At 69.0% G+C, this 57,096-nt stretch carries 51 protein-coding genes (2 of these 51 only partly in view); 31 read left to right on the top strand and 20 right to left on the bottom strand.

Going from position 1 to position 57,096, the window contains the following annotated elements:
• The 4 genes in view from VFV19_17780 to VFV19_17765 are tightly spaced (at most 9 nt apart) and all read left to right on the top strand, a layout consistent with a single transcriptional unit that may run on beyond the window.
• Window positions 1-2,069: the 3' portion of a hypothetical protein gene (locus tag VFV19_17780; protein HEX4826154.1), read on the top strand. Its footprint begins 97 nt before the window's first position; the window shows 2,069 of its 2,166 coding nt (coding positions 98-2,166); its start codon lies off the left edge, out of view; its stop codon occupies window positions 2,067-2,069.
• 9 nt (window positions 2,070-2,078) lie between these two features.
• Window positions 2,079-2,660 carry a GNA1162 family protein gene (locus VFV19_17775; protein ID HEX4826153.1) on the top strand — a complete coding sequence of 194 codons (582 nt, stop codon included), beginning with the start codon at window positions 2,079-2,081 and terminating at the stop codon, window positions 2,658-2,660.
• Window positions 2,632-3,717, top strand: a complete 1,086-nt coding sequence (locus tag VFV19_17770; GenBank protein ID HEX4826152.1) for a hypothetical protein — start codon at window positions 2,632-2,634, stop codon at window positions 3,715-3,717. The genes VFV19_17775 and VFV19_17770 overlap by 29 nt, the downstream gene beginning before the upstream one ends.
• Entirely contained in the window at window positions 3,714-5,348 is a 1,635-nt protein-coding gene (locus VFV19_17765; GenBank protein ID HEX4826151.1) for a peptidyl-prolyl cis-trans isomerase, read from the top strand. Before VFV19_17770 ends, VFV19_17765 begins: the two co-directional genes overlap by 4 nt.
• Here VFV19_17765 and VFV19_17760 read toward each other — a convergent pair.
• The 5 genes from VFV19_17760 to VFV19_17740 are packed head-to-tail and all read right to left on the bottom strand — an operon-like array spanning window position 5,315 to window position 12,112.
• Window positions 5,315-6,178: an NHL repeat-containing protein gene (locus VFV19_17760; GenBank protein HEX4826150.1), complete on the bottom strand. Its 864-nt coding sequence runs from the start codon at window positions 6,176-6,178 to the stop codon at window positions 5,315-5,317. The two genes, VFV19_17765 and VFV19_17760, sit on opposite strands and share 34 nt — an antisense overlap.
• Before the next feature lie 5 nt (window positions 6,179-6,183).
• Window positions 6,184-7,455, bottom strand: coding sequence for a cytochrome c3 family protein (locus VFV19_17755; GenBank protein HEX4826149.1), 1,272 nt, complete (start codon window positions 7,453-7,455; stop codon window positions 6,184-6,186).
• Window positions 7,439-9,388 (bottom strand): cytochrome c3 family protein, encoded by a 1,950-nt coding sequence (locus VFV19_17750; protein ID HEX4826148.1) that lies wholly within the window; start codon window positions 9,386-9,388, stop codon window positions 7,439-7,441. The genes VFV19_17755 and VFV19_17750 overlap by 17 nt, the downstream gene beginning before the upstream one ends.
• A gap of 55 nt (window positions 9,389-9,443) precedes the next feature.
• Window positions 9,444-10,844 (bottom strand): sigma-54 dependent transcriptional regulator, encoded by a 1,401-nt coding sequence (locus VFV19_17745; GenBank protein ID HEX4826147.1) that lies wholly within the window; start codon window positions 10,842-10,844, stop codon window positions 9,444-9,446.
• Window positions 10,844-12,112, bottom strand: coding sequence for an ATP-binding protein (locus VFV19_17740; GenBank protein HEX4826146.1), 1,269 nt, complete (start codon window positions 12,110-12,112; stop codon window positions 10,844-10,846). The genes VFV19_17745 and VFV19_17740 overlap by 1 nt, the downstream gene beginning before the upstream one ends.
• Window positions 12,113-12,144: 32 nt before the next feature.
• Here VFV19_17740 and VFV19_17735 point away from each other — a divergent pair, with 32 nt between their 5' ends.
• Window positions 12,145-12,597 (top strand): response regulator, encoded by a 453-nt coding sequence (locus VFV19_17735; GenBank protein ID HEX4826145.1) that lies wholly within the window; start codon window positions 12,145-12,147, stop codon window positions 12,595-12,597.
• A gap of 1 nt (window position 12,598) precedes the next feature.
• On the opposite strand, the gene nrfD is transcribed toward VFV19_17735, so the two are convergent.
• The 3 genes from nrfD to VFV19_17720 are packed head-to-tail and all read right to left on the bottom strand — an operon-like array spanning window position 12,599 to window position 15,009.
• A complete protein-coding gene (nrfD, locus tag VFV19_17730) occupies window positions 12,599-13,762 on the bottom strand; it encodes an NrfD/PsrC family molybdoenzyme membrane anchor subunit (protein ID HEX4826144.1) in 1,164 nt (387 codons plus the stop codon).
• Window positions 13,763-13,771: 9 nt separating this feature from the next.
• A complete protein-coding gene (locus VFV19_17725) occupies window positions 13,772-14,542 on the bottom strand; it encodes a 4Fe-4S dicluster domain-containing protein (GenBank protein HEX4826143.1) in 771 nt (256 codons plus the stop codon).
• Window positions 14,543-14,550: 8 nt separating this feature from the next.
• The gene (locus tag VFV19_17720; GenBank protein ID HEX4826142.1) at window positions 14,551-15,009 is read right to left on the bottom strand and encodes a multiheme c-type cytochrome; all 459 of its coding nucleotides are present in this window, start codon (window positions 15,007-15,009) and stop codon (window positions 14,551-14,553) included.
• A gap of 106 nt (window positions 15,010-15,115) precedes the next feature.
• Here VFV19_17720 and VFV19_17715 point away from each other — a divergent pair, with 106 nt between their 5' ends.
• Genes VFV19_17715 through VFV19_17700 form a run of 4 tightly spaced genes read left to right on the top strand, consistent with a single transcriptional unit; the run spans window position 15,116 to window position 20,528 of the window.
• Window positions 15,116-16,351 carry a cytochrome c3 family protein gene (locus VFV19_17715; protein HEX4826141.1) on the top strand — a complete coding sequence of 412 codons (1,236 nt, stop codon included), beginning with the start codon at window positions 15,116-15,118 and terminating at the stop codon, window positions 16,349-16,351.
• Window positions 16,348-17,169 (top strand): cytochrome b/b6 domain-containing protein, encoded by an 822-nt coding sequence (locus VFV19_17710; GenBank protein ID HEX4826140.1) that lies wholly within the window; start codon window positions 16,348-16,350, stop codon window positions 17,167-17,169. Before VFV19_17715 ends, VFV19_17710 begins: the two co-directional genes overlap by 4 nt.
• Entirely contained in the window at window positions 17,166-18,575 is a 1,410-nt protein-coding gene (locus VFV19_17705; protein ID HEX4826139.1) for a NapC/NirT family cytochrome c, read from the top strand. Before VFV19_17710 ends, VFV19_17705 begins: the two co-directional genes overlap by 4 nt.
• A gap of 15 nt (window positions 18,576-18,590) precedes the next feature.
• Window positions 18,591-20,528: a tetratricopeptide repeat protein gene (locus VFV19_17700; GenBank protein HEX4826138.1), complete on the top strand. Its 1,938-nt coding sequence runs from the start codon at window positions 18,591-18,593 to the stop codon at window positions 20,526-20,528.
• Here VFV19_17700 and VFV19_17695 read toward each other — a convergent pair.
• Window positions 20,515-21,273, bottom strand: a complete 759-nt coding sequence (locus VFV19_17695) for a response regulator transcription factor (GenBank protein ID HEX4826137.1) — start codon at window positions 21,271-21,273, stop codon at window positions 20,515-20,517. The genes VFV19_17700 and VFV19_17695 overlap by 14 nt on opposite strands.
• Before the next feature lie 173 nt (window positions 21,274-21,446).
• Between VFV19_17695 and VFV19_17690 the strand changes: the two genes are divergently transcribed.
• Window positions 21,447-22,400 carry a hypothetical protein gene (locus VFV19_17690; protein ID HEX4826136.1) on the top strand — a complete coding sequence of 318 codons (954 nt, stop codon included), beginning with the start codon at window positions 21,447-21,449 and terminating at the stop codon, window positions 22,398-22,400.
• A gap of 177 nt (window positions 22,401-22,577) precedes the next feature.
• Window positions 22,578-24,350: a PAS domain-containing protein gene (locus VFV19_17685; protein ID HEX4826135.1), complete on the top strand. Its 1,773-nt coding sequence runs from the start codon at window positions 22,578-22,580 to the stop codon at window positions 24,348-24,350.
• On the opposite strand, the gene VFV19_17680 is transcribed toward VFV19_17685, so the two are convergent.
• Both VFV19_17680 and VFV19_17675 read right to left on the bottom strand, forming a co-directional pair.
• Complete coding sequence (locus VFV19_17680; GenBank protein ID HEX4826134.1) at window positions 24,347-25,018, bottom strand: 4'-phosphopantetheinyl transferase superfamily protein; 672 nt, start codon at window positions 25,016-25,018, stop codon at window positions 24,347-24,349. The two genes, VFV19_17685 and VFV19_17680, sit on opposite strands and share 4 nt — an antisense overlap.
• Before the next feature lie 182 nt (window positions 25,019-25,200).
• Window positions 25,201-25,482 (bottom strand): hypothetical protein, encoded by a 282-nt coding sequence (locus VFV19_17675; GenBank protein HEX4826133.1) that lies wholly within the window; start codon window positions 25,480-25,482, stop codon window positions 25,201-25,203.
• 63 nt (window positions 25,483-25,545) lie between these two features.
• Between VFV19_17675 and VFV19_17670 the strand changes: the two genes are divergently transcribed.
• Complete coding sequence (locus VFV19_17670; protein ID HEX4826132.1) at window positions 25,546-26,490, top strand: ParB N-terminal domain-containing protein; 945 nt, start codon at window positions 25,546-25,548, stop codon at window positions 26,488-26,490.
• Here VFV19_17670 and VFV19_17665 read toward each other — a convergent pair.
• Window positions 26,487-28,175, bottom strand: coding sequence for a rhomboid family intramembrane serine protease (locus VFV19_17665; protein HEX4826131.1), 1,689 nt, complete (start codon window positions 28,173-28,175; stop codon window positions 26,487-26,489). The genes VFV19_17670 and VFV19_17665 overlap by 4 nt on opposite strands.
• A 51-nt stretch (window positions 28,176-28,226) precedes the next feature.
• Between VFV19_17665 and VFV19_17660 the strand changes: the two genes are divergently transcribed.
• Window positions 28,227-29,066: an isocitrate lyase/phosphoenolpyruvate mutase family protein gene (locus tag VFV19_17660; protein ID HEX4826130.1), complete on the top strand. Its 840-nt coding sequence runs from the start codon at window positions 28,227-28,229 to the stop codon at window positions 29,064-29,066.
• A 74-nt stretch (window positions 29,067-29,140) separates the two neighbouring features.
• Here VFV19_17660 and VFV19_17655 read toward each other — a convergent pair whose 3' ends face one another.
• Window positions 29,141-29,524 (bottom strand): hypothetical protein, encoded by a 384-nt coding sequence (locus tag VFV19_17655; GenBank protein HEX4826129.1) that lies wholly within the window; start codon window positions 29,522-29,524, stop codon window positions 29,141-29,143.
• A 477-nt stretch (window positions 29,525-30,001) separates the two neighbouring features.
• Here VFV19_17655 and VFV19_17650 point away from each other — a divergent pair, with 477 nt between their 5' ends.
• A complete protein-coding gene (locus tag VFV19_17650; protein HEX4826128.1) occupies window positions 30,002-30,745 on the top strand; it encodes a lipid-binding SYLF domain-containing protein in 744 nt (247 codons plus the stop codon).
• Between the two features lie 105 nt (window positions 30,746-30,850).
• On the opposite strand, the gene VFV19_17645 is transcribed toward VFV19_17650, so the two are convergent.
• The 5 genes from VFV19_17645 to VFV19_17625 form a co-directional block, all read right to left on the bottom strand.
• Window positions 30,851-32,122, bottom strand: coding sequence for a glycosyltransferase (locus tag VFV19_17645; protein ID HEX4826127.1), 1,272 nt, complete (start codon window positions 32,120-32,122; stop codon window positions 30,851-30,853).
• Entirely contained in the window at window positions 32,119-32,784 is a 666-nt protein-coding gene (locus VFV19_17640; protein HEX4826126.1) for a DUF5752 family protein, read from the bottom strand. The genes VFV19_17645 and VFV19_17640 overlap by 4 nt, the downstream gene beginning before the upstream one ends.
• Window positions 32,781-33,569 carry a trehalose-phosphatase gene (otsB, locus tag VFV19_17635; GenBank protein HEX4826125.1) on the bottom strand — a complete coding sequence of 263 codons (789 nt, stop codon included), beginning with the start codon at window positions 33,567-33,569 and terminating at the stop codon, window positions 32,781-32,783. The genes VFV19_17640 and otsB overlap by 4 nt, the downstream gene beginning before the upstream one ends.
• Window positions 33,554-35,092: a trehalose-6-phosphate synthase gene (locus VFV19_17630; protein ID HEX4826124.1), complete on the bottom strand. Its 1,539-nt coding sequence runs from the start codon at window positions 35,090-35,092 to the stop codon at window positions 33,554-33,556. The genes otsB and VFV19_17630 overlap by 16 nt, the downstream gene beginning before the upstream one ends.
• A 65-nt stretch (window positions 35,093-35,157) precedes the next feature.
• Entirely contained in the window at window positions 35,158-35,751 is a 594-nt protein-coding gene (locus VFV19_17625; protein HEX4826123.1) for a hypothetical protein, read from the bottom strand.
• 269 nt (window positions 35,752-36,020) lie between these two features.
• Between VFV19_17625 and VFV19_17620 the strand changes: the two genes are divergently transcribed.
• The 7 genes from VFV19_17620 to VFV19_17590 all read left to right on the top strand — a co-directional run bounded on the left by VFV19_17620 (window position 36,021) and on the right by VFV19_17590 (window position 44,682).
• A complete protein-coding gene (locus tag VFV19_17620) occupies window positions 36,021-37,322 on the top strand; it encodes a PQQ-binding-like beta-propeller repeat protein (protein ID HEX4826122.1) in 1,302 nt (433 codons plus the stop codon).
• A 75-nt stretch (window positions 37,323-37,397) separates the two neighbouring features.
• Window positions 37,398-38,651 (top strand): efflux RND transporter periplasmic adaptor subunit, encoded by a 1,254-nt coding sequence (locus tag VFV19_17615; GenBank protein ID HEX4826121.1) that lies wholly within the window; start codon window positions 37,398-37,400, stop codon window positions 38,649-38,651.
• A complete protein-coding gene (locus VFV19_17610) occupies window positions 38,648-39,331 on the top strand; it encodes an ABC transporter ATP-binding protein (protein HEX4826120.1) in 684 nt (227 codons plus the stop codon). The genes VFV19_17615 and VFV19_17610 overlap by 4 nt, the downstream gene beginning before the upstream one ends.
• A complete protein-coding gene (locus tag VFV19_17605) occupies window positions 39,328-40,488 on the top strand; it encodes an FtsX-like permease family protein (GenBank protein HEX4826119.1) in 1,161 nt (386 codons plus the stop codon). The genes VFV19_17610 and VFV19_17605 overlap by 4 nt, the downstream gene beginning before the upstream one ends.
• 2 nt (window positions 40,489-40,490) lie before the next feature.
• On the top strand, window positions 40,491-41,699 hold the full coding sequence (locus VFV19_17600) for an ABC transporter permease (protein ID HEX4826118.1): 1,209 nt from the start codon (window positions 40,491-40,493) through the stop codon (window positions 41,697-41,699).
• A gap of 116 nt (window positions 41,700-41,815) precedes the next feature.
• On the top strand, window positions 41,816-42,310 hold the full coding sequence (locus VFV19_17595; GenBank protein ID HEX4826117.1) for a GAF domain-containing protein: 495 nt from the start codon (window positions 41,816-41,818) through the stop codon (window positions 42,308-42,310).
• An 11-nt stretch (window positions 42,311-42,321) separates the two neighbouring features.
• Complete coding sequence (locus VFV19_17590) at window positions 42,322-44,682, top strand: PAS domain S-box protein (protein HEX4826116.1); 2,361 nt, start codon at window positions 42,322-42,324, stop codon at window positions 44,680-44,682.
• 63 nt (window positions 44,683-44,745) lie between these two features.
• Here VFV19_17590 and VFV19_17585 read toward each other — a convergent pair whose 3' ends face one another.
• Window positions 44,746-45,540 carry an anti-sigma factor gene (locus tag VFV19_17585; GenBank protein HEX4826115.1) on the bottom strand — a complete coding sequence of 265 codons (795 nt, stop codon included), beginning with the start codon at window positions 45,538-45,540 and terminating at the stop codon, window positions 44,746-44,748.
• A 1-nt stretch (window position 45,541) separates the two neighbouring features.
• Window positions 45,542-46,108, bottom strand: coding sequence for a sigma-70 family RNA polymerase sigma factor (locus VFV19_17580; protein HEX4826114.1), 567 nt, complete (start codon window positions 46,106-46,108; stop codon window positions 45,542-45,544).
• A 150-nt stretch (window positions 46,109-46,258) separates the two neighbouring features.
• Here VFV19_17580 and VFV19_17575 point away from each other — a divergent pair, with 150 nt between their 5' ends.
• From VFV19_17575 to trpA, 10 genes are all read left to right on the top strand, one after another.
• Window positions 46,259-47,767, top strand: a complete 1,509-nt coding sequence (locus tag VFV19_17575; protein HEX4826113.1) for a DUF4331 domain-containing protein — start codon at window positions 46,259-46,261, stop codon at window positions 47,765-47,767.
• Complete coding sequence (locus VFV19_17570) at window positions 47,764-48,942, top strand: tetratricopeptide repeat protein (GenBank protein HEX4826112.1); 1,179 nt, start codon at window positions 47,764-47,766, stop codon at window positions 48,940-48,942. The genes VFV19_17575 and VFV19_17570 overlap by 4 nt, the downstream gene beginning before the upstream one ends.
• On the top strand, window positions 48,939-51,083 hold the full coding sequence (locus tag VFV19_17565; GenBank protein ID HEX4826111.1) for a sulfite exporter TauE/SafE family protein: 2,145 nt from the start codon (window positions 48,939-48,941) through the stop codon (window positions 51,081-51,083). The genes VFV19_17570 and VFV19_17565 overlap by 4 nt, the downstream gene beginning before the upstream one ends.
• 161 nt (window positions 51,084-51,244) lie before the next feature.
• The gene (locus VFV19_17560) at window positions 51,245-51,814 is read left to right on the top strand and encodes a hypothetical protein (GenBank protein HEX4826110.1); all 570 of its coding nucleotides are present in this window, start codon (window positions 51,245-51,247) and stop codon (window positions 51,812-51,814) included.
• Between the two features lie 307 nt (window positions 51,815-52,121).
• On the top strand, window positions 52,122-53,501 hold the full coding sequence (locus VFV19_17555) for an anthranilate synthase component I family protein (protein ID HEX4826109.1): 1,380 nt from the start codon (window positions 52,122-52,124) through the stop codon (window positions 53,499-53,501).
• Entirely contained in the window at window positions 53,483-54,064 is a 582-nt protein-coding gene (locus VFV19_17550; protein ID HEX4826108.1) for an aminodeoxychorismate/anthranilate synthase component II, read from the top strand. Before VFV19_17555 ends, VFV19_17550 begins: the two co-directional genes overlap by 19 nt.
• Complete coding sequence (gene trpD / locus VFV19_17545; GenBank protein ID HEX4826107.1) at window positions 54,061-55,059, top strand: anthranilate phosphoribosyltransferase; 999 nt, start codon at window positions 54,061-54,063, stop codon at window positions 55,057-55,059. The genes VFV19_17550 and trpD overlap by 4 nt, the downstream gene beginning before the upstream one ends.
• Window positions 55,052-55,888: a hypothetical protein gene (locus tag VFV19_17540; GenBank protein ID HEX4826106.1), complete on the top strand. Its 837-nt coding sequence runs from the start codon at window positions 55,052-55,054 to the stop codon at window positions 55,886-55,888. The genes trpD and VFV19_17540 overlap by 8 nt, the downstream gene beginning before the upstream one ends.
• A complete protein-coding gene (gene trpB, locus VFV19_17535) occupies window positions 55,885-57,057 on the top strand; it encodes a tryptophan synthase subunit beta (protein HEX4826105.1) in 1,173 nt (390 codons plus the stop codon). The genes VFV19_17540 and trpB overlap by 4 nt, the downstream gene beginning before the upstream one ends.
• Window positions 57,054-57,096, top strand: partial view of a tryptophan synthase subunit alpha gene (gene trpA / locus VFV19_17530; protein HEX4826104.1) — the beginning only. It continues 695 nt past the right edge of the window; the window shows 43 of its 738 coding nt (coding positions 1-43); its start codon is at window positions 57,054-57,056; the stop codon falls past the right edge of the window. The genes trpB and trpA overlap by 4 nt, the downstream gene beginning before the upstream one ends.

Genomic DNA, 57,096 nt, shown 5'->3' with positions numbered 1-57,096 from the left:
CCTATTCCGACTCGGCGTTCACCTTTCAGCCACCCGCGGCGTTGTCCGTGGAGGAGAACGGCACGGCGTTCACGCGGCGGGCGAACGCCACGTGGACACGCCGTCTGTTCCCCAACCTCCTCATGCAGATCGGCGGATTCTACGAGCGCACCGACGGCACCCTCGCCGACTCGGGATTCTCGCGCGACGTCGCCACGACCCGGCTCCGGCCGTTCGCGCGTTTCGCGCTCCGCTCGCAATACGTGATCGGCGAGCTGTCGTGGTACCGGAACGAGGACACGCTGCGCGCCGAGGGGCTGGCGACCTTTCAACTCACGCGTGACACCTTCCTCGGGGTCGCCGGCTGGTATCCCGCGGAACTTCCGTCGCTGCGCGCGGAGCTTTCGCGCACCGAGGATCGCGACGCGACGAAGACCTTGGTGGACGTCACCCAGGACATATTTCGGCTCACCTCCGACTACACTCCCGTGCCTTCGACCCGCCTCTACTATCGCGGGCTGCTCGAGCGCGACGACGATCGGATCCGCTCCACCGAGTTCACGACGATGACGCATTCGGGCGAAGCGCGTTTCGGCGACCTCTTCTTCGACGACCGCTGGGACGTGAGCGCGAACTGGAACGGAGCTTGGCGGAAGGTGACCGTCGACTCGGCCGGTACCGGCGAGCTTCTGATTCCGATCTTCCCGGTCACGGGCGGCTTCGTCATCGACGACACGCCGGCCGACGGAACCCTCGCACCCCTCCCGGCCCTCATCGACGGGAACACGCTGGTCGGAACGGGCATCAACCTCGGACTGCCGCCGCCGGCCGGGGACTCGCGGCCGCGCAATTTCGGCGCCGACCTCGGCCTTCCGGTCGGCATCAACGTGGCGCGCGTCTGGGTCGACCGCGACCTGCCGCCCGAGATCTCCTCCCGCTTCTCGTGGGGGATCTGGACGAGCGACGACGGGACGAACTGGCTGCCTCGGGCGACGGTCGCCACGGCACCGTTCGGGCCGTTCGACACCCGGTTCGAGCTGCGCTTCCCGGCGGTCAACACGCGCTACCTGAAGGTCGTCGTCCGGCCGCTGATCCCGTCGGTCCCCTCGGCTTCGTCGTACCCAACCATCCTGGTCACCGAGCTCGAGCTCTTCCTCGCGCAACCCTCCGGATCGGCGAGCAGCACGACGACCCGCACACGGAATCTGCTCCAGGCGAATTCGCGTCTGCGTCTACTCAAGGACGTGGGATTTTATTACGAGACGGGGCTCTACGCCGCGACGACCACCGGAAGCCCAACGATCTGGACCTTCTCGAACGGGCTCTCGTTCCAGAGGCAGTTCACGGACGTCTGGTCGCTCTTCTCGCGCGTGACCCGCGAGGACGGGGAAGACCAGGGCGGCCGACGGTCCGCGTACGTTTACACGGCGTCCGTGTACGCCAATCCCCTGGACACGCTCCGGAACAGCCTCACCCTGAGCGGGACGAACGAAGACCGGAGCGGCCTCGCGACCGACAGCATCGGGGTCTTCCTGAACTCGGACGCCGCGATCTACCACGGGGTCGATCTCAACGTGAGCCTGGGGCAGTCCCACAACCAGGTGACCAACGGACCTTCGACCGATACGACCCAGTATCACGTCGGCTGGATGTTCGTGCCGCATCCGACCCTGACGGTCAACTTGAACTTCGACGATCGGGACTCGACGATCCACGCCGCCGGCGTGCCCGACCGTCCCCAGGTCGTTCGCTACGAGGAAGTCGCGGTAGCCTACGACCCGGTGCCTTCGATCTACCTGTTCGCCTCGCGTCGCTTCGAGCAGCGCACCCTCGAAGCGGACCGGACCATCGACGCCTTCGCCGCGAGCTGGTCGCCGTTTCCGGGAGGAACGTTCCGCTTGAGTCTGAATTACAGCGAAAATCGAGATACGTTCAGCGACGAGGTCGATCGCACCTTCACGCCGAACCTCCGCTGGAACGTCAACGGCGCAACCTATGTCGAAGCCTCGTACCAGGACCTGACGACCGACTCGACCGTAGGCCGGACCCACCAGTCGATCCTGGCCGCAACCTTGCATTTCGGATTCTAGGGGGAAGAGATGAGAACGAGCTGGACGGCACGCGCGACGGCGGTCTTGATCGTGTTCGGGGTCTCCGCTTGCTCGTCCCACCGGAAGGCCGAGGTCACCTTTCACGACCCGAAGATGGACTTCAGCCTCGTCCAGAAGGTCGGCGTGCTCCCCTTCACGAATCTGGCCCAGACGCCTGCGGCCGGGGAGCGCGTCCGCGACGTTTTCAGCACGATGCTCCAAGCGGGGGGCTCGATCTACGTCCTCCCTCCGGGTGAAGTCGCGCGCGGGATCGACCGAGCGGGGCTCACCAAGCCGCAGACGCCGACCGCCGAGGACTGTACGAATCTGGGGAAGCTGCTCCAGGTCGACGCCGTGATCACCGGGGTCGTCCGGGAGTACGGTGAGGTGAGATCGGGAACGGCGTCGGCGAACGTCGTCTCGATCAGCGTCGAGATGATGGAGACGCAGACCGGCCGCGTCGTCTGGAGCGCGGCCTCGACGAGAGGCGGCGTCTCCGCGGCCGACCGGTTGTTCGGCGGCGGCGGTGAGCCGATGGACGAGATCACCACCGAGGCGGTCCGTGACCTGCTGGACAAGCTCTTCAAGTAGGACCGGCCTACTCGCCGGACTCCTCTTCCTCCTCGCGGCCGAAGTCCACGCCGCGGAGGGCCATGTGCCGATCGCGCTCCTCCCCGCGTCGGACACGTTGAACGCCGGGGTGCCGGTCGACCGCATCACGGACGCCCTCGCGGCCGCGCTCGTCGCGCGCGGTTTCGCGCTCGTGCCTGCCGAGCGGGTCCAGGCGGTCCTCCGGGCGCGTCGGGAGCGATCGGTGTCCGGCGTGTCGGGGCCGATCGCCGCGGCGCTCGGCACGGAGGCGGGCGCGGGGGCGATCCTCGTGACCGCGGTGGACGACTGGCACGAAGGCGAGATGCCGCGCGTCGCGCTCACCGCGCGTCTCGTCGGGGCCACGCCGGAGGCGCCGATCTTGTGGGCCGACGGCACGGCGCATCATGCGCTCGAGAAGCCGGGTGCCTTCGGGCTCGGACTCGGCAAGAACGCCGACGACCTGCTCGCGATGGCGGCGGAGGAATTGGCCGTCTCGATCGCGCGCGGCCGGCCGTCCTCGTCGAGGAAGGTCGAGAAGCGGTTCCTCCCGCGCTCGCTGGCGGCGACGGCTCCGCGCGACGTCCCCGCGCGGCGGCGGGTCGCGGTGCTCCCGTTCTTCACGGACGGTCCCGACCGCGGGCTCGGCGATCTGCTCGCCCTCCAGTTCGTACGCCACCTTTCCGAGGACCCCGCGTACGAGATCGTCGAGCCCGGGGTGGTTCGCCAGGCGCTCCTCGATACCCGCGTCATCCAGGAGGACGGAGTCTCCCTCGCCCAGGTCGATACGGTGCGCGCCCTCCTCGACGTCGACATCGTCGTGTCCGGCCGCATCACGCAGTACGACCCGCTCGGCCTCTCGCCGGGCAGCCCATCCTCCGGTTTCTCGGCGCGTGCGATCGACGCACGTACACGCCGGGTCGTCTGGTCGTCGTTCAGCTACGCGGCAGGCGACGACGGCCTTCGCTGGTTCGACACGCGCTGGGTCCGCTCCGGCGTCCTCCTGACCTCCGACCTCGTCCGCGGCGTCCTCGTCCAACTGGAGAAAGCTCACCCATGAACCGCTCCGTCCCGTCCGCGCTCGTCGGCCTCGTGCTCGCGCTCCCCGCAGCCTCGGCGACCGCCCCCGTGGACCGCAAGCTCGCAACCGTCAACGGTGACGCGATCACGCTCCATCAACTGGCGTCCGATCTCGACGGCGCGTCCGATCCCGATCCCTGGCGTGGTCTCGACCGGCGAATCAAGGTGACCCTCGTCGTGCAGGAGGCGGACCGCATGGGTCTCGACGACGCCCTCGAGGTCAAGGATCAGCTCGGCGTCTTCGAACGGGACACGTTGCGCGACGGCCTGTTCGCCACGCGGATCGCCGCCATCAAGCCCGACCCGAAGGCGGTGGCGGCGATGGAGCGCGCGATGGCGACCGAAGTGCGGATGCGGTCGATCCTCGTGGCCAAAGAGGGGGACGCGAAGCAGCTCGTCGCGGCGAAGGACTTCGAGGCCGCGATCAAAGAAGCCGCCGCCAAGGGCCAAGGGCAGATCGACGAGGGCGAGGGGTTCATCAAGATGTCCGAGCTGAAGCCGGAGGTGATCGACGTCCTCGCCAAGCTCCAGCCGGGGCAGGTCTCGGCGCCGTACGCGATGGGTGAGCAGTTCGCCGTGACGCGGCTCGTCGAGCGGCGCCAAGTGAACGACCCGGGGCTCCATGAGCAGGCCGAGGCCGAGGTGGCGAAGCGAGCACAGACCGCGACGATTTCCGCCTACGTCGACGAGCTGCGCGCGAAATACGCGAAGGTCGATCGGAAGATGCTGCAGGTCGATTTCGATGCGAAGGAGCCCGGTTTCGAGGCTCTCCTCAAGGACCAGCGCACCGTCGCGACGATCCAGGGCGAGGTGCCGATCACGATCGGCGAGATCGCGGGCGCGCTCCGCAAACGGCTGTTCCACGGCACCGAGAACGCCGGCGGTCGTGGGAAGCTCAACCGTCGTAAGTCGGAGATCCTCGACGACCTGATCGCCAAGCGCGTCGTCATCAAGGAGGCCAAGCGGCTCGGGCTCGACAAGAAGCCTGCCTATCTCGCCCTGCTCGAGGAGAAGCGGCGCGAGCTGCTCTTCGGCGCGTTCGTCGGGAAGGTCTTGGCGACCGATGTGAGCGTCACCGATGCCGAGGTCCAGGCCTATTACACCTCGCACAAGAAGGAGTTCACGGAGCCGGAGATGATCCGGCTCGACGCCGTCGCGTTCGATTCTCGCCCCGCGGCGGAGGCCGCGCTCGCGAAGCTCCGCGCGGGCGCCGACGTCGCGTGGATGAAGGGGAACGCGAACGGGAGGCTCGACCCCTCCGCCGTGCCCGCGGACGCTCGCATCCCCGTCACGCCGGTCATCCGTGACGAGTTGCCTCCGGCGCTCAAGGAGTCGCTCGCCGGAGCGCACGCGGGGGAATACCGGCTGGTCGCGCCGCCGACGGGGCCGCCTACGGTCGTGCTCGTGCGCGATCTCTTCACGGGCAACACCCAACCCCTCGCCGACGTCGCAGGTGGCATCCGAGGAAAGCTCTCCGGCGAGAAGCGACAGGCGGCGTTCGAAGCCTATGTCGCGAAGCTACGCGCCGCGTCCCAGGTGAAGATGCTCGTGACGGAGCCGGAGCTGAAGGCGCTGGTTCACTCTCCGACGGTAAAGACCTCGACGCGCTGATTCTCGCGGTCCGCGACGACGACCGTCTTGCCGCTTACGCAGAGTCCGGAGGGCCAGCGTAGGTAGCCGTCCTTCCACCCGAAGGCGGACTGCCTGCCCCGGAACGACCCGTCTGCGCCGACGATGACGATGCCGCCGCCGTCCTGATCGGCGACGAATAGGCGGCCGCCGCCGTCGGTCGCGAGGGCCCCGGGGAAGTCGAGATCTTCGACGAGCGACTTCCCGAGCGGCGCGAACTCCTTGTCCTCGGCTCGAGCGCCGTAAACGCGCTTCGTCACCGCGTCGACGACGTACGCTGTCTCGTGGGAGCCGAGAGCGACGTCGACCGGGAAACGCGCGTCGGCGGGAAGCGCGATCGTGCGCGCCCCCGCACCGGCCGGGTCGAGGACGACGACGCGGTGGCCCGCGAGATCGAGGGCGTAGACGTTCCCGGATGGCGCTAGGGCGAAACCGATCACCGCCCCTTCCAGCTCGATCCAGCCACCGAACGATCCGTCGGCCTTGATCTTTCCGATCCGCCTCGACTTCCCGTCGAGGACGAACAGCGTGCCGTCCTTTCCGCGGTCCGCGCGGATCGGGTAGGCGATCTCCTTGACGGCGAACGCGGTGGTCGTCCGCACGAGGGCGCCCGAAATCTCGAACTCGATCACGCGGCCGTTTCCGCTGTCCGCGACGACGAACGCGCCGACGCCGCACCCGACCCCCTGGGGCTTGCTCAGCGCGACCCCCGCAGCATCGGCGTAGAGGACCCCGGTCGGACGCAGCTTCAGGACTTCGGCCGCCCGTAAATTGCCGAAGGCGAGCAACGCTACCCAAGCGGCTTTCCTCATCGCGCTCACCTCGCGAGCTCGATGTGGCACTGGGTGCAGAGCTCGTTCTTCGGGTCGGCATGGAGGAACGACTTGAACGCGGTGCCGTGCGAGCGGTGACAACTCAGGCAGCTCACCGTCAGGTTCGGGTTGCGCTTGTCGATCGCCTTCTCCCCGATCGGATGGGCCGAGTGGTTCTTCCAGTCGTGGCAGGCGCCGCAGAGGTCCATGACGTTCGCCTGCTCGAAGAGGAACGTCTCGTCGGCGGCGTGCGGTGCATGGCAGGTCGAGCACTGGCCTTCGTCGACGGGGGGATGCTTGACGAGCGACTTGGCCTGCCGCGCCACGGAATCAGCGTGGCAAGTTCCGCACAGCGCCTTCTGCGGGGCGAGCAGGAGCTTGTCGGCCTTGGAGGCATGCGGCGTGTGGCAGTTCGCGCACGACTTCGGCTCGAGGACCGGTGCGTGGACGCGCTTCTTCCCCTCGATCTCGACGAAGAGAGCGTTGTGGCACCCGCGGCAAAGCTCCGGCGCTTGCCGTTTGGCGACGACGGGACCCGCGGCCGGAGGAGCGCCGTGACATTGGACGCACTGCTTGTTCGCCACCGGCGCGTGGACGCTCGCCCAGAGGATCCCCTTGTTCGGCGAGCCGTGAGGATCGTGGCACGACAGGCAGTTCGACGCCGCCACCGGATACCCCATGTGCGCCTTGCCGAACCCGGGCTGCGAGGGGTTGTGGCACCCGGTGCAGAGCGCCGGCGGTGCCTTCGCGAGGAGCGACGGCGCGGTCTTCGACGCGTGCGGGTCGTGGCAGTTGAGGCAGCTCTCTGTGACCGGCCCGTGCTTGTGTGTCGCCGCGTCGAGGCCGGCCTTGATGTCCGCATGGCACCCGAGGCACAGCTCGTTCCCCGCGCGGACGAGGTTCGCCTTGTTCGGCGATCCGTGCGGGTCGTGGCAGGAGACGCACTTGCCTTCCACCACGGCGGCGTGCGTGCTCTTCGCCCCTTCGGGGATCATCGACCCGTGGCAGGAGGCGCAGATCTTCGAGGGGTCGTCCTCGAGGAGCTTGCCGTGCGTCGAGGCGTGCGGGTCGTGACATCCGGCGCAATTGCCGGCCTTCACGGGTGTGTGGACGTGGGGCCTCTTGAGAACGTCCTGGAAATCGGCGTGGCAGCCGAGGCAGATCGTTCCCGCCGCCCCGGGCTTGAGGTGGAACTTCGCCGTCGGGTCGTCGGCCGCGAGCGCCGCGGCCGGGAGCATCATCGCGAGCGCGACCGCGAGCCTAGCGCTTGACGACATGGCATTCCTCGCACGAGCGCGCGGCGAACGGCGCGTGGACCTCGGGCTTGAACAGCTTCGGGTCCTTCGAGCCGTGAGGATCGTGGCAGCGGACGCAATTCATGACCGACGGGTCGATGCCGAGGTGGGCCTTCGTGAACGCGGCCTCCTTCACGTCGTGACACCCGGCGCAGAGCGATTGCTGGCGATCGACGAGCAGTCGCGGCTCGGACGCGAAGTGAGGCTGGTGGCACGTCGTGCACTGGCTCTCCGCCGGTGGGTGGGTGTTTCCGGCCTTGAGCGCCTCGCCGATCGGGCCGTGACAGCTCAGACAGAGATCGGGCTCTTGCGCGAGGAGCAGCTTCGGGAGCTTGGCCTTGTGCGGACTGTGACACGACGTGCACTTGCCCTGGGTGAACGCCGCGTGCCGGCTCTTGACCCCCCTGGCCGACGGGTCGAGCTCCGAGTGGCACGCGAGACAGAGCGTCTCCTGCGCGTCCACGACCATGCCCGGTTGGCTCGAGGCGTGCGGGTCGTGACAGGTCGCGCAATCGCCCGAGGCGAACGGAGGATGGGTCGTCTCGCTCTTGTCTTCCTTCATGAGCGCGGCGTGGCACGTCGCGCACAGGTCCGCACCGGTCTTCTTGACGAGCTTCGGCTCGGGGCCGCCGTGGACGAGGTGGCAGGAGGCGCACTCGCCGGCGAGGACCGGCTGATGGACGGAGCTCTTCGCGAAAGCGACCTCGGCATCGCCGTGACAGCCGTAGCACAACCGGTCGGCACGGTCCTTCAGGAGCTTGGGGATTTCGGCACCGTGCGGGTTGTGGCACGCCGTGCAGTCGCCCGCGGCGACCGGCGCGTGTTGGACCTTCGCCCGGCGCGCCGTCCCGATGTCTTCGTGACAGGCGATACACGTGTCGGCGACGGGCTTGTCGAGCAGCTTCTCTTGCCTCGCGGCGTGGGGCCGATGGCAAGTGATGCAGCCACCGTCGACGGCGGCGTGTGGGAACGGGAATTTCTTCGTCTCGTCGGCGTGGCAGGCGCCGCAGAGCTCGGCGCCCGGGCGCGCGAGCAGCTTCTCCTGCTGCGAGGCGTGCGGATCGTGGCACGAGGCGCAGTCGCCGGCCTCGAACGGTGCGTGAAGGTGCGTTCCCCCCCCCTTCAGGTCGTCGAGGTCATGGCATTGCGTGCACAGCTCGGCGCCTTTCTTGACCACCTCGAACGGCTTCGGAGCATCCGCCGCCGCATGGCAGGAGTCGCACGATCCGGAGACGACCGGCGCGTGCGCGGAGCCCTTCATGAGCTTGGGCTGATCGGAGGAATGCGGATCGTGGCACACCATGCAGTCGGCGGAGGCGACCGGGTAGTCGGCGTGGGCCTTCTTGAAGCTCGCGTCTTCGGGCTTGTGGCACGAGATGCACAGGTCCTTCTTGGGCCGCGTCAGGAGTGCGGGCTCGGCGGAGCTGTGGGCGTCGTGGCAGGCCTTGCATCCCGTGGTCTTCAGGACGGCGTGGACGTCCTTCCGCTCGAACGGCTTGCGGTCGTGACACGTGTAGCAGGTCTCCGCTCCTTCGGCGCGGAGCAGCGCCGGGGCCTTCGAGCCGTGAGGTTCGTGACAGGTCGTGCACTTCTCACCGCCCTTGAGCGCCGAATGGATGTGCGGCTTGTCGAGGCCGATCGACTCCTTCGAGTGACAGGACACGCAGAGCGCGCTCCCGTCCTTCTTGAGGAGAAGCTTGCCGACGAGCCCGTGCCTCAGATGGCAGGTCTCGCACTGGGCGTCCTTGACCCCCGGGTGGAAGACGGAGAGCGGCTTCAGCGTCTCGGCGAAGGCGGAGTGGCAATCGAGGCAGGCCTTGGCTTCGAATTTTCGCGGGGCGGCGGCGAAGGCGGGAGGCAGCACGAACATGACCGCCATCGCGACGAACGCCGCGCGGCCGCGGATGGTGCGCACGAGGATCCTCCCGCCGGACGCGGGACTATAACAAAGGAAAAGGGTCGAAATCGTCCTAACCCAGTCCGAAAGTCTTCATCCGGTAGCGCAGGGCGTCGCGACTGATCCGGAGTAGGCGCGCCGCCTTCGACTGATTGCCGCCGGTGCGCTCGAGCGCCTGGCGCACGAGCTCGAACTGGACGTCCTGGAGGGAGACCCCCTCCTCGGGGAGACGGATGACCTGCGCCGCGCTCGCCGGCGGCGGGCCGGTCGATTCCGCCGGGGACTGGAGGATCTCCTCCGGGAGGTCCGTGACGTCGAGCTCCTCGCGGCTCTCGAGGATCATCACCCGCTCGATGACGTTCCGGAGCTCCCTCACGTTTCCGGGCCAATCGTGCCGGACGAGGCACGCCATCGCCTCGGGGGTCACGCGCTTCGTCTGCTTCTTGAACTCGCGGTTGAAGGTCTCCAGGAAGTGCGTGACGAGGTCGGGGATGTCGTCCTTCCTCTCGCGCAGGGGCGGGAGATCGATCGGGACGACGTTGAGACGATAGAAGAGATCCTCGCGAAACGTCCCCGTCCGCGCCATCTTCTCGAGGTCGCGGTTCGTCGCGGCGATGACGCGTACGTCGACCCGGATGTCGGCGGAGCCGCCGACCCGCTTGAACGTCTTCTCCTCGAGAAAGCGGAGGACCTTCGACTGGAGCTGCGCGCCCATGTCGCCGATCTCGTCGAGAAAGACGGTGCCGCCGTTCGCCACCTCGAGCAGGCCCTTCTTCAGCGTCTTCGCATCGGTGAAGGCGCCGCGCTCGTGCCCGAACATCTCGGACTCGAGGAGCGTCTCGGTGAGCGCCGTGCAGGTGATGTTCATGAACGGTTTCGCGGCACGGCTCGACGCGTAGTGGATCGCCTTCGCGACGACGTCCTTCCCGGTCCCCGACTCCCCGCGGATCAGGACGGTCGAGGCCGCGGAATCGGCGACCTTGCGGACCATCGCCAGGATCTGCTCGGTGGCCCTCGAGCGGCCGACGATGTTGGTGATGCCGTACTGGCGCACGAGATCGGTGCGGTGCCGGCGGACCTCGCGCTTGAGACGCGTCGTCTCGAGCGCCTTGGCGATCGTCGCGAGCAGCTCCTCGTAGTCGACCGGCTTGTTCAAGTAGTCGTGGGCGCCGAGCTTCATCGCCTCGACCGCGCTCCCGATCGACGAGAACGCCGTCAGCAGGATCGCGGAGGTGTCGAGGTGCAGCTCGCGCACGCGCCTCAGCACGTCGATCCCGGTCATGTCCGGCAGCCTGAAATCGAGGAGCAGGAGGTCGGCCTGCCCCTCATCGTCCCCGATCAGCTCGAGCGCCGCGCGGCCGGTCTCCGCCTCGAAGACCTGGTAGCCAGCGTCCTCGAGGCGCTTGCGCAGGGTCATGCGGAGGAGCTTCTCGTCCTCCAGGATCAGGATCTTCTCGCGGATGTCAGTCGTCATCATGCCTCGCGCGGCAATGTCACGGTGAACACCGCGCCGGACCCGCCCGGCGAAGCGGCGTCGATCCGCCCTCCGTGCGCCTCGACGATCTTCTTGACGATCGCGAGCCCGAGGCCGGTGCCCTTGGATCGCGTCGTGAAGAATGGCTGGAAGATCTGCTCGAGCTTGTCGGGCCGGATCCCGGGGCCGGTGTCGGCGACCGAGAGGAGGAGCTCGTCGCCCGTGGCCGCCGTGGTGATCGTGACCCGGCCGCGGTACTTCATCGCCTGGATCGAGTTCAAGACGAGGTTGAGCACGACCTGCTCGATCTGCCGCCCGTCAATCTGCATCACCAGGGGCTCCTCGGCGAAGTCTCGCACGACCTCGATCCCGGCGTTCGCCGGATCGTCCCGGAGATTCTGGAGGATCCGGTCGATGAGGGCGTGGAGATCGATCGGCACCCTGTCGAGGGCGCGCGGCCGTGCGAACGTCAGGAGGTCGTGGACCGTCCGCGACAGTCGGTCGACCTGGTGGATGATCTCGACGCCGATGTCGTGGCGCGTGTCGCCCTCGGGGTAGCCTTCGAGGAGGATCTCGCACCCCCCTCGGATCCCCGCGAGCGGATTCCGGACCTCGTGCGCGACCATCGCCGCCAGCTCGCCGACCGCGGCGAGCCGCTCCCGCTCGAGGTAGTGGCGCTCCATCTGCTTGAGCGCCGTGATGTCGCGGACAATCCCGGTCGTTCCCGTGAACGCCCCCGCGGCGTCTCGGAGCGGCGCGACGGTCAGCGCGAAGGTGACCGGTGAGCCGTCTTTCCGGACGCCGTTCGCCTCGAGGTTTCGGAGGGTGCGGCCCTCGCGGAGGTCCGCGTCGATCCGAGTCGCCTCGCCCGCCTGAACGACGAGACGCTCGAGGGTCTGTCCCTCCATCTCCGCCTCGGTCCAACCGAACATCGCCTCCGCAGCCGGGTTCCACGACCTGACCCTCCCGTCGGCGTCCCGCACGACGATCCCGTCGGCGGTCGACTCGATGATGCGGGTGAGAAAGTCGCGGGTTTCCTCGAGCGCCTCCTCGTAGCCGGTCCGGTACCGGATCACGAGGACCGCGATGACGGAGGCCATGGAGACGCTGATCAGGACCGTGCGAGCCGTGTGGTACGCCTCGCCCGGCACGGCCCCGGCAGGGAGCACGGCGCGATCGATCAGGCGGAACACGCCGAGGACCGCCGCCATCGCCACGGGCGGAACGACGAGGAAGTGCCAGAACTTGACCGGCCGGAGGAGCGCCACCACCGGAAATCGTAGCGCCATATCCCGCAGGAGTGCGTGAGAACCCGCAGAACCCGGCGGCACAAGTGTGGTCGGCGGCGCACATCGCGATGGCGCGGGTCTTGCCTTCTCTCATTCCCATGGACCACCCGCGAATCCTGCTCGTCGAGGACGACCGGCTGGTGCGGATGAACCTCGTCCTGGTCTTGGAGCGCGACGGGTACCGGCTGGACACCGCCGCCTGCGCCGCGGAGGCCTACGACCGGCTCGGTCGGGGCCACTACGACCTCGTCCTCGCCGACATCGGGCTCCCCGACTCCGACGGCTTCGACGTTCTCCGGGCGGTCAAGCGCGCCGATCCTTCGACGAAGGTGGTCCTCGTCACCGGATCGCAGACGGATTTGACCGCGGAGCAAGCGATCGGAGAGGGGGCGGAGGACCTTCTCCTGAAGCCGTTCGCGCTCGCCGACCTCATGGCGACGGTCCACCGCTACACGCGAGCGTGACCTACCCGGACGTCTCCTCGGGCGCCTCCATCGGCGGGAGGAGCTTCACCAGGACCGTCAAGATGACGAGCGGGAGGACCATGATCGCGAGGGCCGGCAAGAGTCCCTCGCGGGTCGCGAAGCCCATCTTGTACGTGGTGTAGCCGAGGAAGCTCTTCGAGAAGAGCTGTCCGCCGATCACGACGTTCCATCGCATGGCGAAGATCCCCGCCAGCGTCGCGATCCCGGCGACGACGTAGAGCGATTTCCGCGCGCGGTCGCTCATCCGGATGAGCTGGACCAGGGCGAGGATCGCGATCGGCAGCAGCGTACCGAGGAAGATCTGAAGGACGACCTGTGACAGGAACAGCCGCGACTTGACCATGAAGTCGAGGCTCTTGAACGACTCGTCCGACTCGTATACGCGGTGGATCAGGTCGAGCATCTCCAGCGAGAAGTCGATGAGGAAGGCGTACATGAGGTAGCGCGCCATCGTGTCGACGCACCGCATGTCGATCGCGATGCGTTTGAGGACGCACACCGCCATGTAGAGGAGGAGCACCGCCGCGATCCCCGAGACGACCGCCGAGAAGAGGAAGACGATCGGCATGAGCGGCGTCGACCACCAGGGGTTCGCCTTGATCGAGCCGAAGATGAAGCCGACGTAGCCGTGAAGGAGGAACGCCGACGGGATCCCGACGATCGTCACGAACCGGCCGACCTTGTCGTCGATCGCGAGCGCCGCCGGCGAGACGTTGTAGGAGCCGAGCGACATGAGCTTGTAGACGCGACCCCGCCATCCGGGGACCGTCTGCGCGAAACGGACGATGTCAGTCCGGTAGTCGAGCCAGATCTCGATGACGAGGACCGCGAGGAGATACCAGAGGTAGACGAAGCCGAACATCGCCATCGCCGAGGTCGTGTGCGGGGTCAGATACATCTCGAACGAACGCTCGGGATGCCCCAGGTGCATCTGGAGCGGGAGCGGGGCGACGATCATGAACGCGAGCGCGACGAGGAGCGCCAACCGGTAGGTGGGTTTCACCGCCTCGACGTTGAAGACCCTCTCGAGCGACGCGAGGATGAAGGCGCCCGCGACGAGGCCCGTGATGAAGGGGTAGAGGACGATGAGGATGCTCCACTGCAGCTCGATCTCGTTGGGATACATGAACCCGTCGACGCCCATCGCCTCCTCTTACCGGACCGAGCCGTCGAGCTCGGCGTAGTAGACCTTGGCGCCGGTCGCGAGCTGGGGCTTGAGCACCTGCACGGGGTGGGTCCGCAGCACCGTGTGGAACGGGTCGCTCGGATTCTTGAGGTCGCCGAGCTGTCGCGCACCCGTGGGGCACGCCTCGCAGCAGGCGGTCGTCAGTCCCTTCGTGATGCGGTGGTAGCAGAGCGAGCACTTGTCCACGGTGTTCGTCCGTGGATCGATGAAGCGGCATCCGTACGGGCAGGCCTGCACGCAGTAGCGGCAGCCCAGGCAGTAGGTCTTGTCCACGAGCACGACACCGTCCGGGCTCTCGAACGTGGCGCCGACGGGACAGACCTGGACGCAGGGCGAGTGCGCGCAGTGATTGCACATCTTCGGGACGAAGAACGCCTTGGCGCCGGCCTCGATCCTGTACCGCTCGGGGAAGCCGTCGTAGCCCCCGTTCGGCGAGTCGACGATGGGGAAGTCCTCCGCCGTCGGATTCGCGGGGTCCCGCTCGGGGACGTAGTACCGCTCGACCCACGTCCGGAAGTAGTAGGGCTCCCTGGGCACGTCGTTCTCGGCCTTGCAGGCGCGCACGCAGTTCCCGCAGCCGATGCATTTCCCGACGTCGATGAGCATTGCCCACCAGTGGCGCGTCGCGTCGTAGTTCGGTGCCTTCTCGGGAGCGTCCGCCATCACGTACTCGTAGGCCGCGGCGGCGGCGCCGGTGAGGACGAGGAGCTTCGCGAACTCGCGGCGAGTCGACTCCATGACGCCTCCTACGCGTCCGGATGGTGCGGATCGTGGCAGTCCTTGCACGCGTTGCCGTCCGCGTGCGCCTTGATGTCGACCTGGGGGAAGGTCTTCGGCTTCGCGGCGTTCCGCGCGTGGCAGACCGGGCAGAGCTCGCGGGTGTCGGGCATGGACGCGGAAGCCGACGTCGGATCCGCCGCGTGCGCGGCCTGCGCGCCGTGACACGCTTCGCAGCCCACGCCGGCGTGCTTCCCGTCGTGGAGCTTCGCGGCGCTATCGTCGTGACAGTCGGTGCACGCCCCGCGTCCGGCGAACGCGACGGGGCGTGACGCGACGTCGGCCAGCGCTCCCGAGCGGTAATGCCCGAGGTCCCCGAAGCCCTTCGGGACGAGCGCCGCGCGCGCGAGAAGGAAAACGAGGAACGCCCCCAAGAACAGGGCGGCGAGCCGGATCAAATGCTCCCGGTCCTCGAGGAGATGTCTCATCGCATGTCCTCTGGAGACGGGGCGAGTGTACGGGCCGATTCAACGGACAAACCGGACCCTCGCGGTCTTGAGCCGGACGAGGTGGCGTGCGAAATTCCTCCACCGCATGAGCGTGCCTCTGTGGAGATTCGCGGCAGTCCTGACGGCCTCGGTCGCCGCCGCAACGCTCGCCCTCGCGGCGCCGGCGAACGACGATTGCCTCGCGTGCCACGACGACGCTGGGATCACCGCCGGCGACGGCCGATCGGTGACCGTCTCGGCGAAACCGTTCGCCGATTCCGTCCACGGACCCCTCTCCTGCATCGACTGTCACGCCGATCTCGCCCATGCGGACCTTCCGCATCCGGAGAAGCTCGCGAAAGTCGATTGCGCCGTCTGCCACGCGGATCCGGTCTCGGCGTACGGAAAGAGCGTCCACGCCGAGGCTCGGCGGAACGGGAACTCGGTGGCGGCGACGTGCATCGATTGCCACGGAAAACACGACATTCGCCCGTCCACCGACCCGGCGTCTCCCACGTACGGGCTCCACCTTCCCGCGACGTGCGGCAAGTGCCACGGCGATCCCAAGGTCATCGCCGCGGGGAAGATCCGGATCGGCGACGTCGTGACGACCTACCACGACAGCATCCACGGGAAGGCGCTCGAGAAGAGCGGCCTCGTCGTCTCCGCGAAGTGCACCGACTGTCACGGCAACCACGAGATCCGGCGAAAGTCGGATCCGGGAAGCGGCGTTTTTCGCGCCAACGTACCCGCGACCTGCGGGAAGTGTCACGAAGGCATCCGGGCGCAGTACGCGTCCGGGGTCCACGGGACGAAGCTCGCGGCCGGCAACCCGAACGTTCCCGTCTGCTCCGACTGCCACACCGCGCACCACATCGAGCGCACCGACGCCGACCGCTGGAAGCTCGACGTCCTCGCCGAGTGCGGCTCGTGCCACGCGCAGTCGCTCAAGACCTACCGCGACACCTTCCACGGCCAGGTGACGAGCCTCGGATTCGCGCGCGTCGCGAGCTGCGCCGACTGCCACGGCGCGCACGCGATCTTCCCGAAGACCGATCCGCGCTCGACGATCTCGGGCGAGCACCGCGTCGAGACGTGCCGGAAATGCCACGCGGGCGCCGGCGCGAGCTTCGCGCGCTATGACCCCCACGCGGACAAGCGCGACGCCGATCGCAATCCGCCTCTCTACTGGACCGCCCGTTTCATGCAGCTTCTGCTCGGCGGCGTCTTCGTGTTCTTCGGGCTCCACACGAGCCTCTGGTTCCAGCGGTTGCTCCGCGGGGACCCGCCGCCGAAGCCGCCGAAGCCGCTGAAGCCGCCGAAGCGGAAGGACGCACGATGACCGGCCGCCACATCCGGCGGTTCGATAAGGCTCAGCGCGCGACGCACCTCGCGATGATGGTGAGCTTCCTCGGGCTCGCCTTCACCGGGAGCCCGCTCCTCTTCCACGACGCGCCTTGGGCGGCTCGGCTCGCGCGGCTGCTCGGGGGTCTTCCGGTGGCGGGCCGCCTCCACCGGTTCTTCGCGGTCGTGCTGATCCTCGTCTTCGCGGTCCATGTGGGACGGATCGTCCGCCGGCTCTTCATCGACCGCGATCTCGGGGTGCTGTGGGGGCCATCGTCGATGGTCCCGCAGCCGCGCGATCTCCGCGAGCTGTCGCAGCACGTCCGCTGGTTCGTCGGCCGTGGCCCGCGTCCCCGCTTCGATCATTTCACCTACTGGGAAAAGTTCGACTACTGGGCGGTGTTCTGGGGGATGTTCATCATCGGGGGGTCGGGGCTGCTCCTCTGGTTCCCGGCGTTCTTCGCGCATGTCCTCCCGGGGTGGGTCTACAACGTCGCCCTTCTGATTCACGGCGAGGAAGCGCTCCTCGCCGTGGCGTTCATCTTCACGATCCATTTCTTCAACGGCCACTTGAGGCCCGACAAATTCCCCATGGACACGGTGATTTTCACCGGCACCGTGGACGAGGACGAGTTCCGGAAGGAGCGTCCCGACGAGTACGAGCGCCTGGTCCGCGAGGGGGGGCTCGACGCCCTGACCGTCCCGCCCCCGAAGGCGCGGGTCGTCCGTCGCGGACGGATCGTCGGCACGATCGCGGTCCTGTTCGGATTGATGCTGTTCTGCCTTATCATCCACGCCGTGGTCCATCATCCATGACGGAACGGCACAACCCGTTCACGACATTTTTCCACGCAATCACCCGGAACGGCATCAGTCTGGCCGGGGCGGCGCTGACGACCGCCTCCGCCCTCCTCTTCCTGTCGCTGTTCACGATCGAATCGCTCGGCTTCGAGGGCGGACCGTATCTCGGCATCGTCAACTTCGTCGTCGTTCCGGCGCTCTTCGTCCTCGGCCTCGTCCTGATCCCGGTGGGGCTCGCCATCCAGCGCCGGCGGACGCGCAATGCCGCCGCGCACGGCCAGGCGCCGCCGCGCCTCCCGATCGTCGACCTCAACGTCGATCGCACGCGCGCGATGGTCGTCATGTTCTCGGGCGCGACGATGCTCAACCTCGTCATCCTCGCGGTCGCCACCTACAAGGCCGTCGAGGTCATGGACACGACGAAGTTCTGCGGCGCCTCGTGCCATTCGGTCATGGCCCCCGAGTACACGACCTATCAGCGGTCCCCTCATTCGCGCGTCGCCTGCGTGAGCTGCCACATCGGCCCGGGCGCCGGCTGGTTCGTCAAGTCGAAGCTCTCGGGATCGTGGCAGCTCATCTCGGTGAACCTCAAGCTCTACCCGAAGCCGATCCCGACGCCGGTCCACAACCTGCGCCCGGCGCGCGACACGTGCGAGCAGTGCCATTGGCCCACGAAGTTCGTCGGCGACCGTCTCCGGGTCATCACGCACTACGCCGAGGACGAGCCGAACACCGAGACGAAGACGGTCGTCCTCCTCAAGGTGGGCGGGCTTCAGGGTCGCACGTCACGCGGCATCCACTGGCACGTCGACCCCGGCGTCCGGATCCGCTACCGGTCCGACGAGAAGCGCGAGACGATCGGCACGATCGAGTTGACGCGTTCGGACGGCACGGTCACGACCTATGCGCCGAAGGAGGACAAGGGCGGAGAGTGGCGGACGATGGATTGCCTCGACTGCCACAACCGCCCGAGCCACATCTACCGGATGCCGGAGGCCGAGATCGATCGGGCCTTGGCGGAGGGCGCGCTCGACAAGTCGGTCCCGTTCCTGCGGCGGGAAGGGCTGAAGGCCATCAAGGCCGAGTACGCCTCCCAGGACGAGGCGCGCCAGAAGATCGCCGGCACCCTCGAGGCGTTCTACGGGAAGGAGCAGCCCTCGGTCGATCGCGCCAAGGTCGACGCTGCGGCGCACGAGCTGGGAAACATCTACGCGACGAACGTCTGGCCCTCGATGAACATCAAGTGGGGGACGTACCCGAGCCACCTCGGCCACACGGACTCGCCGGGCTGCTTCCGATGCCATGACGGCGAGCACGCCGACCCGGGCGGCCGCGCGATTCCCCAAGACTGCGATCTCTGCCACACCGTCCTGGCGCAGGACGAGCCGAACCCCGAGGTCTTGAAGACCCTCCAGCCCTGAGCGGACGTTGCGGCGATGAGACGCGCGGTCGCGATCGCCCTCCTCCTGGCTCTGGGCGCGTGCGGGAAGAGCGAGGCCCCGGCCCCGCCGCCGGCGAAGACCGCCGTCGCCGAGGCGAAGTACGTCGGCGGCGAGGCCTGCCGGTCGTGCCACGCCGAGATCTGGTCGACCTTCGCGAAGACCGGGATGGGTCGCTCGTGGTACCCGATGGCGGGCGCCCCCGTCATCGAGGACTGGACGAAGCACAACTCGTTCACGGTCCCGTCGACCGGCCTCCACTACACGATGACGCGCCGCGACGGGAAGTTCTGGGTCAAGCAATCGATCGCGGACGGCAAGGGCGGTCAGACGGCGATCGACGAGCGCGAGCTCGTCTGGGCGGTCGGCTCCGCGAACCACAGCCGCCAGTACCTCCTCGTCCAGGACGGCAAGCTCTTCCAGGCCCCCGTGTGCTGGCACACGACGGATCCGGTGTGGGACCTCTGCCCCGGATACGAGTACAACAACTTCTACTTCGCGCGCGACACCGGTCCGCAGTGCGTCTCCTGCCACAACGATCCGATGAAGCTCGTCGCCGGCACGCACAACCAGTTCGAGGACCCGATCCCGCACGGGATCAGCTGCGAGCGGTGTCACGGCCCCGGGAGCGCGCACGTCGCGAAGTGGGATCAGGGCGCGACCCCCACGGGCCAGCCCGACCCGACGATCGTCGACCCACGGCGCCTGACGCCGTCACTCCGGATGCAGGTCTGCTTCCGTTGCCACCTCGGGGACGCGAAGGCGTCCGAGCGCGTCTCGCGTTATCAGGCCGCGCTCGAGGATTGGCGGCCGGGCACCCCGATCACGACCGCGATCATCCCGTACCGCTACGTCGAGAAGACCGTCCACGACTTCGGCCTGTCGGGGCAGGCCGACCGGATGTTCCTCTCGCGCTGCTTCACCGAGAGCGGCGGCAAGATGGAATGCCTGACCTGCCACAACCCTCATAAGACGATCTTCCGCGACGACCGTCCGGCGGATTTCTTCAACGCGAAGTGCCTCGGTTGCCACGACGCCTCGGCGTGCAAGGCGCCCGCCGCGGCACGGCAGAAGACGAAGCCGAAGGACGACTGCGTCTCGTGCCACATGAGGAAGGGCGAGCCCGACGATCAGCGCCACGTTCTCTACACCGACCATTTCATCCGTGCGCGGATCGACCAGCCCGAGCAGGCGCGCACGCGGTTCGACCTCGAGCTTTTCCCCGAGCTGCCCGTCGATCTTCCGGCGCCCGAGAGCGCGTTCTACGCCGGCCGCGCGATCTCGCTCCGGGCGAAGATGGCGCCGCGGGAGGTGCGTCCGGCCATGTACCCGCAGGCGGAAGCCAAGCTCAGGGAGGCGATGAGCCTCGGCTTCGCGCAGGCGGACGGACCGTACTTCCTCGGACTCGCCCTGCAAGATCAGGGGAAGCACGGCGAAGCCGCGCAGCAGTTCGCGGCGGCGTACGCGAAGAACCCCGCCGACTTCGACATCGCGTTCGCCTACGGGCAGTCGCTCCTGCGCGCGAATCGCGTCCCCGAAGCCGAGCCGGTCTTCACGACCCTCGCGCGCGACAACCCCACCGCGGCCGGGCCGCTCGCCGAGCTCGCTCGCATCAAGACGATGTCGAACGACTTCGCCGGAGCGCTCGCGCTCTTCCAGAAGGCGATCGTGCTCGAGCCGTGGAATCCCGCTCTCCACGCGAACGCGGCCAACATGCTCTCCGCGCTCGAGCATCACCCCGAGGCGATCGCCGAAGCGGAGAACGCGGTGCGCCTCGATCCCGAGGGCGCGCGCACCTGGAACGCCTACGCGATGCTGCTCGGGAGGGCCGGACGCGGCGCCGACGCGGAGGTCGCGCAGCGTCGCGCGCGCGAGCTGTCGAAGGCGCCGGGGCTGCGTCTGAGCGACGTCGCGGACAAGACTATCGGTCGGTGACGCGCCGGTGTGCGCCCGGCGGAGGCGCGGGCGCGGTACTGCGCTCGATCGCCGCGCGGTCGCCGTCGGCCCAGAGGGTCGCGTAGCGCGTGAGCGCGGTCGACGTCGCCAGCTCGAGCTTCGCCTTGATGTTCTCGCGGTGGGCCTGGACCGTCTTGGCGCTGATGTGGAGGCGCCGCGCGATCTCGGAGGCGGTGAAGCCGCGGCCGAACATCTCGAAGATCTCGAGCTCGCGGTCGGAGAGAACGGTCGGAACGGGCGTCGGTGACGTCACGGCGTGGAGGCCCGCCGCACGGCGGACGAGCCGCTCGGTCACGTGCGGCGAGAGCGCCAGCTCGCCGCGCAGCACCTGGCGAATCGCGCTGATGAGCCGCTCGGAAGGCGCGCTCTTCGCGACGTAGCCTTGCGCGCCCGCGCGGATGACCCGCTCCGCGAACATCGTTTCCTCGCGCATCGAGAGGACCAGGATCGGCACGCGGCTTCCGAGGCCGCGGATGTCGCGAATCAGCTCGATCCCGTTCCCTTCGCGAAGCGTGAGATCCGCGATGACCAGATCGGGGTGCTCGGACTTGAAGAGAGCGACCGCCTCGGCGCCGGTCGTGGCCTCGCCGCACACGGAGAGGTCGGCCTCGTGCGCGAGCATTTCGATGATGCCTCTCCTGACGAGGGGATGATCTTCGACGACGAGGATGCGCGTCGATTTGCTCGCGGAGGGACCCGAGGGCTTCGTGGCTTGTTCTCTCATCACGTGCTCCCGGTCTGAAGTTACACCGCGCCGGCCGCAGCGGACATAGGGCATTTCCCTAAGGTTCGATCGGCCCGTCTCCCGGGGGCGGATCGTCCCTCCTCCGATTGTATTCGCCTGCGCTCCCGTTAACCTTGTGCCGGCTTCGGGTTGAAAGAGGAGACGGCAGCCGCATGTGGCAAACGGAACGGTCGGACCGCGTTTCTCCGGTGCGCCGGCACCTGCCGCGCCCGGTCCCGCGCCGTCGTTGGGCCGCCCTCCCGAGCCTCGAGCGGACCAAGCGCTCGGACCATCCTTGGACGCTTCTCCTCGCGTCTGGCGAGGGTCGCGGTTTCGGCGATTTCTCGATTCGCCTCTCGGGCAAGAACATCCCCAAGCAGTTCTGGTCGCTCGACGGCAGCGGCGGGATGCTCGATTGGGCCGTCGCCCGCGCCGCCAGGATCTCGCCTCCGGATCGAACGCTCGCGATCGTGCGCACCGAGCACCTGCGTTGGTCCGAGTGCGCTCTCCGCGCCGTTCCGACGGCGAACGTCATCCTCGAGCCCGCCGATCGCGGCACCGCGCCGGGAATCCTCCTCGCGCTCATGCATCTCGGGCACCTGGAGCCGGACGCGACCGTCGTCCTCTTGCCCTGCGATCACCACGTGGAGGGGGAGGGGATGCTCGCCGAGGCGATGGGCGCCGCGGCGGCCGTGGCCGAGCGGCGTCCCGAGCTCGTGGTCGTCCTCGGTGCCGCGGCACACACACGGGTGCCGGGGTGCCCTTGGCTCGTACCCGGCGCGCTCGCGAGCACCGGCATCGCGGTCGCGAAGCGCTCGGCGCTCATCGCGCTCTTCACCGCCACCGTTCCCGACCTGGTCGCCGACTGCGTGACCTGGTCGATCGACGGAGAGCGGAGCCGGAGCGCGCTGCGGTCGCTCTACGAAACCATTCCGACTCGCGATTTCAACCGGCAGGTGCTCTACAAGGCGCCGACGTCGCTCGCGGTCGCGGAGATTCCCTCCTGCGGCTTCACCGACCTCGGATCGCCGGGAAAGCTGTCCCGGTTCCTCCGGGCTCAGACGGAGCCCGCCACGCCGGATTTCTTGCGCCGCTCCCTCGGCTCCACCACGAGGGTGTCGGCATGAACCATTGGTGGGCGCGATGCCGCGGTTCGTCGCGGCTACCCCTCAACCCGAGCTCACGGTGTCGCGCCCTCCAAAGCCCTTTCCCTTCGAACGCGTGAGGACGGCGCCGGCCGGGACCCCCTCGAAGTTCTGCTAGACTCGGGCTGCTGGCCGGAACGATGACATCCGGAGGTCTCGTTGGCTCCGCGTGATGCATCCAAACGCTCCCGGACCCGGCGCGAGGGAAGCGGCGGCCCCGAGGTCGAGCACCACAAGAAATCGGGCGCCAAGAACCACAAAGGCGCGCGCGCGTTCTCCTCGTCGTCGAAGGAAGAACTGCAATCGCTCAACGAGGAGCTGCTCACCGTCAACCACCAGCTCCAGACGAAGCTCGGGGAGCTCGAGCAGCGGAACGACGACCTCGACAACCTTCTACAGAGCACCGATCTCGCCGCGATCTTCCTCGACCGCAACTTCTGCATCAAGTGGTTCTCCCCGGCGATGACACCGCTCCTCTCCCTCATCCCGTCGGACGTGGGCCGGCCGCTCTCCGACTTCGCGCAGCGGTTCACCGATCCCGACCTCCTCGCCGAGGCGGAAGCGGTCCTCCGCGATCTCGTCCCGGTCTCGCGCGAGATCCAGACGCGCGAGGGACGCTGGTACCTGCGGCGGCTCCTCCCTTACCGCACGCGCGCGGACAGCATCAACGGGATCGTCATCACCTTCACCGACGTCCACGCGCTCCGGAACGCGGAGCGGGCCTTGAAGGAGCGCAACGAGTCGCTCGAGCGGCGGATCGCCGAGCGCACCGCGACGCTCAAGGTCCTCCAGGACGTCGCGGGCGCGGCCAACCGGGCCTCGAGCCTGGACGAGGCGATCCGGATGGCGATCCAGCTCGTCTGCGTCCACGCGCAGTTCGATCTCGGCCACGCGTGGCGGATCGACGAGGCGACGCACACCGTCCTCCCGCTGGACGTCTGGTACGTTGCGCCGGGGCGCGACTTCAGCGCCTTCATCGACATCACGATGCGGACGGTCCTGGGCCCGGGGGACGGCATCATCCGCCGGACGCTGGCGCTCGGCGAGCCGCAGTGGATGGAGGACGTCCACGGCCAAAGGTTCGTCCGCGGTTCGTTCGAGAAGTTCGGGATCCACTCGGTCGCGACCTTGCCCGTCATCGTCGAGGGGAAGCCGATCGTCGTCCTCGAGATGTTCGCCTCGTCGAATCTCGCGATCCCGGGGAGCACCTTCCTCCCGTCGCTCAAGAACGTCGGCATCCACATCGGGCACGTCATCGAGCGGCAGACGCTCGAGAAGCAGGTCGCCGACCAGACCGATCGCGAGCGCCGGAGCATCGGCCAGGAGCTGCACGACTCGGTCGGCCAATCGCTCGCGGGGCTCGCCATGATGACGCGCGAGCTGATCTCCGATCCCGAGGCCGGCTCCAAGCGCTCGTCCGTGCCGACGATCAACGCCCTGCACCGCGGGATCGAGGGGGCGAAGATCGAGCTCCGGAACGTCATCCGCGGGATGCTGCCGGTCGAGTTCGACGGGAACGGGCTCATGAACGCGCTCCTCGACCTCGCCGAGACGACCGAGACGATGCACTCGATCAAGTGCCGCTTCGTCTCCGACGAGCCCGATCTCGTCGCGATCGACGACGGCTTCGTCGGTGCCCAGCTGTATCGCATCGCGCAAGAGGCGGTCCGCAACGCGGTGACGCACGGCGAGGCGACCGGGATCGAGATCGCGCTCCGCGGTCGGCGGCGGATCGAGCTCGAGGTCGGCGACAACGGCCACGGCGACTGGTCGAAGGCCGACACACGGGGGAGCGGCGTGCGCATCATGCGCTACCGCGCCGACCTGATCGGCGGACGCATCGAGGTCATCGCCGAGCGCGGCGTCGGGACACGCGTGCTCTGCATCGTTCCGCGCGGTCCTCATCCGGCCGGCGGACACGGCGAACGCTAGCCCGGCCGGTATTCCTCGAACTTCACCGCGACGAGGTGGCCGGGAGGCGCGCCGACGACGGCGATCGTCGCCAGGTGGTGGGGAAGCAGCCGCACGGTCGCGATGTGCGGCTCGGAGCCGACGACACCGAATCGCGGCCGCGTCGCCCGCGCCATCGCCTCCTTGAACGTCCAGATCTCGAGGAGGCGCTCGGTCCGTAGGACGGCCGGGAGCGCCGAGATCTCGTCCAGCTCGACGCGCGTGCAGAACACCTGCGCGAAGCCGCGTGGGTCGAGCCCGACGTTGCGCTCGCTCTCGACGTCGGCGCCGACCGAGCAACCCGACGCGACTGCGCAGAGCGCGATCCCGTCGGCGTGAGACAGCGAAAAGCCGATGCCGCGCGGGGCGCCGGGCAGGAGCGCCTCGGAGCGCCCGTCCTTGCTCGTGCGGATCTGGAGTTGCTCGCCGGGGCAGCCGGTCATCTCGGCGATCATGGAGCGGACGAGTGCGTGCGCGGCGAGGTAGTCGAGGCGCGAGGCGTCGGGCTCGAGACGTGTCAGGAGCTGACGCTCCTCGGCGCTCAGCAACGAAGCCGCACGCAGCGCGAGCGCCGGATCCTCGTAGCACGCGCTCCGGACGAACCGGACGACGACGTCGCGCCAAGGGGAATCGAAGCCGCTCGTACTCATCTCGTCCTCCTCTCGCTCTGCCCCACGGCGACGTTCAGCAAGAGGCGCGCCAAGCGGCTCACGCCGAAAAACAAAGGGTTTCGCGACGAGCCGCAGCGCCGTCGCGCGGAACGGATGACACGATCCTCCGGAATATCGGACACGGCGGCGAACGAAGCCGGGGCGTACGATCGAACCGATCGTCAGCGAAGACGGCGCACCATCTCGGCGTCGGCGCCGTCCATGAGGGTGCCGTAGGCGACCGTGTAGGTGCCGCGCGTGCCGTCGCCGCGGAGCGCGAAGATCACCGACTCGTCCGAAGGATCGCTCTCGCCTTCGAAGCGCACGATCTCGTCCACACGGAACGACTCCGGCGGTGTGATCGTCCCGGTGGAACGGCTGCGCAGGCCGTCCCCGTCGGCGCTGAACTCATCGACGTAGCCCGAGCGGGCCAACCGGTCGAGCGCCTCACGGATCGTCTCCATCGCCATCCCTTCCATCCTACGGCGGCGTTGACGCGCGCGCCTTCCCGGGAGTACTAAGGGGGAATGGCGACGAGGAAGAAGAAGCGCACCAAAGCGGAGGCGCGCTCGCGCGGGCTCACGCCCGCGACGCTGACCTCCGGGAACGTCCCCGCCGCCGTCGACGCCCTGCGCCGCCAGGTCGACGAGGACGGCGGCGAGGTGCTCGCCACGTACAAGGACCCGGTCGGCGGTCGGTGGCAGATCCTCGCCGCGCTCCCGATCGATGCCGTCCAGCCCACGCCGTTCCAGCGTGACCTCTCGGAGACGCACGCCGCACGCCTCGCGAACGTCATCGACCAGATCGACCGCTTCCTCGATCCGATCATCGCGGTGAAGAGTCCCGAAGTCGGCTACTGGACGCCGAACGGCAACCACCGCCTCGCCGCGCTGCGCACGATCGGCGCGAAGGCGGTCGTCGCGCTTCTCCTTCCCGAGGCCGAGACCGCTTACCGGATCCTCGCGCTCAACACCGAGAAGGCGCACAACGTGCGCGAGAAGTCGCTCGAGGTCATCCGGATGGCGCGCTCGCTCGCCGATCTCGACCCGCGCGCCGAGAAGGAGTTCGCGCTCGAGTTCGAGGAGCCGTCGCTCCTCACCCTGGGCGCAACCTACGAGAAGAAGGGCCGCTTCTCCGGCGGCGCCTACGCGCCGATGCTCAAGCGCGTCGAGACATTCCTCGCATCGAAGCTGCCCGCCGCCCTCGCCGTACGCGACGAGCGCGCGGCCGCTCTCCTGGAGCTCGACGAGGCCGTCGTCGCCGCCGTCGCCGAGCTCAAGGAGCGCGGCTTCGTCAGCCCGTACTTGAAAGCGTTCGTCATCGCCCGCATCAACCCGCTGCGCTTCCAGAAGGGCGGCGACCCGAAGTTCGACGAGACGGTCGCGAAGATGCTCGCGTCGGCGAAGAAGTTCGACGCGGCGAAGATCAAGGCCGACCAGGTCGCGGCGGCGTCGGGGCCGCCGGAGGACTAGTCGGGCGACCGCACGCTCGTCGCGATTTCGTGGGTCGTTCGATCCCAGAATTCACCGCCCTCGAGACCCTCGAAATGGAGGATGACGACGTGATGTCCGGCGACGGTTGCCAGAGTGCGCACGACCGAGCGCCCCGCGATTTGATAGTCCGCCGCAGCGAACTTCCGGCCGGCGATCTCTTCGATGCGCGGCGCGCCGACGATCGTCGCACTCTCCATTGGCGGCTTGCGCATCTTGTCCTGGAACACCTTGAAGGCTTCTTGAACGTCGGGAGGGCCCGAGATGTCATGGAGTCTGATCTCGACGGTCAAAGGCGCGCGCGGCATCGATCCACAGTGGAAGATCGTCCATGTGCCCGACGCCTGGGGCGGCCCCGCATCCATCGACGACGGGAGCTCGATCGAGACCTCCGATGGCTCAAGAACGTGACGCGTGCGCTTCGGGTGGTCGAGCTCCCATGGCCGTAGCATCGCGATGGAGACGGCGAGGGAGCCGAGGCAAGCGACCGCGCAAGCGGCCGACATCACACGCCAGGTCTGCGCGGGCGCCGGCACGATTGGCTCGCCAGCTCGATCCTGAGCGAACTCGGGGCGCAGACCGCGGGTGAGGACACCCGTGGCCATGAGCGCGAACCCGGCTGCGCCGCCGCCGAAGTGGGCGATGAAGTCGATTCCTTTTTGAAACGAGTACAGGAAGTTGACGGCGACGGGAGTGATGGCTTGGCGCTTGAATACGTCGAGCGTCATGGGCGGCAGCAATCCTCGCGGCTTCCATGCGAGGCCAGCACCGGCCGCCATGAGACCCCAGATCGCCCCGGAGGCCCCGACCGCGATCCCGCCGCGTCGCATGAGCGCGCTCGCGAGAGAGCCGACAATTCCCGACACCGTATAGAGGACGAGAAAGCGGTGAGGGCCGAGAAGTCGTTCGAGGAACACGCCGAAACTCGCGAGGGCCAGCATGTTCACGAAGAGATGCATGAAGCTTCCGTGGAGGAAGGCCGCCGACAGGAGGCGCCACCACTCGCCCTGGATGATCCTCTCGTGGTCGATGGCGCCGAGATGCCACAGCGCGGATGGGAAGTGACCGCCTCCCCAATAGAGGGTCAGGCCATAGAAGGCGACGCAGATCAGGCCGATGGCGGCGGTAACCACCGGAAAGCGAGATCGGAGAGACGCGACGAACCGCGACTCCTGCTCGGCGTCCGCCTGCGCGGCACGAATCCACCCGTCGAGTTGCTCGCGGTTGAGCACGCGCTCGCCGTGCAGCGAGGCGAGCCGGTCGCGGAGGCTGCGCGCTGCCATCAGAAGCGCCTGCGACTTTCGACCGGAGACCTTTCGAAGCCGACCATCGTCGTCGAACTGATAGGCGATGATTCGGCCGCTCAACTGGAAGAATGGGATAGCGGACTTGAGCGCCTTCGCGAACCCTGACCCTCCTCCGGCGACGATGAGCAGAAGTGGTGCCCGGCGATGCGCTCCGATGATCTCGCTCGCACGTTGTCGCAGGGCGTCGGGATCGAGCGGGGCTGTCAGCAGCCAGCATCTCTCGCCTCCGGCGAGGATCAGCTCAGCTTCGTCATCCGTGGCCGCGAGGAGCGATGCGCTCGGCGCGCTCGCCGCCGACGGCTCGACGAGCTCGGTGAGAAGCCGGTCCCTCAGGACCAGCCGCGACGATCGGTCGTTCAAGTGGCTCCCCCAGTACCTGAGGGCACCCTAACACAGTGTAGGATCCGCCGAATGGATGCCTCGAGTCGTCAATCCACTGCCGTCGCACGCTTTCGCCGTCTGCATGAAGACGGCTGTTTCGTCATTCCGAATCCCTGGGACGCAGGGAGCGCGATCTTCCTCGAGAATCTCGGCTTCGAGGCGCTTGCGACTACCTCGGCGGGGTTCGCGTTCTCGCGAGGGCTCCCCGACGATCCGAGCGTCTTGCCGCGCGACGTCATGCTCGATCACATCGCGGAGATCGCGGGGGCGACGAAGCTTCCGGTCAACGGCGACTTCCAATCGGCGTATGCCGACGATCCCGAGCAGGTCGCGACGAACGTGGGCCTCTGCGTGCTCACCGGCGCGGCCGGCCTCTCGATCGAGGACGCGACGGGGCTGCGGGATCGGCCGCTCTACGACGAGCCCATCGCGATCGAGCGCGTGAAGGCCGCGCGCGCCGCGATCGATGCGTCGGGGGTTCCGGTCGTGCTCACGGCGCGGTGCGAGTCGTTCTTGGTCGGGGCCGCCGAGCCGGAGAGGGTCGCGTTGTCGCGCCTCGCGGCATTCGCGGAGGCCGGCGCCGATTGCCTCTTCGCACCCGGCGTGATCGAGCCGGCGGCGATCGCGCGCATGGTCAAGGAGGTCGCACCGAAGCCGGTCAACGTGCTCGTCTCGACGATGAATCGCACGCTCACGGTGGCGCAGCTCCGCGACCTCGGCGTGCGGCGGATCTCGGTGGGAGGGGCGCTGGCGCGCGTCGCGTGGGGCGCGTTCATGCGCGCGGCACGGTCGATCGCGGAGGACGGTTCGTTCGCTTCGTTCGGGGACGCGGCTCCGTTCGACGAGCTGAACGCGCTCTTCGAGCGCTAGCAAAAGAAACCGTGGACGGTCGCCTGGCGGGGCGCCATCCACGGCTTCGAGAATGGTCGAAGGTCGAGCCGGCTCTAGGCGGCGGGCTCGATGCCGATCGAGACGGCCATGTTCTTCCCGCCGACCGTGCGGTAGTTCACCGTCACGTGGTCGCCGCTGGCCACCTCGGACAGCGAGGACTTCTTGCTGCCCTTGAGGATCTTGGTGTCGGGGCCGACGACGAACGACATGTCCTCGGCGCTCGGGATCGTGCCCATGTTGCTACCGGTCGAGCCTGTGCTCCCCATCGCGGTCTTGCTGTCGACCTTGACGACGAGCGTATTCGAGCGGGAATCCGACGAGACGACCTGGCCCTTCGTCATGGTGAGGCCGGAATAGTCTTGGTTCGGATCCGGATTCGGGGTCGGAGTGGGCTGCGCCAGGGCGACCGATCCCACCACCAGCGCGGCTGCAATCATTGGAACTCCCAACTTCATGATGCTCTCCTCGCGCGTACGACCCGACCTGGATTGAGGGACTGGCCGCGTCTACCGTCGCGCTCGCTCTTGATGAGGAGCAACCACCGTGCCCATCGTGAAAAGGCACGAGATCGCCTACCGATGAGCAATCCCGCAGGAAACACGCGGATGGCACGAGGCAAATCGTCGTCAGGGATCACCCCCAGGCACGTAAACGCACCGGCGTGATCCGGCTCTCTTCTCTCACATTGTCGGCGCGCGCCGACGATGCGCTACATGCACAGCCTGAGAATTCCGCGTCATCGTCGTCGTCTGGTTCCGTGCCGCGTACGTTTGCCGCGAGCGCGAAAGAATGAGCCGCCACTTTTCGTCTCATGCACGGAACAGCGCGCGATCTCGCATTGGCATCCACCTTGCGGCAGGTGAGCGTGCGGGCAGCGTGCATTGTGTCGCCGTCCTGCGTATGGAGGATCGAGAATGAAAGCACTCGTTCGCATGACGATCACGGCGGCGGTAGCGACCGCGCTCGTTGCGGCGCCCGTGCTCGCCGCCGATCACGACAACGACAAGACCGTCAATCAAGGCGGTAAGGAAGCGACGAAGGACGTCGAGAAGCTGCAGAAGGCCGAGCAGGTGCTTCGCGCGTCGCTCGAAGCTCCCGACAAGGGGATTCCGAAGGATGCGCTCGAGAAGGCCCAGTGCGTCGGCGTGTTTCCCGACGTCACCAAGGGCGCGTTCATCATCGGCGGCCAGGGCGGTAGCGGCGTGATCACCTGCCGCGACTCCAGCGGCAAGATGGGCGCCCCCGCGTTCTTCAAGATCGGCGGCGGCAGCGTCGGCTGGCAGTTCGGCGGTCAGCAGACCGATCTCGTCATGCTCATCATGAACGAGAGCGGGATGCGGCATCTCCTCGCCGACAAGTTCACGATCGGCGCGGAAGCCACAGCGACCGCGGGCCCGGTCGGCCGCACCGCCAAGGCGGCGACCGACGCGGAGCTCCATGCGGAGATCCTCGCCTGGTCGCGCTCGCAGGGCGCGTTCCTCGGTGCGGCGCTCGACGGCACCGTGATCAAGCCCGACGAGGAGAAGAACAAGGCGATGTACGGCGACAGAGGCCGTACGGCGCGCGACATCCTCTTCGACAAGAAGGTCGAGCCGAAGGGCGAGGCCAGCGCGTATCTGAATTATCTCAACCGGAACGCGGAAAGGACTCAGGGCTGAAACCGATGATGCAGAGCGGCCAAGGGGCAAACGCCCGAGCCGCCGCGCGTCATCGTCGAAGCGAAGCCCTCCGGGCGCGCGCGAAAGCGGGCCCGGAGGGTTTCGTCATAGTGCTGTGAACTGTGAACTGCCGACTGTGAACTTGTCTTCCAGTTGCATCTCCCCGGCGCGCCCCGTCACGATGAGGAGCAGCGTGAGCCAGTCGCGGAGCTGCCGCGTCAGCAGGAACTTGTAGCGGACCAGCTCGCGCCCCTCGCGGCCCATCTCCTGAGCGAGCGGGCGGCGGTTCAAGAGGTAGCGGAGGCGGAACGCGAGCCCCTCCTCCGAGTGCACGAGGAAGCCGGTGCGATGGTCGTGGACCTGGAGGGTGATCCCTCCCGCCGCGCCCGCGACGACCGGTTTCGCCTTCCACATCGCTTCGGTCACGGTGAGGCCGAAGCCCTCCTTCGTCGAGTTCTGGATGACGATCGCCGCGGCGCGCTGCAGCGCGTTGATGTCGCGGTGGCTGTCCGGCGGAATGGCGAGGACGTCGATGTCCGGATCGCCGTCGACCTCGTCCAGGACCTCGCGGAGCACCTCGGCGCCTTCCGGATCGTCGTCGGCGCTGCCGCCCGCGAGCACGAGACGGCATGGGTCGCGGCGCTTGACGCGACGGAACGCGCGGACGACGCCGACCGGGTTCTTGAAGCGATCGAAGCGGGAGACCTGCACGAGGAGCGGCTCGCTGCGGTCGATCTTGAGCGCCGCGAGCCGGCGGTCGATCTCGTCGTCCGTCATCTCGGCGTTCTTGTCCGAAAGCGGATCGATCGACGGCGGGATCAGGAACTGCGGGTGGCGGAGCGGGCGCGTGAACGAGGAGAGCGAGAAGACGCTCGCGTCGTAGAGGCGGACCCACTCGTGGAGGAACTTCCAGACCGGACGGAAAGGCCGCGACGCGTCGATGTGGCAACGCCAGATCCACGGGCAGACCTTCGGCGCGAACGAGATGAGGGCGGCGGGCTGCGGGTCATGGATCGCGACGACGTCGGCGTCGTCGAGCGCGAGACGCGCCGCCTCGCGCTGGTTCGCCGCGATGTAGGCCTCGCGCTGGGCCGCGGTCAGGTCGCCCGGAAAGCCCTGCAACGCGTTGTGCATCCGCTTCGTCGCGACGAAGAATTCCGGCCCGCCGACGATGACCTCCCACCTCGGCTTCAGGCCGAGCTCCTCGAAGAGCGGCACGTGCCGCGTGAGCAGCTCCGCGACGCCGCCGCCGACCCGCGTCGAGTTGACGATGACGAGGCGCAGGCCCTTGAGGCGCGTCGCGAGCCGCCGCATGACGTCGATGCGTCCCTTGCCGACGATCTCGGCGTACTCGTCGAGCGTCGCGCCCTGGCTCATGGAAGCTCCGGATTGAGGATCGTCACGATCCGTTGACGCAGCTCCTCGAGGCTGAACAGGTAGAAGTCGATCCGGCGAAGCCGCTCGGCGACGTCGACGCGCCCCAGCTCGTCCTCGATCCAGCGCGAGAAGTCGTCGGCGTCGTCGGTCCCGCGAAGGCGTGCTTCGTGGAAGTGGAAGTAGAGCGAGCTCAAGGGGATCTCGGTGATCGCGTCCCTCAGCTCGGGGAGGGTGTAGGCCGCGCGTTCTCCGGGGAGCGCGAAGTAGATGCCGGAGGCGAAGTGGAAGCCGAAGCCGGGGCGGGCCCACGGCACCGTCGCCACCTCGTCGAGGTGCTCCTCCAAGATCTCGACGATCGCCGCGCGCGTGTCCTCGATGTCGCCTCGGCGGAAGAGGTCGAGGCTCGAGAGCTTCTCCGCGAGGACCGGGTCGCCGAGCGCGTTCGCCGCCCAGGCGCCGAAATCGTTCGGGTGGTCCCACGTCCCGTATCGATGCTCGAGCGCCGCGCGGAAGACGTGGTGATGGATGACGTCGGGGGGTGCGCGCCGGACGATCTCGGTCAGCTCGCGGAGGTTCCTCGCCTCCCATCCGGTCGCGACGACGAGGCCTTCGTAATCGGCAAAGAGGAACGGCTTCGCCGCGCGTGTCTCGACGATGCTCATCGGCTGGTCTCCGCCCGGGCGAGGAGGGAAAGGAAACGTCCGACCGCCGAGGACGACGGGAGGCGCGATCGCGCGGCGGTGTGCACCCGCGCACCGCCCACCCGGATCGTGACGCCGCGGCCGGCGAACGCCTCGAGCAGCTCCTCGTCGCTCCGGTCGTCGCCGATGACGACGAAGGAGCGATCGGCGCGCGGGAGACGGCGCGCCGGCGGCCAGACGCGCGCGACGATTCCCTTGCCGAACCCCGCGGGCCGGATCTCGAGGACCCGTTTGCCCGGAACGATCTCGAGCCCGTGGAGATCGTACCCCTCGAGCCGGCGGTCGAGCGCGCGCCGCCAGCGGCCGCGGACGCGCGACGTCGCGGCGCGGTCGTGAAAGGCGACCCCGATCGGCTTCCGCTCGACGCGGATCCCCGGGAATCGCCGTGCGAAGGCGGCGATCTCGCGACCGATGCGCGCGAGACGAACGCCGAGCGTCTGGAGCCCGTGCGGGATCTTGCGGCCCTCGCGCTCGACGCCGTGACATCCGTAGATCGCGATCCCGGACACCGGCACCATCGCGCGCGCCTGGGCCGCGGGCCGTCCGCTGACGACGGCGATGCGCCACCCGCCGTGGACGAGGCTCTCGAGCGACGACAGCACCCGCCGCGGCACGCGCGCCACCTCCGGCGTGCGCGCGATCGGCGCCAGCGTGCCGTCGATGTCGAGGATCATCGAGCGCGCGGCACGCGGCCGGCGGGCCGCGCGGGCGACCTCCGCCGCGAGCGCGGTCACGCCGTGGCCCACGGATCCGCCCCGACGGCGGTCGTCCCCGCGGGACGGGCGGCCTCGCGCGGCGAGCCGAGGCCGAGACAGCGGCCGGCCCACGACTGGGCCGAATTCGACAGGATGCGCGGCCGCAGGCGATCCATCCTCTCGCGCCTCTCGTCGGCCGGCATCGCGAGCGCCTGCGAGACGGCGGTCGCGAGCGCGTCGACGTCGTTCGGGTTCACGAGGACCGCGCCGTCGACGACCTCCGAGATCCCCGCGAACTCGCTGAGCACGAGGACGCCGCCGCCGTCGATGCGCGACGCGACGAACTCCGCAGCGACCAGGTTCATGCCGTCGCGCAGCGGTGTCACGAGCGCGACCGACGCCGCGAGGTAGTGGGCGACGAGCTCCGCCCGGTCGAGCGAGCGGTAGCCGTAGTGGATCGGCTGCCAGCCGTCGATTCCGAACTCGCCGTTGATGCGGCCGACCTCGCGGTCGATGTCGCGCTTCATGCGGCGGTATTCCTCGACGACGTGGCGGCTTGGCACGACGACCTGCACGAACACGAACGAGCCGATCGTCTCGGGACGAAGGCGCAGCAGCCGCTCGACGCCGTAGAGGCGCTCCAGGATCCCCTTCGTGTAGTCGAGCCGCTCGGCGCCGAAGACGATCGGGCGCTCCCCGTACGCCGCGCGGATCCGCCGCGCGCGCGCTTGAACGGGACGGCTGCCCGCGAGCGACGTGATCGCGGGAACGTCGATCCCGATCGGCTCCGCCGCGATCCGCGTCGCGCCCTCCGCGTGGGTGAGATCGAGGCTGTTCGCGCCCGCCGGTGAGGCCGTCGCCGAGACGAGCGCCGCCGCGGCGCCGGCGAAGTTGTCGCGATAGCGCGGGATGTGGAACGCCGCGGTGTCGCAGGCGAGGAGGCCGCGCACGATCTCCTCGCGCCACGGGATCGTGCGGAAGATCTCCGACGGGGGAAACGGCGTGTGCAGGAAGAAGTCGATCCGGCCGCGGAACCCGCCCTCACGGAGGAAGCGAGGGACGAGGAAGAGCTGGAAGTCGTGGACCCAGATCCGGTCGCCCGCTCGTGAGCGTGCGAGCACGACGTCCGCGAAGCGGCGGTTGACGCGGACGTAGCGCTCCCAATCGTCGGGATCGAAGACGCCCTTGCCGGTGAAGTCGTGGAGGATCGGCCAGAGCGAGCGGTTGCAGAGGCCGTTGTAGTAGCGGGCCACGTCGCGCTCGCTGAGCGGCACGCCGCACAGGTCGACGCCGGAAGGGAGCCGGAAGGCGTGCGGCGAGGCGAGGGCGTCCTCGACCGCGCGCGCGTTCGGAAGGCTGATGCCGTCCCAGCCGAACCACGTCCCCCCGCGCGAGAGGAACGCGGGCTCGAGCGCGTTGACGAGGCCGCCGACGTTGCGATGCTTGGGGCCGCTGCCGCGGCCGATGTCGTACGGGAGCCTGTTCGAGACGACGAGGAGAGTGGCCGCGGCGGCGCCTGCGGGACGGATCGAAGAGCGCGCGGGAACCGCTTGAAGCTGGTCCGGACTCTTCATGAGCACCTCCGCGCCGGTGTCCGGCGCGACCGCTCTCTCATCGTCGACGGTGCGGATCGCCGGCCTCAGGCGGCTCGGCGGCGGGTCTTGGCCTCTTCGATCTCCGACGTGATCTTGTTCGCCGCATCGACCGCGGCCTGGGCCTTCGTCTTGGCGCCCAGGAAATCGCCCGCGTCGTACGCCCGCTGGGCGTCTTGGATCTGGCCGTCGATGCCGGCGGTGTCGGACTTGAGGCTCGCGAGATCCGCCTCGGTGCCCTTCCCGTGCGGCGCCGTCGTGAGCGCCGTCTGCGCGTTCTGGTACGCGGACTTCGCCTGCGCGATCAGATCGCCGGCGTCGCCCTTGGCCTTCTCTTTCCCGGCCGTCGCTTCCTTCGTGGCGCGGTCCGCCTCGCTCTTCGCGACCTGCGCGAGCTGCTTCGTCTGCTCGTACGACCGGAGCGGCGTCCATTTCTTGCTCTGGACCTCGAGCTCGGTCTGCAGCTTCGCGTCGGCATCCTTCGCCGCCGTCCACGCCTCGGAGGCGTAGTCGCTCGCTTGAGCCTGCTGGGCGCCGTCCAGGGCCTGCTTCGCGGCGTCGATGTCGGCTTTCGGAGCCTGCGCGCACGCCGCGAGCCCGAGGCCGAGTGCGGCGGCCATCATGACTTGCATCGATCTCATCGTTACCTCCTTGGCTGGTTGGGAGCGCCGGCGCCCCATGCGCTCTTCGACGAAGACGCATGAAGACGGGTGCAAGGGCCCGGTGCCCGCTGCGGCGGAATTCAGCAAGCGAAGTGCCACGGGCGATTGCGTGCGGTTTTCCCGCATGAGGGGAATTCCTACCGCGTCGAAACGCTTCGAAACACACCCCAGGTGGTGAGGCGGCGTCGTTGCAGTAAGAAATTCAAGAATAGCGAAACCGTCACGATGCACTGCCGTAAACGAACGGCATGAAGACAATCGTGACGGCACTCGTGCTCACAAGTGCGATCACGCACGCGGGCGCTCAAGCCACGTTCCACGGCGGCGTCACGCGCGCCGGAGTCTACGAAGGCGGCGGCCCCGCATCCACTCCGGCGCTCGTGTGGAAGTTCAAGACCGGCGGCCCCGTCGTGGGATCGGCGGCGGTCGACGGCGGCGTCGTCTACGTCACCAGTCTCGACACCTACCTCTACGCGATCGACCAGGAGACCGGCAAGGAGAAATGGAAGTTCAAGTCGCGCATGCCGATCGCATCGTCGCCCGCCGTATCCTCTGGAACGCTCTATTTCGTCTCGGGAACGGGCGCGCTCGCCGCGATCGACGTCGCCACCGGCCAGCCCAAGTGGGTCTTCGTCGCCGAGCACGAGCGCAAATTCGAAGCGAAGAACCTCCACGGGTATCCGTCGACCGCGCAGACGATCCCCGACGCGTGGGACATCTTCACGTCGTCGCCGGCGGTCGTGAACGGCAAGGTCTACTTCGGTAGCGGCGACGGCAACGTCTACGCCGTCGACGCGGCGACCGGCATCCTCCAATGGAAGTACGCCACGAGGGACGTCGTCCACGCGTCGCCCGCCGTCGCGAACGGCGTCGTCTACGTCGGGAGCTGGGACAGCACGCTCTACGCGCTCGACGCCGAGAACGGCCAGCTCAAGTGGACCTTCGACGCCGGCCAGGACCCCGCGATCCACAACCAGGTCGGCTTCCAGTCGTCGCCCGCCGTCGTCGACGGCACCGTCTACGTCGGCTGCCGCGACGCCCACGTCTACGCGCTCGACGCCGGGACCGGCAAGAAGAAGTGGGACTACCCGACGAGCAAGTCGTGGGTCATCGGCACGCCGGCGGTGCGGGACGGCGTCGTCTACGTCGGCACGTCCGACAGCGCGCGCTTCCTGGCGCTCGACGCGAAGACCGGGCGCCTGAAGTTCAACTTCAAGGCGAAGGCGTACGTCTTCTCGTCGGCCGCGATCTCGGGCGGCCTCGTCTACTTCGGCAACCACGCCGGCCGCCTCTTCGCCGTCGACGCGAAGACCGGCGACGCCGCGTGGGAATTCCAGACCGACGCCTCGAAGGTCGACCCGATGAAGGTCGTCAACGACGACGGCACGCTCCGCCAGGAAGCGTTCACGCCGCTCTTCAACGACTTCGAGGACATGTACCTCGACATCTACCGCTTCGCCTCGGTGGGCGCGATCATGTCGTCGCCCGTCGTCGACCACGGCGCGATCTACGTCGGCAGCATGGATGGGAACGTCTACGCCCTGAAATGAAGAGGGGACAGCTTCCAAAACTCTCAGTGCCGAGTTTCGGAAGCTGTCCCCTCTGAATCCCCTATAATCGGCCGCTTGAGCACGACGAACCAGGCCGATGGCGATTTCCAGCGGAAGCTGGATGCCCTCAAGATCGACCGCGACGAGAGGCCGCGTGAGCGCCGCGGTGCGCCGTGGGTCGTCATCGGCGCGCTCGTCCTCATCCTCGTCGCCGCGGGCGCGTGGTGGGCGCTGCGTCCGCGCGCGGCGCTCGTCACGACCGTGCCCGTCGAAGAGGTCGCCTCGACCGCGAAGGGCGGCGGTACCACGGTCCTCAACGCGTCGGGCTACGTCACCGCGCGGCGGCAGGCGACCGTCTCGTCGAAGATCACCGGCAAGGTCGTCGAGGTGATGGTCGAAGAGGGGATGAAGGTCGAGAAGGACCAGATCCTGGCGCGGCTCGACGCCACGCAGATCGCGCCCGCGCTCCAGCTCGCCGAGGCTCAGCTCGAGGCGGCCCGCCGCGGCGTCAAGGAAACCGACGCGCAGATCAACGACGCGTACGTTCGCAAGAGGCGCATCGACGAGCTCTTCAAGGGTGGTGTGACCTCGAGCGCCGACAGGGATGCGATCGCAGCGGAGGTGGCTGTCCTCGAGGCTCATCGCGCGACGGAAGACCAGCAGGTGCACGCCCAGGAGCGCGCCGTCGACATCGCGCGGCAGAACTTGGCCGACACGGTCATCCGCGCGCCGTTCGCCGGTGTCGCGATCTCGAAGAACGCGCAGCCGGGGGAGATCATCTCGCCGATGTCGGCGGGGGGCGGGTTCACGCGCACGGGGATCTCGACGATCGTCGACATGACGTCGCTCGAGATCGAGGTCGACGTCAACGAGGCGTACATCCAGCGCGTGCAGCCGGGGCAGAAGGTCGAGGCGACGCTCGACGCCTACCGCGACTGGGCGATCCCCGCGCACGTCATCACGACGATCCCCGCCGCCGACCGTCAGAAGGCGACGGTGACGGTGCGCATCGCCTTCGACCAGCTCGACCCGCGAATCCTTCCGGACATGGGGATCAAGGTCGCCTTCCTGGGCAGCGCTGCCGAGGGCGCGACCGAGAAGCGCGTCGTGCGCGTCCCGCGCGCCGCGGTGCGCGGATCGACGGGAAGCGAGTTCGTCTTCGTCGTCGGAGTCGACAACAAGCTCGAGCACCGCGCGGTGACGATGGGGCCGGGTGGTGACGATCCCGCCGAGGTCATGGCGGGGCTGACCGCGGGGGAGCGCGTCGTCACGGGGGGGCCGGACGATCTGGCCGCAGGAATGGCCGTGAAGGAAACGAGGGCACGATGAGCACGTTGGTCGACGTGAGAGGCATCCACAAGACGTTCTTCCGGGGCGGCGAGAAGATCGACGTGCTCCAGGGCCTGAGCGTCGCCGTCGCGAAGGGCGAGTTCCTCGCGCTCATGGGGCCGTCGGGCTCGGGGAAGTCGACGCTCCTGAATCTCATCGGCGGGCTCGACCGGCCCACGTCGGGATCGGTCGACGTCGACGGCGTCACGATCTCGGGTCTCTCCGACGGCAAGCTCACGGCGTGGCGCGCGCGTCACGTCGGCTTCGTCTTCCAGATGTACAACCTGCTTCCCGCGCTCACGGCCGAGCGGAACGTCGAGCTGCCCCTGCTCCTCACGTCGCTTTCGGGCGCGCGGCGCAAGCAGCAGGTCGCGACGGCGCTCTCGCTCGTCGGCCTGTCGGACCGGACGAAGCACTACCCGCGCCAGCTCTCCGGCGGCCAGGAGCAGCGCGTCGGGATCGCGCGCGCGATCGTCACCGACCCGACGCTCCTCCTCTGCGACGAGCCGACCGGCGACCTCGACCGCAAGGCGGGGGACGAGATCCTGGACCTCCTCCAGGCATTGAACCGCGAGCACGGCAAGACGGTGATCATGGTCACGCACGACCCGCGGGCCGCCGAGCGCGCCACGCGCGTGCTCCACCTCGAGAAGGGCGTTCTCGTCGGGACGGCCGCATGAAGTTCTGGCCGCTCCTCTGGAGCAACCTCAAGAGGCGCAAGGCGCGGACGATCTTCACGCTCCTCTCGATCGTGGTCGCGTTCATCCTCTTCGCGTACCTCGCCGCCGTGCGGATCGCGTTCTCGGCGGGCGTGGAGGTGGCGGGCGCCGACCGGCTGTTCACGACGCACAAGACGTCGATCATCCAGCCGCTCCCGAAGAGCTACCAGGACCAGATCGCCCGCACGCCGGGTGTGGTGTCGGTGACGCACGCCTCCTGGTTCGGCGGGATTTACCAGAATCCGAACACCGGCTTCCAGGGCGTGTTTCAGGCGCCCGTCGAGCCGGAGAGCTATCTCGCGATGTACCCCGAGTTCAAGGTGACCGTCGCCGAGAAGAAGGCGTGGGCCGACGATCGCGAAGGCGTCCTCGTCGGCGAGACGACCGCGCGGCGCTACGGCTGGAAGGTCGGCGACCGCGTTCCCGTGCAGGGGACGATCTGGCGCAAGAAGGACGGCTCGAAGGTCTGGGAGTTCAACGTCCGGGGGATCTACACCGGCGACAAGACGGTCGACAAGACGCAGTTCCTGTTCCACTACGATTACTTCGACGAGGCGCGTCAGTACGGCCAGGGGATCGTCGGCTGGTACATCGTCCGCATCGCGGACCCGAAGCAGGCGGCGGACATCGGCAAGAAGATCGACGCGAACTTCGCGAACTCGCCGGCGGAGACGAAGACCGTCACCGAGAAGGCGCTCGCCCAGGGGTTCGCCGATCAGATCGGCAACATCGGCGCGATCATCCAGTGGATTCTCGCGGCCGTCTTCTTCACCCTCCTCCTCGTCACGGGGAACACGATCGCCCAGTCGGTGCGCGAGCGAACCGCCGAGCTGGCGGTCTTGAAGACCGTGGGCTTCTCGAACGGCGCGGTCCTCGCGCTCGTCCTCGTCGAAGCGCTGGTGCTCACGATCGTGGGCGGCGGGCTCGGCCTCGCGATCGGCGCCGCGGCGATCGCCGCGGGCGACCCGACCCACGGCTTCCTCCCGATCTTCTATCTCCCCTCGCGCGACGCGATCGTCGGAATTCTGTTCGTCGTGCTCCTCGGGCTCGTCGCGGGAATCCTCCCCGCGGTTCAGGCGATGCGTCTCAGAATCGTCGACGCGCTCAGGAGGGCATGAACATGCTCAAGTGGCTCTCGCAGGTCTTCGCCGTGACCGGCACCGCGCTCCGCACGATCCCGCAGCGCCGCGGGCCCTCCCTCGCGACGGTCGTGGGGATCGCGGGCGTCGTCGCCGTGCTGATCGCCGTCCTCTCGATCGGGGAGGGGTTCCGCAAGACGCTCCAGACCGCCGGCTCGCCCCAGAACGCGCTCGTCATGAGAGCGGGCAGCGACAGCGAGATGATGAGCGTGCTCGTCGGCGACTCCGTCGACATCATCGCGCAGGCGAAGGGCATCGCCCGAGGCTCCGTCCGCGCCGGCGAGGCGGCGGTGCCGCTCTCGTCCGCGGAGCTGTTCGTCGTCGTCGACTGTCCCAAGAAGACGACGGGGACTCCCGCCAACGTGCCCCTGCGCGGCGTCCAGCCGGCGGCGTTCGCGGCACGGCCCGAGCTCAAGATCATCGAGGGGCGGCCGTTCGAGTGGGGGAAGAACGAGATCCTCGTCGGCGACGGTGCGCGCAAGCAGTTCCGCGGCCTGGACGTCGGCTCGCAGGTCAAGTGGGGCGAGAACGTGTGGACCGTCACCGGGATCTTCACCGCCGGAGGCGCGGTCTGGGAGTCGGAGATCTGGACCGACGCGCGCGTCCTCCAGCCGTCGTACCGGCGCGGGAACTCGTTCCAGACGGTCGTCGCGCGCCTCGAGTCCCCGGAGGCGTTCGACGCCTTCAAGGACAGCCTGACGAAGGACCCGCGCCTCGACGTCATGGTCCAGCGCGAGAGCGAGTACTTCGGGAACCAGGGGCGCACGCTCCAGGCGATCATCCGCGGGCTCGGGTTCATCCTCGCGATCCTGATGGGGATCGGTGCCGTGTTCGGCGCGCTCAACACGATGTACTCCGCGGTCGCGGCGCGGACCCGCGAGGTCGCGACGCTCCGTGCGCTCGGCTTCGGCCGTGTCGCCGTCGTCGTCTCGGTCATGGCGGAGAGCCTCGTGCTGGCGCTCGTCGGCTCGGCGGTGGGCGCCGCCCTCGCGTGGCTGATCTTCGACGGCTACCGTACCTCGACGCTCAACTTCGACACCTTCAGCCAGGTGACGTTCGCGTTCGACGTCACGCCGTCGCTCGTCGTCCAGGGGATCGTCTTCGCGCTCGTCCTCGGGTTCGTGGGCGGCGTGTTCCCCGCGATCCGCGCGGCCCGGCTGCCCGTGACCGCCGCGCTCCGCGAAGCATAGGGGCGCAAAGCTCTGTGAGAAAATGGGGACTGTCCCCATTTCCCGCCCCCTTATTTGCCTTCATCCCTCCGCGGCCTATGTTTTTTCCGGCAGGGGAATTCGTGGAGGGGAGTGCCATGAGCGCGGACGGGATCTTGAAAGCGCTCGACGACGAGCGCCGGAACGGGGCGACGTTCGAGAGCTTGCTCACGAGCGCTGTGTCGCGCTTGCACGAGTCGCATCCGAAGTTCCACTGGACCGGGATCTACGAGCTGTTTCCCGACGAGGTGCTCCGCCTCGGCCCGTTCATCGGCTCGCCGACCGATCACGTGTTCATCGCGGTGGGGCAAGGGGTGTGCGGCACGGCGGTCGCCGAGCGCCGCAACATCAACGTCCCCGACGTCACGAAGGTCGCGAACTATCTCGCGTGCTCCACGTCGACGAAGTCGGAGCTCGTCGTCCTCATCCGGCAGGGCGACCGGATCTTCGGACAGATCGACATCGATAGCCACGAGCACGACGCGTTCGATCACGCCGCCGTCCTGCGCGTCGAGCGCGTCGCCGACTGGCTCGCGCAGGTCTACGCGCAGCACGAGCGCGCCGAGATGGCCCACGCCCGGGGCAAGGTCTAGCCGCCCGCTCCATGGCCTCGCCGTCGTCCCCCGAGACCACGAAGTCCGACGGAGAGCTGCTCCGGCGCCTCCAGCACTACGAACGTTGGGTTCGTATGCTCGACGGGCAGATCCGCGTCCTCGAGCGCGAGCGGCAGAAGCTGTCGGCGGTCGTCAACCACACCGACGCGGGGTTCCTCGTCTTCGATCCATCGCTGTGCGTCGTGTGGGCGAACGCGGTCGCCTCCGAGGGACGCGCCGGCTGCGTGACGCCGGCGGCGATGGTCGGGAAGGCCTGTCATGAGGTCCTCTGCGGCTCCGCGGCCACCTGCGCCGATTGCCCCGCGGCGTCGACGTTCCGCACGCGCACCGTCGCGCACCACGAGATGGCGAAGCCCGGCGACGAGGGAAATCGAACGCTCTACGCGACGTCGATGCCGGTCCTCTCGCCGCGCGGCGAGGTCGACCAGACGATGGTCATGGTGCAGGACATCTCCGACCTCACCGTGCTGCGCCGCTCGGAGCAGCTCATCCGCGAGAGCGAGGGGAGGCTCCGCGTCCTCGTCAGCCAGATGCCCGCCATCCTCTGGTCGACCGACCGCGACCTGCGCTTCACCTCGTCGGTCGGCGCGGGGCTCGGCCACCTCGAGCTGAAGGCGAACGAGGTCGTCGGCAAGACGCTCCAAGAGTACTTCGGTACCGGCGATCCTCGCGCTCTTCCGATCGCGACGCACCTCCGCGCGCTCGGCGGCGAGCCCTCCACCTACGAGATGGACTGGAAGGGACGGACGTTCCACTCCCACGTCGAGCCGCTCTACGACGCCGGCCGCCAGATCGTGGGCACGATCGGCGCCGCGATCGACCTCACCGACCGCAAGGCGGCCGAGGAGGCGCTCAAGCAGAGCGAGGCCCGGAAGGACGCCGTCGTCCGCACCGCGCTCGACGCGGTGATCGGGATGAGCCACGACGGTCTCGTCACCGAGTTCAACCCGGCCGCCGAAGAGATGTTCGGCTGGAGCCGTGACGAGGCAATCGACAGGCCGCTCGACAGGCTCATCGCCCGAATCGGCAACGGCCCCGCGGACGTCATCGGGCGGCGGATCGAGACGATGGCGCTCCGCAAGGACGGCGGCGAATTCCCCGTCGAAGTCGCGATCACGCGCGTTCCCATCGTCGGCCCGCCGGTCTACACCGGCTACATCCGCGACCTCTCCGAGCGGAAGTGCGCGGAGGAGCGCCTCCGGCTGAGCGAGGAGCAGCTCCGCCAGTCGCAGAAGCTCGAGGCGATCGGCACGCTCGCCGGCGGCGTCGCCCACGACTTCAACAACATGCTCACCGCGATCCTCGGCTACACCGCGCTCCTGAAGCGGGGCGTCGAGTCCGGGGAGTCGGTGACGCGGGCCGCGGAGGTGATCGAGAAGGCGGCGCAGCGCGGCGCCGCGCTCACGCGCCAGCTCCTCGGCTTCGCGCGCAAGGGAAAGAACCAGACCGTCGCCGTCGATCTCGACGCGACGATCCGCGAGGTCTTGGAGCTCCTGAGCCGCACGATCGACAAGCGGATCCGGATCCGCCATGTCCCGGGCGGTGTTTCCCCGATCGTCAGCGGCGATCCTTCTCAGATCGAGCAGGTCATCTTGAACCTTGCGGTCAACGCGCGCGATGCGATGCCGGACGGGGGCGAGCTGGCGTTCGCGATCGACGAGACGATGCTCGACGGGGAGCGCGCCGAGAGGTATCCGGGGACGCAGCCGGGTCCGCACTGGCGCCTCAGGATCTCGGACACCGGTTGCGGGATCCCGGCGGAGATCGTCGGCCGCATCTTCGAGCCGTTCTTCACGACGAAGGACCGCGACAAGGGCACCGGCATGGGCCTCGCGATGGTCTACGGCATCGTGCAGAACCACGGCGGCGGCATCCGCGTCGAAAGCGCGGTCGGAGCGGGGACGACGGTCGAGATCCTGCTGCCGCGCGGTGCCTGCGCCCTCGCCGAGACCGCCGCAGCGGCCGACGACGGGGTGCGCGGGCACGGACGCATCCTCGTGGTCGACGACGAGGAAGCGGTGCGCGACGTGACCGCCGACCTCCTGCGCGAGCTGGGGTACGACGTCGCGACCGCCTTCGACGGACAGGATGCGGTCGAGTACTACGAGCGCCACGCCGCCGAGATCGACCTGATCCTCATCGACCTCGTCATGCCACGGATGGGCGGGCGCGAGTGCTTCCGCGCGCTCAAGGCGCTGAACCCCGACGTGCGCACGGTGCTCTGCACCGGTTACGGCTTCAACATCGCGGCGCAGGAGCTGCTCGACGAGGGGATGACGGGCTTCCTCTCGAAGCCGTACGACTTCGGGCGCCTGTCGTCGGTCGTCTCCCGTACGCTCGCGAAAGAGTAAGAGGGGACAGCTTCCGAAACTAAACCTGGTTACTGTCCCGGGTCTAGTTTCGGTCCCCTCTGCTCAGAGCTTCCCGAGCAGGAGGATCGAGCCGGTCGGCTGCGGCGAGCCGCCCGCCGGCTCGTCGGTGACCGCCGCGGCGACGACCGTGCCCGCGTCGGCGGGAACGCGGATCGCGCCGGCCCCTTCCGTCGGCCCGAACGTGCCGGCGCTGATCTTCCGCGTCGGCGTGATCAGCCAGAGCTGATACGTCTTCCCCGCCGGCGGCGCCGGAAGGCTCGCCGCGTAGAGCTGCCAGGTCTCGCCCTTCGGATCCCAGAAGACGCGCGCCGACGCCTGCTCGGCCCCCTTCTGGCCGGCGAGGTCGAAGACGTGGACGCCGGGCGCGCTCGCCATGCGGATCGAGTCTTTCGTCTGGACGATCTGCCGGCGCAGATCGACGAGCTCCGCGGCCTGCCGGTCGAGGCGTGCATGAAGATCGGCGACGACCGCGGCGCTCCGGCGCGCAACGTAGGCTCCCCCGACGTAGGCGGCGAGGATGGCGGCGGCCGCAACCGCGGCCGCGAGCCGCCACCACGAGCCGGAGGAGCTAGCACGGGGTGGCGCCTCGCTGCGGACGCGGGCCATGAGCCGCGCCTTCGCCGACTCCGAGGGCGTGACCTCGGGGAGGGCGAGCGGCATCAGGTTCAGCGACTCGCTCAAGGCCGCGAGCTCCGCGGTACAGTGCGGGCAGCCCGAGGCGAGATGCTTTTCGAGGCGCGCCGCCTCGTCGGACTCGAGGCCGCCGAGCACACGGAGGGGCAGGAGCTCGTCGAACTCCCGGCACCGCCCGTTCATGCCGCCCCTCGTCTCGTCCACGTCATCCCTCGTGCGCGCTCAACGAAGCGCGCAGCGCTGACATTCCCTGACGGATCCTCGTCTTCACGGTGCCCAGCGGCTCCCCGAGCTGCTTTGCGATCTCGGAGTGTGACATCCCCTCGTAGTACGCAAGCTCGATCGCCTCTCGCTGCCCCGCGCTCAGAACCCCGAGCGCTTTCATGACTCGGCGCTTGACGAGGCTCGACTCCGCGGCGGCGTCCGGGCGATTGCCGGTCGACGGCATCGCGGCGAGCGCACCGTCGCCCGCCTCGACCGCCTGCCGCCGCACGCGCTGCCGCAGACGATCGACGGCGCGGCTCCGGCAGAGGGTCATGAGCCAGGCGGCGACGCTGCCGCGCCCCGAGTCGAACGAATCCGCCTGTCGCCAGACCTGGTGGAACACGTCGACCAAGGCCTCCTCCGCTTCCGCGCGATCGCGGAGCACCCGGAGGGCGAACGCCATCACGACACCGCGGTAGCGGTCGTACAGGGTGGCGAGCGCCTCCGGATCGCGCGCGACGATGCGCGTCAGGAGCCCCCCGTCCTCGGTCTCCGCGTCCTTCGCCATCTCGTCTTCAGGTCCTACGACGCCAAGGCCCCGATCGGATTTCGGCGCGCATCTTACCCCGCTCGCAATCCGATCGGCCCAATCGCGTCGTAGTGACTGTGAACCATCAACTTTGAACTGTGAACTGTGAACTTCCGAGGAGGCACTTGCATGAGAATGAAAGTCTTCGGTCTGGGCTTGGCGCTCACGGCATCGCTCGCGGCGCGCGCCGCCAGCCACCGCGAGGCGCCGCTCATGACGCTCGACCCCGCGGCGGACATCACCGACTTCTACGCGTTCGTCAGCTACGACGACGCCAACCTGGGCCGCGCACCCGCCGACCGTAAGGTCACGTTCATCCTGAACGTGATCCCCGGTCAGGAGCCGTCGGCGGGGCCCAATTACTACGCCTTCGACGACACCGTCCTCTACGCGATCCACATCGACAACGACAAGGACGGCGTCGACGACGTCTCTTACGAGGTTCGCTTCACGACCGAGACGGTCTCGCCGAACCAGTTCATCGCGACGCTCGCGCTGCCGCCGGTGACGGCGCTCGAGGGCGAGGGGAGCGAGGGACTCTCGCGGAAGCAGCGCTACACGGTGACCGAGGTGCGGCCGTGCAAGATCGGAGCGCACTGCGTCACGCGCACGAAGCTCTTCGAGGGGCAGCTGCTCTCCGCGGTCCCGTCGAACATCGGTCCGCGCACGACGCCCGACTACGAAGCGCTCGCCATGAAGGGGGTCTTCACCGACGCATCGGCCGGCGCGCGCGTCTTCGCCGGCCAGCGGGCGGAGACGTTCGCCATCGACCTCGGCGCCGTCTTCGACACGCTCAACCTCAGGACCGAGACGCCGCCTCCCCCGGGCGGACGTCCTCTTCCCGTTCTCACCAACGCCGAAGACGCCGACGACGCGCACGACGCGTTCGGCGTGAACAGCTTCAGTGGATTCAACATCAACACGATCGCGATCGAGGTGCCGATCCGCCGCATCACGAAAGACGGCCTGCCCGCGACCTCCGCGAACGGGACGATCGGCGCCTACGCGACGACCTCGCGACAGGGCGTCTCGATCCGCCGCACCGGCGCTGCTTCGAAGAACGTCAGCTCGTGGAAGCAGGTCTCGCGGATGGGGAACCCGCTCGTCAACGAGCTGATCATCCCGATCGGCTTCAAGGACCTCTGGAACCAGACCGCGCCCGAGGACGAAGCGCAGTTCCTGCCTTACTACCGCGATCTCGCCGTCGCCGGAGCGCTCCAGCTCGTCTCCGGCGTGCCGGTGCCGCCGAACCCGCGCGAGGACATCGTCCAGCTCCTGACGAAGTACGCGGGCCAGAACCCGAGCCCGAACATCGGACCGTTCGCCGAGCTGCTACGGCTCAATCTCACCGTACCTCCGACGCCGCCCGCGCAGATCAAGCGCCTCGGCCCGCTGGCGCACGACGCGTCGGGGACCGCGACGCCCGACGGCGCCGGATTCCCGAACGGGAGACGGCCGAACGACGACGTGACCGATCTCGTCGTGCGCGTCGCCGGCGGGCCCAACTACATCGCGAACAACGTCGGCGACGGCGTCAACGTCAACGAGAAGGGAATCACGCCGTACTTCCCGTTCCTCCCCGAGCCGTTCGACGGACGCAACCGGCAGCACCACGACCCGATGGAGCCGGCGCCATGAGGTGGGCCGCGGCCGTCCTGGCGTCCGGGGCTCTAGCGCTCGTTCCGAGCGTGTCTCCCAACCCCCGCCGGGAGACGAGCCCCGACGTCTTGACGGCCGCGGCCGCTTCGCTCATGAACGAGGCACGCCTCAAGGGCGACGTCGCCCTCTACCGCCGGGCCGAAGAGGCGTGCGACCGTGCTCTCGAGATCGACCCGGCGCACTACGACGCGCTGCGCTTGCGCGGATGGATCTACGGCGGTGAGCACCGCTTCGCCGAGGCGGCCCAGGCGGCGCGCCGTGCGCAGGCGGTGCGGCCCGACGATCCCTTCAACTTCGGCGCGCTCGGGGACGCGCTCGTCGAGACGGGGGACTACGCCGGCGCCGAGACGGCGTTCCAGAAGATGATCGATCTCAGGCCCGACAGCGCCTCCTACGCCCGCGGCGCCTACTTCCGCGAGCTGACCGGAGACAACGACGGCGCGATCGAGCTCATGAGCCGCGCGCTCGACGCCGCGGTCGCCGCCGGCCCGGCAGAGCGCGCCTGGTATCTCTCGCAGCGCGGCGACCTGCGCTTCGCACGGGGTGGGCTCTCCGAGGCCGCGGCGGACCACGGCGCGGCGGTGGCGCTCGCACCGCAGGCGCCGTGGGCCCTCGCCGGTCTCGCCCGCGACGAGGCCGCGCTCGATCACGACGAGCGGGCGATCGCTCTCGATCGCCGGTCTCTCGAGATCCTGCCCTCGCCGCTCGTCGCTGCGGAGCTCGCCACGCTCCTCGAGCGCCGCGGGCGCGCCGACGAAGCTCGAGCGGCATTAGCACTCGTCGAAGCGACGAAGCGGCTTCGGGAAGATCGGCAGATCGCGATGATCGACGCCGATCGCGGCCACGACGTCGAAGCCGCTCTCGGCGTCGCCGAGCGCTCGCTCGTCTCGCGTCACGACATCTACGGATACGACGCCGTCGCGTGGTGCGCCTTCAAGGCAGGGCACCTGGCGCGCGCTCGCGAGACGATGTCGGAGGCGCTGAAGCTCGGCACCGAGGACGCGCGCCTCTTCTTCCACGCGGGGATGATCGCGAACGCCGCCGGCGATCGCGCCGAAGCGAGGCGCGATCTCGCCCACGCCCTACGCCTCAACGCTCGATTCGACCCGTCCGGTGCGGAGGTCGCCCGCCGCACGCTCCGGGAGATCTCATGAAGCTCAAGGTCGCCGCCGCTCTCGTCGCGTTCGCCGCGTGCTCGGCCGTCTCGGCCCACCCGCTGGGGAACTTCTCGATCAACCGATGGGCCGCGATCGAGCCCGCGGCCTCGAGCCTCCGGATCCGTTATGCCGTCGATCTCGCCGAGATCCCGACGTTCCAGGAGATCGGCGACGGTGCGGTGCCGGCAGACGAAGCGGGTCGCCTGGCGGTGCGCTTCGCGCCGGGATTGCACCTGACGATCGGCGGCAGCGAGCGCGTGCTGAGCGCAGAGGACGCCGCCGTGCGCGTCGCCCCGGGCGCCGGTGGCTTGCGCACGATGCGTCTCGACGTCACCTACGAGGCGGCGATCGACCGTGTCCCCGCGGGTGGCTCGCCGGTCGTCTTCCGTGACGACAACTTCGACGGTCGCGCGGGGTGGCGTGAGGTCGTCGCGTGGAGCGGCGAGGGGATGGCGCTCACCGGCGCGACGGTGCCGGGTCGCGACAGGAGCGCGCGATTGACGTCGTACCCGCAAGATCTCCTGCAGACTCCCCCGCGGATCAACGGCGCCGAAGCGACCCTGCTCGCCGGCGTCGAGGCCGCGACCGCACGCGCCGAGGGCAAGGCATCTCCGCTTCCGGACGCCGGAACGGCCGGCGGCGGCGCGAAGGCCCAGGATCGGTTCGCTGCGCTCATCGGCCCCGGCGCCGGCGGCAGCGCGGGCCTCATGCTCGCGGCGTTCGCCGCCGCGCTGTTCTGGGGCGGGGCGCACGCGCTCTCGCCGGGGCACGGCAAGACCGTCGTGGGCGCCTACCTCGTCGGCCAGCGCGGGGCGGCGCGTCACGCGGTGGCGCTCGGCCTCATCGTCACCGTCACGCATACCGCCGGCGTCTTCGCGCTCGGAGGTCTCACGCTCGTGCTGTCGCGGTACTTCGTACCCGAGAGTCTCTACCCCTGGTTGGGTTTCACGTCGGGTCTCATCGTGACCGCGATGGGGCTCGGCCTCCTCGCCCGGCGCCTCGGCCACGGCCACCACCACGGCCATGGCCATGACCACGGGGGACACGGCGATCACGACCATCGGGTGCCGGACAGGCTGACGTGGCGCGGCCTCCTGGCGCTGGGGATCTCCGGCGGCATCGTTCCGTGTCCCTCGGCGATCGTGGTATTGCTGTCCGCAATCGCCTTCCACCGTGTACTGTTCGGGATGGCGCTCATCGGCGCGTTCAGCCTGGGGCTCGCGGCGGTGCTCGTCGCGGTGGGGCTCACGATGGTTTACGCGCGATCGGTGTTCGACCGGTTCGACGGCGGAGGACGTGTGACGGCGAGGCTCGGACGGATCTCGGCGGTGGCGATCGCCCTCCTCGGGATCGGCGTCGCTCTGAAGTCGATCCCGCCGCCGATCGCGGCGCTCTTCGCTTCGCCCGAGCGCGCGATCTCCGGAACGGTCGTCGGCATCCTCGGGCTCGGCCTCCTCTTCGGCCTCCGCCATGCGACCGAGGCCGACCACATCGCCGCCGTCAGCGCGATCGTCAGCGAGCGCGCGGGCTGGCGCGCCGCGGTCCGCACGGGCGCCCTCTGGGGAACGGGGCACACCGTCTCGATCCTCGCCGCCGGCCTCCTCGTCCTCGGCCTGAACGTCGTCATTCCGGAGCCCGTCGCGCGCATCCTCGAGCTCGCCGTCGCGGTGATGATCATCGTCCTCGGCGGACGTGCGCTCGCGCTCGCTCTCCGTGCGCGGACCGATGCCCACGTCCACCTCCACGTCCACGGCGAGAAGACGCACCGCCATCTCCACTTCCACGAGCCGGAGCACGAACACGCTCCCGGCCTCGCGGCAGACGGCCATGTCCACGCGCTTCGCCGGCCCGGCCTCAAGCCTCTCGCCGTCGGGATGATGCACGGCCTCGCGGGCTCCGCCGCCCTCACGCTGCTCGTGCTCGCGCAGATCCACTCGCCGCTGCTCGGCCTCGGATACCTGCTCGTCTTTGGAATCGGCTCGATCGGGGGGATGGCGCTCATGAGCGTGGCGATCAGCGTGCCGTTCGCCGCGACGGCGGCGCGCCCCGGATTGAACCGTGCGATCCGCGTCGCGGCGGGGTTCCTGAGCTTGGCTTTCGGCCTCTTCTACGCCTGGTCGCAGCTCGGAGCCGCCTGACGCTCGGTGGCCGCAAGCTTGTGGGTGGCCGCGCTCGCCGCCGCTGCCCGATGCGCGAAGTTCCTGGGAAGAAACACGCTAGTTTCCGGGGCTTGACACCGCACCCACGCACGCCGATTGTGGACATCGACAGGTGGCGCAAGTCGTTCCGGGGGTGCGTCATGCGAAGAGCCGACCAACAAGCTCGCGGCCACCGTGGGGTCATCGCAGTCCTGGGCGTCATGGTGTGGACGTTGGCCTCCGCCGGCTCCGACGCCCCTCCTCCTCCCGCGCCGATCGGGATGGTCCTGCGATCGGACAAGATCGATTGCACCAAGTGGACGCTCGACGGCTACCGCCTGGGCATGAGCCAGAATGAGATCCTCGCCGTCCGTTCAGCCACGATTCAAGTCGAAGGACAGGCGCAGGTCGTCGAGCCGGGAAAATTCAGCGGGGTCTTGGTCGTCGAGCCGATCGGCCTCGCGAAGTGGGAGGTCGTCTATACGGCGAAAACCGCGGACGCTCTGCGCGCGGAGCTCCACGACCGTTTCGGCGATCCATTCTCCGACGGCGACGGGCCCATGCCGGGCGACGACAAGACGGGCCAGCGCCGGCGCACCACGGTGTGGCGCGATGGAATCTGCGACGTGGCGGTCGTCGTTACCGAGACTGCTTCGGCCGACGGCTCCGCCCACTCGGTTCAGGCGATCTTGGCGAGGGCGTCGAGCCTGAGCAAGTTGCTGCATCAATAGGCTTTTCCAACACGACTCCGCGTCGAACTCGCGGTCCTTTTCTCTCCACCGTCCGGAGGGACATCGCCGTTCTTCTCTCCCAATCCGTCCCCCCACTCCGCACTCGACGAAGATTTCACTTGCGCCCACACGATCACCGAAGTAGAACGGTAAGCGAGATGACGACCTCGATCCGTTACGCGTGGTGGTGGTACGCGAGCCTCCGGGAGGTGGCGACGGACTAGGGTCTTCTTCAAAGGACGATTCCAACCGGCCCACTTCCCGCGAGGGAGGTGGGCTTTTTTGTTTTCAGCGCTTCGGAGGCTCCATGGACTTCAGGACGTTCGACATTCCGGCCGATCTCGACACGCCGGTATCGGCGTTCTTGAAGCTGTCCCCCCTTTGTCCCCGGTTTCTATTGGAAAGCGTGGAGGGCGGCGAGCGTCTCGGACGGTACTCGTTCCTGGGATTCGGCGATGCCGAAGAGATCCGTCTCGTCACACCCCCGACGAGCGATCCGCTATCGTCCCCGGCGCCCGCCGCCTTTCTCGACCGGCTCCGCGCAGCGCTCGCTCGCGCCCCGCGCTTCGTGGACGACGAGCCGGTCGCCCTCCCGTTCGCGGGAGGGCTCGTCGGCGCGATCGGTTACGGCGCGACGAGGAGACTCGAGCGCCTCCCCGCATCGGGGAACGGTCCGGATGCTCTCCTCCTCGCCCCGCGCTCCGTTCTCGTCTTCGACCACGTCACGCGGCGGGCCGCGCTCCGTCATGCCGGGCCCGCCGCCGAGCGCGCCGCCCTCAGGAAGGAGATCGTGCGCGCGCTCCACGGCGGCATCCCCGAGAGGCGCCCCGGAGGATTGCGTGCGGAGCCGGTGCCGAGCGTCGATCGACCGGCGTTCCTCGACGCCGTGCGCACGGCACAGCGCGCGATCCGCGACGGCGAGGTGTTCCAGATCGTCCTCTCGTCGTGCTTCCGCGGGCCGTTCGACGGCGATCCGTTCGAGGTCTACCGGATCCTCCGCCGCGTCAATCCTTCGCCGTACACGTTCTTCCTGAAGTTCGGCGACACCTCGCTCGCGGGCAGCTCCCCCGAGGCGCTCGTCAAGCTCGAGGGCCGCGTCGCCTCGCTCCGGCCGATCGCCGGGACCCGGCCGCGCGGTGCCGGGGCCGCGGCCGACCGGACGCTCGAGGACGATCTGCTCGCGGATCCCAAGGAGGCGGCCGAGCACGTCATGCTCGTCGATCTCGCCAGGAACGATCTCGGGCGCGTCGCGACGCCGGGGACGATCCGCGTCGATCCGTCGCGGATCGTCGAGCGCTACAGCCACGTCATGCACCTCGTCTCCGGCGTGAGCGGGGTCCTGCGGCCGGACGCCGACGCCTTCGATCTCTTCGCCTCGGCGTTTCCCGCGGGGACGGTCACCGGCGCGCCGAAGGTGCGGGCGATGGAGCTGATCGAGGCGATCGAGCCGCAGCCGCGAGGGTTCTACGCGGGCACGGTCGGCTACTTCGGCCACGGCGGCGCGCTCGATCAGGCGATCACGATCCGAACCCTCGCGTTCCACGAGGGCGAGGTCTCGTTCCAGGCCGGTGCCGGGATCGTCGCGGGGAGCGTGCCGGAGCGCGAGCACGACGAGATCCTCGCGAAGGCCGCGATCATGCGGGCGGCGCTCTCGCTCGAGGAGGCGGCATGCGCGCCCACGTTCTGATCGTCGACAACTACGACTCGTTCACGTGGAACCTTGCGCAGGCGTTTCTCGGTCTCGGCGCCTCGGTCGACGTTCGTCGCAACGACGCGATCGGTGCCGCGGAAGCGGTCGATCTCGGTCCTTCGCACCTCGTCGTCTCGCCCGGCCCGGGGCGGCCGGAGTCGGCGGGTGCCACGCTCGCGATCCTCGAGGCGCTCGTTCCTCGCGTACCGACGCTCGGCGTCTGCCTCGGGCATCAGGCGCTGGCGCTCCTGTTCGGCGGACGCGTCGTCCATGCCCCCGAGGTGGTCCACGGACAGGCGTCGCCGGTCTACCACGACGGCCGCACCCTCTACGAAGGGCTCGCGAACCCGTTCGCGGGAGGGCGCTATCACTCCCTCGCCGTCTCCGAGGAAGGCCTGCCCTCCGAGCTCGCCGTGAGCGCGTACACCTCGGCGGGGGAGGTCATGGGCCTCCGCCATGCGAGCCTTCCGGTGGAGGGGGTTCAGTTCCACCCCGAGAGCGTGCTGACGCCCGAAGGGGCGACCTTGCTCGCGAACTTCCTCGACCTGGGCCGCGCATGACCCCGATCCTCGAGCGCCTCATGGCGGCCTCCGACCTCGACGAGGCGGAGGCGGGCGACCTCTTCGCCGCGCTCGCGAGCCCGGGAACGTCGGCGGCGCTCGCCGGCGCTTACCTCGCGGCGCTTCGCACGAAGGGGGAGTCGGCCAGCGAGCTTCGCGGGCTCGCGCGGGCGATGCGAGCGTCGATGAGCCGCTGCGATCTCGGCGACGCGGATCTCGTCGACGTCGTCGGCACCGGCGGCGATCACGCGCGGAGCTTCAACCTCTCGACCGGCGCCGCGCTCCTCGCCGCGGCGGCCGGGGCGCCGGTCGCCAAGCACGGGAGCGGCGCGGTGTCGGGACGCTCGGGCGCGGCGGACGTCCTCGCCGCGCTCGGCGTGCCGCTGCCGGACGGGGAGGCGGCCGCACGATCGCTCTTCGAGGCGACCGGGTTCACGTTTCTCCACGCGCCGTCGTTCCATCCCGCGCTCGCGGGCGTCGGCCCGGTGCGCCGGGCGCTCGGGACGCGCACCGTCTTCAACCTGCTGGGTCCGCTCTGCAATCCGGCCGGTCCGGCGTACGCGCTGATCGGTGCCGCGACGCCGGCGGCGGCGCGTCTCATCGCCGAGGTCGCGGCGGATCTGCCGTTCCGTCGCGTCTTCGTCGTGCACGGGGCTGCGGCGTGGGACGAGCCGACGCCGATCGGACCGTTCGTCCTCTACGACGTGAGCGCAGGCCGGATCGAGCGCACCGAGCGCGATCCGCTCGCCGCGGGCTTTCCCCGCTGCGCTCCGGGCGATCTTCGGGGAGGCGATGCCTCGTTCAATGCGCTCGCGTTGCGGCGCGCGCTCTCCGGCGAGAGGGGTCCGCATCGCGACGCGCTCGTCCTCGGCGCGGCGCTGGCGCTCGAGGTCTCGGGCCACGACGACTCGGTTCCCCTCGCGGCGGCGGCGATCGACGACGGGAGCGCCTCCGCGCTCCTGACGCGGCTCGCCGCATGGAGGCACGATGCGTGACTTCCTCTCACGGATGGCGGCGGGCAGCCGTGCGCGCGTGGTCGAGGCGCGCGGGCGCTTGAGCGAATCGCAGCTCGTCCGCCGCGCGAGCCTGCGCCCGCTACCGCCGCCGCTGCGCCTTCACCCGCGCTTCGACGTGATCGCGGAGATCAAGCCGGCGAGCCCGTCGGCGGGGCCGCTCGCTCCGGTCGGCCCGGGCGGCGGCGACGCGCTCATCGCGCGAGCGCGCCGGTACGCCGGCGCCGGCGCCGCAGCGATCTCCGTGCTCACCGAGCCGTCGGCGTTCGGCGGGTCGCTCCTCCTCCTCGAGGGCCTGGCGCTCGCCACGACGATCCCGGTGATCCGCAAGGACTTCCTCGTCGATCCCTACCAGGTCGCCGAGGCGCGCGATCGTGGAGCGGCCGGCGTGCTCCTCATCGTGCGCCTCCTCCCCGGCGGGGCGCTCGGCGAGATGCTCGACGCGGCTTGGCGCTTCTCCCTCTTCGCGCTCGTCGAGGCGTTCGACGAGACCGAGCTCGAGCGTGCCGTCGTGGCCGCCGAGGCGGCGGAGGCTCCGGCGCTCGTCGGGATCAACGCCCGCGACCTCGAGACGCTCGAGGTCGATGAGCGCCGGTGGGAGCGCCTCGCGCCGCGGGCCGCATCGCGCGCGATCGTCGTCGCCGAGAGCGGGGCGGGAACGCCGTTCGACGCCGCGCGCGCCGCGGCGGCGGGCTGCCGCGCCGTCCTCGCCGGCACGGCGCTCATGCGCGATCCCGATCCTGGGCCGAGGCTCGCGGCGATGATCGACGCGGGACGCGAGACGCGGCTCGTCCGGGAGGCGCGAGGATGAGCGTTCTGCTCCCGGCGCATCCCGGACCGCGCGGGCGTTACGGCGAATTCGGGGGCGCGTTCGTTCCGGAGACGCTCGTCGCCGCGCTCCGGCGCCTCGATCGCGAGGCGACGGCGGCGCTGGCCGATCCGGCGTTCCAGGCGTCCCTCGACGCGGCGCTTCGAGACTGGGTGGGGCGGCCGACCCCGCTCGGGCGCGCCGATCGACTCTCCGAGTCCTTCGGTGCTGAGATCTGGCTCAAGCGCGAGGATCTCTGCCACACCGGCGCGCACAAGATCAACAACGCCGTCGGGCAGGTGCTCCTCGCCCGGCGTCTCGGCGCCGCGCGCGTCGTCGCCGAGACCGGCGCGGGCCAGCACGGCGTCGCCGTCGCGGCCGCCTGCGCGCGGGCCGGGCTTCCGTGCCGCGTCTACATGGGTACCGACGACGTCCTTCGACAACGCGCGAACGCGGCGCGGATCGAGCGCTTCGGCGCGGAGCTCGTGCCGGTCGCGTCGGGCGACCGCACCCTGCGCGCCGCGATCGACGAGGCGATGAGGGCTTGGGTCGGCGATCCCGACGGCCTCTACTACCTCATCGGGTCGGTCGTCGGCCCGCATCCCTACCCGTGGCTCGTGCGGGCCTTCCAGTCGGTCATCGGGAACGAGGCGCGCGCGCAGATCCTCGCCGCCCGCGGCCGCCTGCCGGACGCGGTGGCGGCGTGCGTCGGCGGCGGTTCGAACGCGATCGGGCTCTTCCACGGGTTCCTCGGCGACGAGGGCGTCGCGCTCCACGGCTACGAGGCCGGAGGGCGCGGCGCAGCGCCCGGCGAGCATGCCGCGACGTGCACGAGGGGAACGCCCGGCGTGCTCCACGGCGCCCGCTCGCTCGTGCTTCAGGACGAGTTCGGTCAGATCGTCGATGCGCATTCGATCGCGCCGGGCCTCGACTACCCCGGCGTCGGTCCCGAGCACGCCGCGCTCGCCGCGGCGGGGCGCGTCCGTTACGAGGCGATCGGGGATCGCGAGGCGCAGGGCGCGCTCGACCTCTGCTGCCGTCTCGAAGGGGTCTTGCCGGCGCTCGAGTCGGCGCACGCGCTCGCGGGTGCGCGCCGCCTCGCTGCGGCGAGGCCGGGCGCGCTTCTCGTGGTCGGTGTGTCGGGACGCGGCGACAAGGACCTGGACGCATGACGGCGGGAGCCTTGCGGATCGAGGCGGCGCTGCGGGAAG

The sequence above is a fragment of the Candidatus Polarisedimenticolaceae bacterium genome (assembly GCA_036275915.1).
In the GTDB taxonomy this organism is placed as follows: domain Bacteria; phylum Acidobacteriota; class Polarisedimenticolia; order Polarisedimenticolales; family DASRJG01; genus DASRJG01.
This window is presented reverse-complemented; position numbering and strand designations above follow the sequence as displayed.

Coding starts and splice junctions, on each gene's coding strand:
- VFV19_17775 (HEX4826153.1), top strand. CDS start 2,079: ATGAGAACGAGCTGGACGGCACGCGCGACGGCGGTCTTGATCGTGTTC.
- VFV19_17765 (HEX4826151.1), top strand. CDS start 3,714: ATGAACCGCTCCGTCCCGTCCGCGCTCGTCGGCCTCGTGCTCGCGCTC.
- VFV19_17760 (HEX4826150.1), bottom strand. CDS start 6,178: ATGAGGAAAGCCGCTTGGGTAGCGTTGCTCGCCTTCGGCAATTTACGG.
- VFV19_17755 (HEX4826149.1), bottom strand. CDS start 7,455: ATGTCGTCAAGCGCTAGGCTCGCGGTCGCGCTCGCGATGATGCTCCCG.
- VFV19_17745 (HEX4826147.1), bottom strand. CDS start 10,844: ATGACGACTGACATCCGCGAGAAGATCCTGATCCTGGAGGACGAGAAG.
- nrfD (HEX4826144.1), bottom strand. CDS start 13,762: ATGGGCGTCGACGGGTTCATGTATCCCAACGAGATCGAGCTGCAGTGG.
- VFV19_17725 (HEX4826143.1), bottom strand. CDS start 14,542: ATGGAGTCGACTCGCCGCGAGTTCGCGAAGCTCCTCGTCCTCACCGGC.
- VFV19_17720 (HEX4826142.1), bottom strand. CDS start 15,009: ATGAGACATCTCCTCGAGGACCGGGAGCATTTGATCCGGCTCGCCGCC.
- VFV19_17715 (HEX4826141.1), top strand. CDS start 15,116: ATGAGCGTGCCTCTGTGGAGATTCGCGGCAGTCCTGACGGCCTCGGTC.
- VFV19_17710 (HEX4826140.1), top strand. CDS start 16,348: ATGACCGGCCGCCACATCCGGCGGTTCGATAAGGCTCAGCGCGCGACG.
- VFV19_17705 (HEX4826139.1), top strand. CDS start 17,166: ATGACGGAACGGCACAACCCGTTCACGACATTTTTCCACGCAATCACC.
- VFV19_17700 (HEX4826138.1), top strand. CDS start 18,591: ATGAGACGCGCGGTCGCGATCGCCCTCCTCCTGGCTCTGGGCGCGTGC.
- VFV19_17695 (HEX4826137.1), bottom strand. CDS start 21,273: ATGAGAGAACAAGCCACGAAGCCCTCGGGTCCCTCCGCGAGCAAATCG.
- VFV19_17690 (HEX4826136.1), top strand. CDS start 21,447: ATGTGGCAAACGGAACGGTCGGACCGCGTTTCTCCGGTGCGCCGGCAC.
- VFV19_17680 (HEX4826134.1), bottom strand. CDS start 25,018: ATGAGTACGAGCGGCTTCGATTCCCCTTGGCGCGACGTCGTCGTCCGG.
- VFV19_17675 (HEX4826133.1), bottom strand. CDS start 25,482: ATGGAGACGATCCGTGAGGCGCTCGACCGGTTGGCCCGCTCGGGCTAC.
- VFV19_17670 (HEX4826132.1), top strand. CDS start 25,546: ATGGCGACGAGGAAGAAGAAGCGCACCAAAGCGGAGGCGCGCTCGCGC.
- VFV19_17660 (HEX4826130.1), top strand. CDS start 28,227: ATGGATGCCTCGAGTCGTCAATCCACTGCCGTCGCACGCTTTCGCCGT.
- VFV19_17655 (HEX4826129.1), bottom strand. CDS start 29,524: ATGATTGCAGCCGCGCTGGTGGTGGGATCGGTCGCCCTGGCGCAGCCC.
- VFV19_17650 (HEX4826128.1), top strand. CDS start 30,002: ATGAAAGCACTCGTTCGCATGACGATCACGGCGGCGGTAGCGACCGCG.
- VFV19_17645 (HEX4826127.1), bottom strand. CDS start 32,122: ATGAGCCAGGGCGCGACGCTCGACGAGTACGCCGAGATCGTCGGCAAG.
- VFV19_17640 (HEX4826126.1), bottom strand. CDS start 32,784: ATGAGCATCGTCGAGACACGCGCGGCGAAGCCGTTCCTCTTTGCCGAT.
- VFV19_17630 (HEX4826124.1), bottom strand. CDS start 35,092: ATGAAGAGTCCGGACCAGCTTCAAGCGGTTCCCGCGCGCTCTTCGATC.
- VFV19_17625 (HEX4826123.1), bottom strand. CDS start 35,751: ATGAGATCGATGCAAGTCATGATGGCCGCCGCACTCGGCCTCGGGCTC.
- VFV19_17620 (HEX4826122.1), top strand. CDS start 36,021: ATGAAGACAATCGTGACGGCACTCGTGCTCACAAGTGCGATCACGCAC.
- VFV19_17610 (HEX4826120.1), top strand. CDS start 38,648: ATGAGCACGTTGGTCGACGTGAGAGGCATCCACAAGACGTTCTTCCGG.
- VFV19_17605 (HEX4826119.1), top strand. CDS start 39,328: ATGAAGTTCTGGCCGCTCCTCTGGAGCAACCTCAAGAGGCGCAAGGCG.
- VFV19_17600 (HEX4826118.1), top strand. CDS start 40,491: ATGCTCAAGTGGCTCTCGCAGGTCTTCGCCGTGACCGGCACCGCGCTC.
- VFV19_17595 (HEX4826117.1), top strand. CDS start 41,816: ATGAGCGCGGACGGGATCTTGAAAGCGCTCGACGACGAGCGCCGGAAC.
- VFV19_17590 (HEX4826116.1), top strand. CDS start 42,322: ATGGCCTCGCCGTCGTCCCCCGAGACCACGAAGTCCGACGGAGAGCTG.
- VFV19_17580 (HEX4826114.1), bottom strand. CDS start 46,108: ATGGCGAAGGACGCGGAGACCGAGGACGGGGGGCTCCTGACGCGCATC.
- VFV19_17575 (HEX4826113.1), top strand. CDS start 46,259: ATGAGAATGAAAGTCTTCGGTCTGGGCTTGGCGCTCACGGCATCGCTC.
- VFV19_17570 (HEX4826112.1), top strand. CDS start 47,764: ATGAGGTGGGCCGCGGCCGTCCTGGCGTCCGGGGCTCTAGCGCTCGTT.
- VFV19_17565 (HEX4826111.1), top strand. CDS start 48,939: ATGAAGCTCAAGGTCGCCGCCGCTCTCGTCGCGTTCGCCGCGTGCTCG.
- VFV19_17560 (HEX4826110.1), top strand. CDS start 51,245: ATGCGAAGAGCCGACCAACAAGCTCGCGGCCACCGTGGGGTCATCGCA.
- VFV19_17555 (HEX4826109.1), top strand. CDS start 52,122: ATGGACTTCAGGACGTTCGACATTCCGGCCGATCTCGACACGCCGGTA.
- VFV19_17550 (HEX4826108.1), top strand. CDS start 53,483: ATGCGCGCCCACGTTCTGATCGTCGACAACTACGACTCGTTCACGTGG.
- trpD (HEX4826107.1), top strand. CDS start 54,061: ATGACCCCGATCCTCGAGCGCCTCATGGCGGCCTCCGACCTCGACGAG.
- VFV19_17540 (HEX4826106.1), top strand. CDS start 55,052: ATGCGTGACTTCCTCTCACGGATGGCGGCGGGCAGCCGTGCGCGCGTG.
- trpB (HEX4826105.1), top strand. CDS start 55,885: ATGAGCGTTCTGCTCCCGGCGCATCCCGGACCGCGCGGGCGTTACGGC.